Here is a 56266-nt window from a genome sequence, read left to right on the forward strand (position 1 = left end):
CAGAAGCCGCAGGTTTTCGAGATCGCTCAGATCTCGCAGCAGGCTAAGTGAACCGAAGGGAGATAAGAATCATGGCTGAAAACACCAACGACTCCGCGGTTCAGGCAACCGAAGAGGAGCTCACCTCGTACACCACCGAGACCAACGCTGGCGCTGGCACCGGCACCTCCGCGATCGCTCCGGGCTACGGCACCGGCCGTCGCAAGGAAGCCGTCGCCCGCGTGCGTCTGATCCCGGGCACCGGCAAGTGGACCATCAACGGCCGCACCCTGGAGGAGTACTTCCCGTCCAAGCTGCAGCAGCGTGAGGTCAACTCCCCGATCGTCCTGCTCAAGCTCGAAGGCAAGTTCGACGTCGTCGTCCTCGTTGACGGCGGTGGCACCACCGGCCAGGCCGGCGCCATCCGTCTCGGCGTGGCCCGCGCCCTGAACGCCATCGACCGCGACACGAACCGCGCCACCCTGAAGAAGGCTGGCATGCTGACTCGCGACGCCCGCGTCGTCGAGCGCAAGAAGGCCGGTCTGCACAAGGCTCGCCGCGCTCCGCAGTTCTCGAAGCGTTAAGCCTTCGCGGTTTTGCCGCTTATACGAAGACCCTCGTACCGTTCGGTGCGAGGGTCTTCTTCGTATGCGGGCGGCGCGTGCCGGACGCGGATCACTGGATCTTGCGCATGACGCTGATGCTGAGCGCGGGGATCGTCCACAGATCGATATCACCTGTTGTGTCGGACTGCGCGGCATCGTCCTTGGACGAGGCCGGATTATCGGTGGACACAGCGGCGTCATGTGCGATCGCATGCGCATCATCGGACGATCCGATCGCCGATCCAGTCGCCGATCCGGCCGTAGTCGCGGCATCGGTCGTCGCATTACCGATCGTCCCCAGCGCCACCTCGCGTGGTATGTCCAGCTTCTCCTGCCGACGCAGCTCGGCCTGCACCACCTCGACCAACTCGTGAATCGGATCCCGCTCGTCCACGACCACCGTCCAGTTCGTATCGTCATAGTCGCGCGGATTGAGCCGCTGTGTGAACAGTCCCTGCGCCGGCCGCACGTCGCACACCACGCTGGAACTCCACTCGCACCGCCACTCGCAGTCGGACGGCAGCCGGAACTGCATGTCGCGGTCCACGCCGTTGATCACGATCAGGATGTCCGCCTCGTCGGCCGATAGCAGCCGCATCGCAAACGATCGCACGCTCGTGTCGAACCAGTCTCGTTCCATCGGCGTCGTGCCGTCCGACAGATACCATTGCACGCGGCTCGACGGCCTGAACAGGCCGAGCTGCGTGAGCCGGGTGAAGAACTCCTCGTGATGGTACAGGTCAAGCGACTTGCGGATCGCGATGAGTCGCGACACCGTTTCCAAGCGGCGCATTTCCGGCGTTTTCTTGGTTTGGTACAGCCAGTCCCAGTCAAGCCAGGTGATGTCGTTGTCCTGCGCGTACGCGTTGTTGTTGCCGTTCTGCGTGTTGCGGAACTCGTCGCCGGCGAGCATCATCGGCGTGCCGAGCGAGAGCATGAGCGTGCCGAGCATGTTCATGGCGGCCCGCTCTCGGTTGCGTTCGATCGCGGGTTCCTTGGTCGGCCCCTCCACGCCGAAGTTCACGGAATGGTTCGTATTCGAGCCGTCCATGTTGTTCTCGCCGTTGGACTCGTTATGCTTGCTCACGTAACGCGTCAGGTCGGTGAGCGTGAACCCGTCGTGACAGGCGACATAGTTGATCGACGCGACGCAGCCGCGCCCCGGATCGGTGGCGAACAGGTCAGCCGAACCGCACAGTCGCGTAGCCATCTCCTGCATGCCGATACTGCCGCCCGCGCCCGGCTGCGTGTCGGTCAGCCAGAACTTGCGCACCGTATCGCGGAACCGGTCGTTCCACTCGCTGAACGGCATGCCGAAGCCGCCGGTGCGCCAGCCTTGCGGGCCGAGATCCCACGGTTCCATGATGAGCTTGAGATTGCCGAGCAGCAGATCGGATCGCAACGCGTACAGGAACGGGTGGTGCTTGGTGAAGTCGCCGTCGAGTCGGGCGAGTGAGGCGGCCAGATCGAATCGGAAGCCGTCGATGCCGATGCGTTTCGCCCAGTACCGTAGCGAGTCGATTGCGAACGTTACCACATGCGTGTTCGTGAAGTCGAACGTGTTGCCGCAGCCGGTCGTGTCTTCGAGCCGGCCGACGTTGTTGCGCTGGCGTCGGTAGTACGAGATCGGGTCGAAGCCTCGCCAGCAGACCGTCGGGCCTTCGATGCCGCCTTCGCAAGTATGGTTGTAGACCACGTCCATGATGACTTCGAAACCGGCCTCGTGCAGCGCGTTCACCATGTTGATGACCTCGTCGCGCACGGCCGACGCGCCCTTCGCGCGAGCCTCGGCGGTGGCGTACGACGGCTCGGGAGCGAAGTAGCCGAGCGTCGAATACCCCCAATAGTTGTGCCGGTCGCGCTCCTGCAGGAACAGCTCGTCCTGCTTGGCCTGGATCGGCAGCAACTCGATCGACGTGACGCCGAGCCCCTGCAGGTATGCCAACGTTATCGGATGCGCGAGGCCGGCATATGTGCCGCGCAGTTCGGGCGGCAGCCACGGCGCGTTCTTCGTGAAGCCTTTGACGTGCAGCTCGTAGAGCACGGTCTTGCTCCACGGCACATGCGGATGCACCGGGTCGCCGTCATGCTTGGTCGCATCACGGTCGTCGATCGCGACCGACACCGGCATCTTGCCGAGCGCGTCCACCGTGCTCATCTCGCCGAACGCCGAACCTCGCACCTTGTGGTCCTCGCCGATTTCGCACCGGTACGAGAATGCGGCCGGATCCAGCTCCATCCGCCCGTCGATGCCTTTGCCGTACGGGTCGAGCAGCAGCTTGTACGGGTTGAACCGCAAGCCATGTTTCGGGTCCCACGCGCCGTCCGCACGGTAGGCGTAGCGCATACCGTCCCATGCCTTCGGAAGGTGCACGTACCACAGGCCGTAATTCGGCCCTTCCATGCGGAACAGCGTCTCGCGCACGTACATTGACTCGATGATGCGCGTGCATACCGCATGTTCGTGGATCTCGTTGATGAACGGGGTTGCTGAATCGTCGAAGATGCGGATCGCCCCGTTGAAGAATTTGGTCGGCTGGTCGACCGGTTCGTAGACGCACAGCCAGATCTGGTCGGCGGTTTCGGAACGCACCACGGCGTCCGCCCCACCGTCCTCGGTGAAGTACAGGCCCGGCCTCGTTGCATAGCGGTGAGGTATCGCATACCGCTGGGGGATCGCGTGTTTCATACACCCATTGTAGCCGTGTTGATTTAGCGGGGATATGGCGCGATTTGGCGAGGAGACGTTGCGGCCGCCGAATGGCCGTGTCAGATGCCGGCGAGTCGGTGCATGTACCGTTGCACGAAGCCGAGTGCCGCGCCGGTCACGTGCAGCCGGTCGTCGGCGCGGCTGATGCGCAAGGTGAATGGCTCCGGCATGGGATCGAGGTCGAAGGCCGCCGCCATTGGTGTGAGGACCGTCGTTGGCTGTGCCCGGTTCGCTGTTGCTGTCGGTGATGACATCGTTGTCGTCGCCGCGTCCGTCGTTCGCGTCATGTGCCGTTCGCCCGACCTCGCGATCACGCGTCGCGTCAGTTCGGCGATATCGTTGTCATCGAGATACTGCGCCGCCTCGCCGCCGACGATCACGTCGCCTGCCACGATGGTGCGGGCGTTCGCGATGGCCTGTGCCACATAGTCCAGCCACTCGTTCATACGTTCGCGGTGATGCGTCTCGCCTTGTTCGAGCACACTGAAGAAGCCGGGGATGCTTTCGTAGTCCTCTGGCAACGTTTGCGGCGAACAGTACGCGCTCATGCAGCCTCGTCTGCCGCACGTACATTCGCGGCCTCCTGGTACGAGCGTCATGTGTTCGATCGTGCCGTTGCGATGCGCGATCGCGGTGCCGTTGTCGTTCATGGCATCGGCCGCTCTGCTCGTCGGCTGGTGCAGCCGTCCGCCGATGATCAGCGAGCCACTGGGCTGCCGGTCGAGATAGACGCAGATCGCATCGTCGAGCGTCGGGTCGAACCATGCTTCGGCGGTGGCCGATGCGTCCGCGTAGTGGATCGTGGCGCACGGATAATGCGCGGTCTGGGCGAGCGGCGTAGCTGCCGGGGTGCGCAGACATAGACCGATGCCGAGTATCGTGCGATCGTTGTCTGCTGGTCCGTCTGCATTGTGATTGGTGGACTTGGTAACGTTTGCGGCAAATTCATTGACGATGATGCCGACCCGCTGCCAGTAGGCGGCGTCGTTGCGATAGGGGAGCGTGCGGCTGAGATCGGCGACCGTTGCTCCGTACAGATTGATCGCCCGTAACGTTACGGCGGTCGGTGTGGGTGCGACGCCGATCGCAAGTCGGTGGTTCGGGTTGAAGATGAAGGCTCGTGCCTTGCGCCCGCCGGTGGACTGCTGCAGTGCGCCGGGGGAGACGATGCCGCCGGCGGTCAGGTCACGTAGGTTTTGCGTGACCGTGGGGCTGCTGAGGTTCAGCGACTGCATCAGCTCGAGTTTGGTGGCTTGATGGTGCTGATAGAGGTGATGGATGATGGCGGTTTGGTTCTGTGTCCTGATCGTCGCTGATGGCATCGTTGTCATTGCTGGCCTCGCGGTTGGGTGGTTGTTCGGTGGCGTGGTTGTGGATAACAAGCATACTTTATAAAAGCAGTTTTATGTAACTTGGTGTGAAGGTTAAACTTATATAAAGTTGTTTTTCTAAAGTTGATTCTGCCGGATGTGAGCTCACTTGTGATATCGATGGAAAAAGTGAACAAAAGGTTGCGAAAAACCCGATTTTGTTGCCAACTTGTCATAAATCGACCTTATAACGAACAAAAACAAGACAAAAAAGCACATGAAACGCCGCTGTTTGTGTGCGTGTGCGATGCGAACGTCCGTTCGGTACATTGTGACGTAGGCCACAGAACGGCAGCTCATAGAGGGTGCCATGCGACCGGCAGCCCGGTCGTTGACGTGGCGGGAATAAGTTGCTCCGAGCAAGTCAAGGAGGATTCATGGCAGAAGCACAGCAGGCTGAGGCCCCCACCAAGCCGACCCCTGAAGAGAAGAAGGCGGCCGCCGAGGCCGAGGTCGACGCGCTCGTCAAGAAGGGTCTCAAGGCCCTCACCGAGTTCGAGAAGCTCGACCAGAAGCAGGTCGACCGCATCGTCGCCAAGGCGTCCATCGCCGCGCTGAACAAGCACCTCGTGCTCGCGAAGATGGCCGTCGACGAGACCGGCCGTGGTCTCGTGGAAGACAAGGCCACCAAGAACATCTTCGCGTGCGAGCATGTCACTAACTACCTGGCGGGCCAGCGCACCGTCGGCGTGATCCGCGAGGACGACGTCATGGGCATCGACGAGATCGCCGAGCCGGTCGGCGTCGTCGCCGGCGTCACCCCGGTCACCAACCCGACCTCCACCACCATCTTCAAGTCGCTCATCGCGCTCAAGACCCGCTGCCCGATCATCTTCGGCTTCCACCCGTTCGCGCAGAAGTGCTCCGCCGAAGCCGCCCGCATCGTGCGTGACGCGGCCATCGAGGCCGGCGCCCCGGCCGACTGCATCCAGTGGATCGAGCACCCGTCCATCGAAGCCACCGGCGCGCTCATGAAGCACGACGGCGTCGCCACCATCCTCGCCACCGGCGGCCCGGGCATGGTCAAGGCCGCATACTCCTCCGGCAAGCCGGCCCTCGGCGTCGGCGCCGGCAACGCCCCGGCCTACGTTGACTCCGATGTGGACATCGTGCGCGCCGCGAACGACCTGATCCTGTCCAAGCACTTCGACTACGGCATGATCTGCGCCACCGAGCAGGCCATCATCGCACACAAGGACATCTACGATCCGCTGGTCAAGGAACTCAAGCGCCGCAAGGCGTACTTCGTCAACGACGAGGAGAAGGCCAAGCTCGAGCAGTACATGTTCGGTTGCACCGCATTCTCCGGCGGCACCCCGAAGCTTAACTCCGTGGTGCCGGGCAAGTCCCCGCAGTACATCGCCAAGGCCGCCGGCTTCGAGATCCCGGCCGACGCGACCATCATCGCCGCCGAATGCTCTGAGGTCTCCGACAACGAGCCGCTCACTCACGAGAAGCTCGCCCCGGTGCACGCTGTGCTCAAGGCCGACAACAAAGAGCAGGCGTTTGAGATGTGCGAGGCCATGCTCAAGCTCGGCGCCGGTCACACTGCCGCCATCCACACCAACAACGAGGCGCTCGTGCGTGAATACGGCCTCAGAATGCACGCCTGTCGCATCATCTGGAACTCCCCGAGCTCGCTCGGCGGCGTCGGCGACATCTACAACGCCATCGCCCCGTCGCTCACCCTCGGCTGCGGCTCCTACGGCGGCAACTCGGTGTCCGGCAACGTGCAGGCGGTCAACCTGCTCAACATCAAGCGCATCGCTCGGAGGAACAACAACATGCAGTGGTTCAAGATCCCGGCCAAGACCTACTTCGAGCCGAACGCCATCAAGTACCTGCGCGACATGTACGGCATCGAGAAGGCCGTCATCGTGTGCGACAAGGTCATGGAGCAGCTCGGCATCGTCGACAAGGTCATCGACCAGCTGCGTGCCCGCGCCAACCGCGTCACCTTCCGCATCATCGACTACGTCGAGCCGGAGCCCTCGGTCGAGACCGTCGAGCGCGGTGCCGAGATGATGCGCGAGGAATTCGAGCCGGACACGATCATCGCGGTCGGCGGCGGTTCCCCGATGGACGCGGCCAAGATCATGTGGCTGCTGTACGAGCACCCGGAAATCTCCTTCTCCGACGTTCGTGAGAAGTTCTTCGATATCCGCAAGCGCGCCTTCAAGATCCCGCCGCTGGGCAAGAAGGCCAAGCTCGTGTGCATCCCGACCTCGTCCGGCACTGGTTCCGAAGTCACGCCGTTCGCCGTGATCACCGACCACAAGACCGGTTACAAGTACCCGATCACCGACTACGCGCTCACCCCGTCCGTCGCGATCGTCGACCCGGTGCTCGCCCGCACCCAGCCGCGCAAGCTCGCGTCCGACGCCGGATTCGACGCCCTGACCCACTCGTTCGAGGCGTACGTCTCCGTCTACGCGAACGACTTCACCGACGGCATGGCGCTGCACGCGGCCAAGCTCATCTGGGACAACCTGGCCGAGTCCGTCAACGGCGAGCCGGGCCTGGAGAAGACCAAGGCACAGGAGAAGATGCACAATGCCGCCACCATGGCCGGCATGGCGTTCGGCTCCGCGTTCCTCGGCATGTGCCACGGCATGGCGCACACCATCGGCGCGCTGTGCCATGTCGCCCACGGCCGCACCAACTCCATCCTGCTGCCGTACGTGATCCGTTACAACGGCCAGGTGCCGGAGGAGCCGACCTCGTGGCCGAAGTACAACAAGTACATCGCCGACGAGCGCTACCGCGACATCGCCATCAACCTCGGCATCGACCCGGGCAAGACTCCGGCCGAAGCCGTCGAGAACCTGGCGAAGGCCGTCGAGGACTACCGCGACAACAAGCTCGGCATGAACAAGAGCTTCCAGGATTGCGGTGTGGACGAGGACTACTTCTGGAGCGTGCTCGACCAGATCGGCATGCGCGCCTACGAGGACCAGTGCGCCCCCGCGAACCCGCGCATCCCGCAGATCGAGGACATGAAGGACATCGCCATCGCCGCGTACTACGGCGTGCCGCAGGCCGAAGGCCACCGCATCCGCGTCGAGCGCGAAGGCGTGGCTGCCACGGAGGAAGCCTCCGAGCGCGTCTGAGACTGAATGTCTGATCAGGCACTGAGGGAGTTCGCCCATCTCGGGCGGGCTCCCTCTTGTGTATTCGTGGCCTGAGCGTTGATCATGCGAGGTCTTTCTGGTTCACGCGACGGATATAATCGGGTCAATTCCATCCCGTGAGCCGTTACTTCGTGTCGCCTTCCGCGCTGGTGATCGCCTCGGCAATCGGATCATTGCTGAAATCATGCTCGCGGTATCCAGGATCATCCACCGGCAGATGCTGCACCAGCGTATCGAACACCTGACTGTAGATCTTGCCGTGATCGAGCACCGCATCCAGCACATGCCCGCCGAACGTGCGGTCGTCGGACAGAAAATGTTCGTGGAACCCGGCCACCGCCGCGCCATGGAACATCACCGGCGAAAAATAGCCGAGCATCGTGCCCTGCACGTCGTGCCGCAGGAACGTTGCCTGCCGGTCGGCCACCTCCACCAGCGTCGGGTACGGAGCCTGCTGCTTGATCACCGCGCGGGTTTTCATGAAACTGAACGTGCCGCGCACAATCACCGAAAAGAACGTGTTCGCACGCCCGTTTGCCTCCACGATGCGCTTGTTGAGTTCCTTGAGACCGATGTCCGAGCGCTCGCACTGGTACTGGAACGCGGCGTGATGCACGTTCGCGAACGGCATCGTGAAATCGTCCGGCACGCGTTCGGCCACGCCGGTGCTACCGACTTTGTATGCCACGCCGTCAAGGATGATGAGCTCGCCGTCGAGTCCCTCACCCGTGCCGATGCCGGTGTCGCCATGCGTGAGTAGTTCGCCGATGGTCGTCGTGCCCTCCAGCAGTCCAGGCACGAGCAGCGCGAGCGTGCCGTGCTGGTACAACTGGTTGGCATTGTGCGCCGTGATGGGTCTGATCTGGGAGCCGCGCGATTGTGTCACGGGACACACGATAGAAAGCCCGACGGCACGATTCAACGGCCATCTCACCGTTCGCCGCAACCGTGACGCGGATCACAGGGTCTCATAGACGCGATTCGTGTCGACCGATCGTTCAGAACGTCATCACCACGGCTGCGAACACCAGCAGGCTCGACACCATTTCGACCAGGCCGACGGCAATCGGCCTGACCGCGCGTCGCCGCGCGACCAACGGCATCGCGACCGCCCGCATCATCAGCCACGCGCAGGTGATAGTCAACATCGCGAACAGGCGGCCGAACCCCAGCAATCCCCATAGTCCGAACGCCGCCGCCAGCAGTACGCCATGCCAGATCCACGACGCCCACAGGTATCCGGCATTGCCGCGTTCGCGGATCATCGTCTTCACGAACAGCACCGAACCGAACTGTGCGAGCAGAAACACCACGGCCGCGGGTAACCCGCCGTTGGCGAGCGCCGGGATCCGGGCGTCGGCTGCATGATTGCCGAACGAGCCGACGACCATTGCCATCGTGCAGGCGGCGAGGATCGCGACCGCATTGCCCCAGAGCGTGCGTTCGCGGCGTAGCCATGCGGCAGCGAACGACAGTCCGGCCAGCGCGATGTACAGCGGCGCCCACCACAGGATCGTCGGGTGGAGGGCTACGAACGGCAGGCCGATCGCGGCGAGCAATACCGTATATATGACGGTCGGCGGTAGGTAGCGGCGTGCGAACCGTGATTTGAGCCATCGTGCGGCGGTGAACTGAACGCAGTAGCACAGGATCCATGCGATGAGCAGCCAGACGGTGGCCGTGTTCGCGCCGCCGACGATCATGCCGGCCAGCGTGGGCAGGATCGCCATCGCCCATGCGCCGGGCTGGTCGGGAATCCAGTCGCGTGGCGTGGTGTGGCGGTGGTTCGGGGCGGATCGGGTGGTTGGCGTGGTCATGGTCCATATCGTATGGGCGTGTGATCCGACCCGCCAGCGATGGTGGACGGTCGATTTCGGTTATCCACAAAAAATGTGGATAGACACGCCGGATGTGGATAACAGCCGACCATTCGACCACATGCCTCGAAATTGATTCAGTGTCGAGGTCGAAGCCGATACAGTACGACCATGAAAGCGAATACGGCACTGATCGAGCGATGCATGGATCATGAACGGCGACGGTTATGCGTGTGGGGTCGGACGCAATCCGAACGTCAATCCCTGCGTCGGCGGGTGAAGTCAGGTGATCTGGTGTGCGTCGTCGATGGCTGTTTCGCGCGCGTCGAAACGTGGAATTCGTTGGATCCGGTGGAACGGTACCGATGGGTGGCGCGAACATTGGCGGTGCTGCATCCCGACTGGGTGTTCGGTGGCATGACCGCTGCCGTGATGTATGGGATCAGCGATTCGATACGGCATCTCGGCGTGTTCCATATCGCAATGGATAAGAGACGCCACGGCGGGGATCGAGGCCCGTTCCGGTATTGCTTGGTGCCGGAGGATGAGTATGCGCGGTATGCGATGACGGACGGGGTACGGGTCACGCCGCTGGGCCGTACCGTGTTCGATTGCCTGCGGCACGTGGATTTTCCCGATGGAATCGGTCTGGTCGAATCGGTGTTGCGGCAGAGGATGATGACGCGCGACGAGATGCGGACGCATTGCCTGTCGTTGCCGGGGCGCTGGCGTTCGCGGGCGCTGTTGGCGGTGGAGCAGGCGCCCGGCGGCACGGACAATGGCGGGGAAGCGTACGCTTACGGCGTCATGATCGAGGAGGGATTCGCCGCGCCGCGTGTGCAGGAGACCGTCGCGCATCCCGATGACGCAACCCGTTATGACCGGGTTGATTTCGCGTGGCATACGGCGGACGGCCGGTTCATTGTGGCGGAACTTGACGGACGGGTGAAGTACCGTGATCCGTCCATGTATGTGAACGGCAGTCTGCCGGATACGATCATCGCGGAGAAAGAACGGGAGGAGAGGATCCGGCTGCGGGCGGATGAGGTGGTTCGGTTTTCGTTTTCCGAGGCATATCGGCGTCGGATGCTGGTGGAGAAGCTGATGAAGGCCGGGGTGCCCCGGGTCGGGGTATGACGGCCGGATCGCCGATGCCGGGGCTCACTGATCCCATTGGTGGGTGAAATTGGACCGCACAATATAAAGTGTATCTGGACTAGTTAGACGGCTGATACGGTTCCAACTAGTCCAGATATACCCACCAACGGTATTCAGCCGGTTTTTGAGTCCATATATACCCACCATTGCGAACCACGGCTGATCGGTGATAAGAGCCGAAAAGATGGACGGCACGAAGGAACACAAACGGCGCGACACGCCCGAACTCCATAAGGCCATGCCTAGTGCTTTAATAAACAAGTTGCCTGATTTGGGCTCGCAAATTGGAATCAAAAAAGCGAGCGCGGAACGGAAACCCACGTGAGTGGAAGCCCGAATGCCGCGCACTGATGTGGTTTGGCCACAAGGATCACCCTGCAGAGGGTGTCTCTTGCTGCGGCCAAGTCCGCCGGTGCCCTAGAAGCAGGCTGGTAAACAGTACACGAATCGCTAGAAAGGGCGGACGGCAATGGCGGGACAGAAAATCCGCATCAGGCTTAAGTCCTATGACCACGAGGTCATCGACCAATCGGCGAAGAAGATCGTCGAAACGGTGACGAACGCGGGCGCAACTGTGGTTGGCCCGGTTCCGCTCCCGACCGAGAAGAACGTCTTTGTTGTTATTCGTTCTCCTCACAAGTATAAGGATTCTCGCGAGCACTTCGAGATGCGCACTCACAAGCGCCTCATCGACATCGTGGACCCGACCCCGAAGGCCGTGGACTCCCTGATGCACATTGATCTGCCCGCAGATGTCAACATCGAGATCAAGCTGTAAGGGAGGAGGGAACCACTATGACTTCGCAGAGAGGTAGCCACAAGGCTCTGCTGGGCAAGAAGCTCGGCATGACTCAGGTCTGGGACGAGAACGGTTTCTTCGTCCCCGTCACCCTCGTTGATGTGTCCACCAACGTGGTGACCGCCGTCAAGTCCGAAGAGACCGACGGCTACAAGGCCGTTCAGATCGGCTACGGCCAGATCGATCCCACCAAGGTGACCAAGCCGCTCGCCGGCCACTTCGCCAAGGCTGGCGTGACCCCGCGCCGCCACCTCGTTGAGGTGCGCACCGAGGACGCCGCCGAGTACGAGCCGGGCCAGGAGCTGTCCATCGACTTCTTCCCGGAAGGCTCTGAAGTCGACGTCACCGGCACCACCAAGGGCAAGGGCTTCGCCGGCACCATCAAGCGCTGGGGCTTCAAGTCCTACCGTCGTTCTCACGGCTCTCACAAGAACGAGCGTCGCCCCGGCTCTGTCGGCGCATGCGCGACCCCGAGCCGTATTCTCAAGGGCAAGCGTATGGCCGGCCGCATGGGTCACGTGACCGCGACCGCTCAGGGCTTGACCGTCATGTCCGCGGATGCCGAGAACAGCATTCTCGCCATCAAGGGTGCGATCCCGGGCCCGAAGGGCGGCATCGTTCTCGTCCGCACGGCAGTGAAGTAAGGGGAGTCTGATCAATCATGGCAAACGTTACTCTGAACGTGTCTGACGCCCAGGGCGCTACCACCGGCACCGTCGAGGTCCCGGCTGAGATCTTCGGCCACACCGCCGAAGAGGTCGCCTCCCGCGTCCCGCTGATCCACCAGGTCGTTGTGGCTCAGCTCGCTGCTGCCCGCGCTGGCACCCACGCCACCAAGACTCGTGGCATGGTCTCCGGCGGCGGCAAGAAGCCGTGGAAGCAGAAGGGCACCGGTCGTGCCCGCCAGGGCTCCATCCGCGCCCCGCAGTGGTACCACGGCGGCACCGTGTTCGGTCCGCAGCCGCGCGACTACTCGCAGCGCACCCCCAAGAAGATGAAGGCCGCGGCCCTGCGCTACGTCCTGTCCGATCGTGCGAACGCCGGCCGCGTTGCCGTGGTGAACTTCGGTATCACCGATACCCCGTCCACCAAGGCCGCCGTCGCCGCGCTGTCCCCGATCACCGAGAACAAGTTCACCACCGTGGTGCTGTCCCGCGAGAACATCAACGAGTGGCTGTCGGTCCGCAACATCCCGACCGTCCACCCGATCTTCGCCGATCAGCTCAACACGTACGATGTGGTCACGGCTCAGTATGTCGTCTTCACCCAGGAAGGCCTCGACGCTTTCCTCGCGGGCAAGACCGAGCCGGCCGCGAAGGAGGACTGATCTTAAATGGTCGCAATCCACAAGCCCGCACACGACGTCATCCTCAAGCCTGTCGTCTCCGAGAAGAGCTACGCGCTCTCCGATCGTGGCCAGTACACCTTCGTGGTGGCCCCGGACGCGAACAAGGTGCAGATCAAGCAGGCTATCGAAGAGATCTTCAAGGTGAAGGTGACGAACGTCAACACCCTCAACCGTGACGGCAAGCGCAAGCGCACCCGTTTCGGCTTCGGCCAGCGCGTTTCCCAGAAGCGTGCGATCGTGACCGTCGCCGAGGGCCAGACGATCGACATCTTCGGCAACTGAAGGCTAGCCGAGAAAAGTTAAAGGAAGAACTATATTATGGCTATCCGCGTTTATAAGCCGACGACTGCTGGCCGCCGTAACGCGTCTGTCTCGGACTTCTCCGATCTGACGCGCTCCACGCCTGAGAAGTCGCTGGTTCGCAAGCTGACCAAGACCGGCGGTCGCAACTCCTACGGTCGTATGACCTCCCGTCACCGCGGTGGCGGCCACAAGCGCGCCTACCGTCTCATCGACTTCCGTCGTTGGGACAAGGACGGCGTGCCGGCTACCGTCGCTCACATCGAGTACGATCCGAACCGTTCCGCCCGCATCGCGCTGCTGCACTACGCCGACGGCGAGAAGCGCTACATCATCGCTCCGGAGGGCGTCAAGCAGGGTGACCGCATCGAGACCGGCGAGAACGCCGATATCAAGCCGGGCAACAACCTGCCGCTGAAGAACATCCCGACCGGTACCGTGGTCCACGCCATCGAGCTCAAGCCGCTGGGCGGCGCGAAGATCGCGCGTTCCGCCGGCGCCGCCGTTCAGCTCGTCGCCAAGGATGGCGCCTACGCCCAGCTGCGTATGCCGTCCGGCGAAATCCGCAACGTCGACGCCCGCTGCCGCGCGACCGTTGGTGAGGTCGGCAACTCCGATCACGCCAACATCCAGCTCGGCAAGGCCGGCCGCGCCCGCTGGATCGGCAAGCGTCCGTGGACTCGTGGTGAGTCCATGAACCCGGTCGATCACCCGCACGGTGGTCGTACCCGCGGTGGTAAGCCGCCGGTGTCTCCGTGGGGCAAGGGCGAAGTTCGTACTCGCCGTCCGAAGAAGGCTTCGAACAAGATGATTGTTCGTCGTCGTCCGAATGGTAAGAACCGCAAGTAAGGGAGTGTCGAGTAGATGACTCGTAGCATCAAGAAGGGCCCCTTCGTCGACGCCCACCTGCAGAAGAAAGTCGACGAGCAGAACGAGAAGGGCACCCACAACGTCATCAAGACGTGGTCCCGCCGTTCGATGATCACCCCTGATTTCATCGGACACACGTTCGCTGTTCACGATGGCCGCAAGCATGTCCCGGTGTTCGTCACCGAGGCCATGGTCGGTCACAAGCTCGGTGAGTTCGCCCCGACCAAGACCTTCAAGGGTCATGTGAAGGACGACAAGAAGGCCCGCCGCTAAAGGATAAGGAATAGAACATGGAAGCTAAAGCAATCGCTCGTCACGTCCGCGTGACGCCGCGCAAGGCTCGCCGCATGGTCGACCTCATCCGCGGCAAGCAGGCGACCGAAGCCGTCACCATCCTCAAGTTCGCTCCTCAGGACGCGTCCCTCCCGGTGCGCAAGGTCCTCGAGAGCGCCATCGCCAACGCTCGCGTCAAGGCCGACAAGGCCGGCGAGCCGTTCCGCGAGAACGATCTGGTCATCAAGGAGACCTATGTGGACGAAGGCGTGACGCTCAAGCGTTTCCGCGCCCGCGCCCAGGGCCGTGCCGCTCGTATCAACAAGCGCACCTCCCACATCACGGTCGTTGTCGCTACCAAGGAAGGAGCCCGCTAAAGATGGGTCAGAAGATCAATCCCTTTGGCTATCGTCTGGGCATCACTGAAAACCATCGTTCCAAGTGGTTCTCCGATTCCAACAAGCCTGGCGAGCGCTACAGCGACTTCGTCCTCGAGGATGACAAGATCCGCAAGGAAATGAACAAGGACCTCGAGCGTGCGGGCGTGTCCCGCATCGTCATCGAGCGCACCCGCGACCGCGTGCGTGTGGACATCCACACCGCCCGTCCGGGCATCGTGATCGGCCGCCGTGGCGCCGAAGCCGAGAAGGTTCGCGCCAAGCTCGAGAAGCTCACTGGCAAGCAGGTCCAGCTCAACATCTTCGAGGTCAAGAACGCCGCTCTGGACGCCCAGCTCGTCGCTCAGGGCATCGCCGAACAGCTGACCAACCGCGTGACCTTCCGTCGCGCGATGCGCAAGGCTCAGCAGGACGCGATGCGCGCCGGCGCCAAGGGCATCCGTATCAAGCTCTCCGGCCGTCTCGGCGGTGCGGAAATGAGCCGTTCGGAGTTCTACCGCGAGGGTCGCGTTCCGCTGCAGACCCTGCGCGCCCTGATCGATTACGGCTTCTTCGAGGCCAAGACCACCTACGGCCGCATCGGCGTCAAGGTGTGGATCTACAAGGGCGACATGACCGAGCGTGAGTTCGAAGAGCAGCAGCAGGCGCAGCAGAACAGCCGCCCGGGCCGCCGTGGTGGCGATCGCCGCCCGCGCCGTGGCAACCGCAACGCTGCCGCCCAGCAGCAGGCCGAGGCCCCGAAGGCCGAGACCGCCGCCGCTGAGGCTCCTGCCGCAACGGAAACGAAGGAGTGAACTGATGCTTATCCCGAAGAGGACTAAGTACCGCAAGCAGCATCGTCCGGTCCGCTCTGGCATGTCCAAGGGCGGCAACGAGATCGCGTTCGGCGATTTCGGTATTCAGGCGCTCGCGCCGGCCTACGTGACCAACCGTCAGATCGAGGCCGCCCGTATCGCCATGACCCGTTACATCAAGCGTGGCGGCCGTGTGTGGATCACGATCTTCCCGGATCGCCCGCTGACCAAGAAGCCGCTGGGCACCCGAATGGGTTCCGGTAAGGGCACCCCGGAGTTCTGGATCGCCAACGTGCGTCCGGGCCGCGTGATGTTCGAGATCGGTGGCGTTTCCGAGGACGTCGCTCGCGAGGCCCTGCGCCGCGCCATCGACAAGCTCCCGATGAAGTGCCGCATTATCGCTCGTGAAGGTGGTGATATCTGATGGCAGTCGGTACCGCTGAATATGCAATCAAGAATCTGAACGAGAAGACCAACGAGGAGATCGAAGGTTTCCTCAAGAAGTCGAAGGAAGAGCTGTTCAACCTGCGCTTCCAGCACGCGACCGGTCAGCTCGACAACACTGCCCGCCTCAAGGCGGTCAAGCACGACATCGCCAGGATGTACACCGTCCTGCGCGAGCGTGAGCTCGGCATCAGCCAGGCGCCCGAGGCATCCGATACGAAAGCTGAGGAGAACTAATGGCTGAAGAGCGTAACTTCCGCAAGGTTCGTCGCGGTTACGTCGTGTCCGAAGCGATGGACAAGACGATCACCGTCGAGCTCGAGCAGCGTTCGACCCACCCGCTGTACGGCAAGGTCGTTCGTTCCACCAAGAAGGTCAAGGCCCATGATGAACACAACGACGCGCACGTTGGCGACCTCGTGAGTATTATGGAGACTCGGCCCCTGAGCAAGACCAAGCGTTGGCGTCTCGAATCCATCATCGAGCGCGCTAAGTAACAAGTTCGGCAAGGCTCCGCGAGTCACCCCGCCCATGCTAGTACAGGTGGGCGGGGTGCTCGGGGAGAACCAGCTCGGCTAAGGAGAATCAATGATTCAGCAGGAAACGCGGCTTCATGTCGCCGACAACACGGGTGCGAAGGAACTCCTCTGCATCCGCGTGCTCGGCGGATCGAAGCGACGCTATGCCGATCTGGGCGACGTGATCGTCGCCTCCGTCAAGGACGCGATCCCTGGCGGCTCGGTCAAGAAGGGCGACGTGGTCAAGGCCGTCGTCGTCCGCACCGTCAAGGAGCACCGTCGTGTGGACGGCTCCTACATCAAGTTCGACGAGAACGCCGCCGTCATTCTCGGCTCCGGCCGTGAACCGAAGGGCACTCGTATCTTCGGACCGATCGCTCGTGAGCTGCGCGACAAGCGCTTCATGCGTATCGTGTCCCTCGCTCCGGAGGTGATCTGACATGGTAGCCAAGATCAAGAGCGGCGACCTGGTCAAGGTCATTCGCGGCAAGGACAAGGGCAAGGAAGGCAAGGTCACCCGTGTGCTGGCCGACGATCGTCTGATCGTCGAGGGCGTGCAGATCGTCAAGAAGCACGTCCGCGCCACGCAGCAGGGCCAGCAGTCCGGCATCGTCTCCGTCGAGGCTCCGATCCATCGCTCCAACGTGATGCTGATCGACCCGGAGACCAAGCAGCCGACCCGCGTGGGCGTTGTGGTGAAGGAAGAGGCTCGTGACGGCAAGGTGAAGACCGTGCGCGTGCGCGTGGCCAAGAAGTCCGGAAAGGAGCTGGCATGACCGATACGACCGTTGAGGCGCCGGCGACCCCGCGCCTGAAGCAGAAGTACAACGAGGTCATCATCCCCGAGCTCGAGAAGGAGTTCAACTACTCCAACCCGATGCAGGTGGCCCGCATCCAGAAGGTCGTCGTCTCCATGGGCGTCGGTGCCGCTGCCCGCGACTCCAAGCTCATCGAAGGCGCGGTCAAGGATCTCACCCTGATCACCGGCCAGAAGCCGAAGATCACCAAGGCCAAGAAGTCCGTCGCGCAGTTCCACCTGCGTGAGGGCCAGGCCATCGGTGCGTACGTCACCCTGCGTGGCGACCGCATGTGGGAGTTCCTGGATCGTCTGCTGACCCTGGCTCTGCCGCGTATCCGCGATTTCCGCGGCATCAACGGCAAGCAGTTCGACGGCCAGGGCAACTACAACTTTGGTCTCACCGAGCAGTCCATGTTCCACGAGATCGATCCGGATTCGATCGATCACCAGCGTGGTATGGACATCACCGTGGTGACCTCCACCAAGGACGACAAGGAAGCTTCCGTGCTCCTCAAGCACCTCGGCTTCCCCTTCAAGGAGAACTGATATGGCAAAAACCGCTCTGAAGAACAAGGCGGCCGCCAAGCCGAAGTTCAAGGTTCGCGCTTACACGCGCTGCCAGGTTTGTGGTCGTCCCCACTCCGTCTACCGCAAGTTCGGCCTGTGCCGCATCTGCCTTCGCGAGAAGGCTCACCGCGGCGAGCTGCCCGGCGTTACGAAGTCCAGTTGGTAAACATCGACGCTGAAGGTCCGCGGCCCGATCGCTCGTGCCATCATGGCCGGGCGTGAGGGCGGCGGAAACCATAGCGAGAAAGGGCAACAGCCCAAATGACAATGACAGATCCTATCGCAGACATGCTTACGCGTCTGCGTAATGCGAGCGCGGCAAAGCACGAGACCGTGGACATGCCGTACTCCAAGTTCAAGGCGAACATCGCCGAGATCCTGAAGCGTGAAGGCTACATCAAGGACTTCACCGCCAAGGAAGCCAAGGTCGGCCAGACTCTTGAGGTCACCCTCAAGTACGGTCCGAACGGCGAGCGCTCCATCCAGGGCATCAAGCGCATTTCCAAGCCGGGCCTGCGTCGCTACGCGAAGTCCGACGCGCTGCCGATGCCGCTCGGTGGTCTCGGTATCGCCATCATCTCGACCAGCTCGGGATTGATGACCCAGAAGGAATGCCTCGACCGGGGCATCGGCGGCGAAATCGTCGCTTTCGTGTGGTGAGAAAGGAGAGCTAGATCATGGCATCGCATATTGGTAAGCTCCCCGTCGCCATCCCGGCCGGCGTGGAAGTCACTATCGACGGTCAGAACTTCTCGGCCAAGGGCGCGAAGGGTTCCGACTCCTACGTCATTCCTGAAGGCATCACCGCTGTGGTCGAGGGCAACGAGATCGTCCTCACCCCGGCCGATGACCTGCGTCCGACCCGTGCCAAGCACGGTCTGGCCCGCGCCATCGTCGCCAGCATGGTCAAGGGCGTGCACGAAGGCTACGCCAAGACCCTGCAGATCGTTGGTACCGGTTACCGCGCCACCCTCAAGGGCAAGAGCATCGAGTTCGCTCTCGGTTACTCCCACACCATCACCGTGGATCCGGCCGAAGGCATCGAGTTCGAGGTCCCGAACGCCAACACGGTGATCGTCAAGGGCACCGACAAGCAGGCTGTCGGCCAGGCTGCGGCCAACATCCGCAAGCTTCGTGCTCCGGAACCCTACAAGGGCAAGGGCATCAAGTACGCTGACGAGCACATCCTGCGCAAGGCTGGAAAGGCTGGTAAGTGATATGAGCGTTCAGATTCTCGGTAAGGGCAAGAAGGTCGCGCTCAAGCGCCGTCACGCCCGCATCCGCAAGCGCATCTTCGGCACCCCGGAAATGCCGCGTCTCGTTGTCTCCCGCTCCAACCGTCACATGGTCGCCCAGATCGTTGACGACACCAAGGGCATCACTCTTGCCTCCGCGTCCACGCTGACCGCCGATTTCGCCGGTTTCGAGGGCACCAAGGTCGAGGCCGCCAAGAAGGTCGGCGAGCTGCTGGCCGAGAAGGCCAAGGCCGCTGGCATTGAGGCCGTCGTCTTCGACCGTGGCGGCAACAAGTACACCGGTCGCGTTGCAGCTGTCGCTGAAGGCGCCCGCGAGGGAGGTCTGGCACTGTGAGCGACGAAACTCAGAAGGAAACCCAAGTGGCTGAAGAAACTCAGAACACTGAGGCGGCTGAGACCAACAACGCGAACGAGGACCGCAAGTCCCGTCGTGGCCAGCGCGGCGAAGGCCGTCGTGGCGAGCGTCGCAACCGTCGCGAAGAGAAGCAGGGCGATGAGCTGCTCGACCGCGTGGTGACCATCAACCGTGTGTCCAAGACCCACAAGGGCGGCCGTACGTTCAGCTTCGCCGCGCTCGTGGTCGTCGGTGACGGCAACGGCACCGTCGGCGTTGGCTACGGTAAGTCCCGCGAGGTCCCGGCCGCTATCGCCAAGGGCCAGCTCGACGCCAAGAAGCACATGTTCACCGTCCCGCGCGTCCGCGGCACCGTCACCCACCCGGTGATCGGCCACGACGCCGCCGGCACTGTGCTGCTGCGCCCGGCTGCCCCGGGTACCGGCGTTATCGCTGGTGGTCCGGTCCGCGCCGTCATGGAGTGCGCCGGCATCACCGATATCCTGACCAAGTCGATGGGCTCCGCCACCGCCGTGAACATGGTTCGCGCCACCGTGGCCGCCCTCAAGCAGCTCGAAGATCCGGAAGAGATCGCGGCCCGCCGTGGTCTGGCCCTCAACGAGGTCGCTCCGGATGCCCTGCTGCGTGCTCGCGCCGCTGGCATCGACGAGGCCCGCAAGGCTCGCGAAGAGGCTGCGGCCGCCGCTCAGGCTCAGCAGAAGGATGGTGAGTGATAGATGGCTAACCTGAAGATCACCCTGCACCACGGTCTGGTGAACCGTACGCCCAAGCAGCGCGCCACCGCTCAGACCCTCGGTCTGCGCAAGATCGGCCAGAGCGTTGTCCTCGAGGACAACAAGAGCACTCGCGGCATGATCCTGACGGTGCGCCACCTGGTCACCGTTGAGGAGGTCGACTGATTATGGCAGAAGAAGAAACCACTATCCTGCAGATGCACGATCTGCGTCCGGCTCCGGGCGCCAAGAAGGATCGCATCCGCGTTGGCCGCGGTGAAGGCTCCAAGGGTAAGACCTCGGGCCGTGGCGACAAGGGCACCAAGAAGCGTTACCAGGTTCGCCCGGGCTTCGAAGGTGGCCAGCTGCCGCTGTACATGCGCCTGCCGAAACTCCGTGGCTTCAAGAACCCCTTCAAGCAGGAGTTCCAGGTCGTGAACGTGGCCGCTCTCGCCAAGCTCTTCCCGGCCGGTGGCGACGTGACCGTCGCCGATCTGGTCGCCAAGGGTGCCGTGCGCGCCAACCAGCCCGTCAAGGTGCTGGGCGACGGTGAAGTCACCGTTGCGCTCAACATCAAGGGCGTGAAGGCCTCCGCATCGGCCAAGGCCAAGATCGAGGCCGCTGGCGGTTCCGTCTCCGAGGAGTAGTTCCTACCCTCGCGGGGCAACCGCACTGCGATACGAACAATGACCCTCGTCCGCGATTCGTCGCGGCGGGGGTCGTTTCGTATGATCGCACGATAAATTATGGACAGAACGGCCGCTGCATGGGAGCAGAGGTAGACACTGTACGCTAGACTCGTCGGTTAGAGTCTGTCCGGACGGGTGCGCATGGGGCGCACATATGGAAAGGAACCCAGGTGAGGACGTTAATCCAGGCCTTCCGTACCAAAGAGCTACGAAATAAGATACTGTTCGTTTTCGGCATGATCATCATCTACCGCATCGGATCGTTCATTCCGACGCCGGGTGTTGATTACAAGGTCGTGCAGGAGTGCATGGGCACGATGAAGACCGCGTCCGAGAACTTCATTGGCCTGGTCAACCTGTTCTCCGGCGGTGCCATGCTCCAGCTGTCGATCTTCGCGCTGGGCGTCATGCCGTACATCACCGCGTCCATCGTCGTGCAGCTGCTGCGCGTCGTCATCCCGCGCTTCGAGGCCCTGCACAAGGAAGGCCAGTCCGGCGAGGCGAAGCTGACGCAGTACACTCGTTATCTCACCATTGGCCTTGCGGTGCTGCAGTCCACCACCATCCTCGTCACCGCCCGCTCTGGCGCGCTGTTCAACTACGCCTGCTCCCAGGTCATCCCGGACGGCTCCGTGTGGAACCTCGTCGTCATGGTTCTCATCATGACCGGCGGCACCGGCCTGATCATGTGGATGGCCGAATTGATCACCGACAAGGGCATCGGCCAGGGCATGTCCATCTTGATCTTCATGTCCATTTGCTCCGGCTTCCTGCCGCAGCTGTGGGAGATCGGCTGGGGCACGAACGGCACCGACGGCAACTGGCCGAAGTTCGCGATCGTCGCCGGCGTGCTGCTCGTCATCCTGATCTTCGTCGACTTCGTCGAACTGTGCCAGCGTCGTATCCCGGTTCAGTACACGCGCCGTATGATCGGCCGCAAGATGTACGGCGGATCGTCCACCTACCTGCCGCTCAAGATCAACATGTCCGGCGTCATCCCGCCGATCTTCGCGTCCTCGATCCTCGCCATCCCGACCCTGATCGCCCAGTTCGGCAACTCCGACCAGAGCTGGGTTAAGTGGATCAACAACAACCTCGCCAACACCACGTCCGTGTGGTACATCGGCCTGTACGCGTTGATGATCGTGTTCTTCTGCTTCTTCTACACCGAGATCACGTTCAACCCGGACGAGACCGCCGACAACATGAAGCAGTACGGCGGCTTCATCCCGGGCATCCGCGCCGGCAGCGCCACCAGCCGCTACCTGAGCTACGTGATGAACCGTCTGAACACGGTGGGTGCCGTCTACCTGCTGTTCGTGGCGCTCATCCCGACCGTGCTCATCATGGGCCTGCAGCTCAACACGCAACTGCCGTTCGGCGGCACGACCATCCTGATCATCGCGGGCGTCGGCCTTGACACGCTGCGTCAGGCCAAGGCCCAGACCGAGCAGTTCCAGTACACCGGCTTCCTGCTCGAGAACGTGGATCACGTCGAAGGCAAGTAAGGATTTTCTCGGCTCCTGGCCGCCCGCGATGGGCAGGCGGCCGCGCGAGGAACTGGACAGTCCTGTGGACTGTCCAGTGACGGAGCCATCCGTTTCCAAACATCCAACACATCAGCAAAGGAACCAAGACATGCGTCTTCTCATCATGGGCCCGCAGGGCGTGGGCAAGGGCACTCAGGCCGCACTGCTCGCCGAGCACTTCGGCATCCCGGCCATCTCCACCGGCGACATCTTCCGCTACAACATCAAGAACAAGACCGAGCTGGGTCTTGAGGCCCTCAAGTACACCGACAAGGGCGAACTGGTTCCGGACGAGCTGACCAACAAGATCGTCAAGGACCGTCTGGCGATGGATGACGCCAAGAACGGCTGGATCCTCGACGGCTACCCGCGCAACGCCTCCCAGGTCGAGGCGCTCGACGCGATGCTCGAGGAGCTGGGCACCCCGCTCGATAAGGTCGTCGCCCTCGACGCCGACCACGACGTGCTCATGGAGCGCATCGCCAAGCGCGCCAAGGAGCAGGGCCGTTCCGACGACACCCCGGAGGCCATCGCCAAGCGCCTGGCCACCTATGCGAAGGAAACTGCCCCGCTGCTCGACATCTACCAGCAGCGCGGCCAGCTCGTCGCCATCGACGGCGTCGGCGAGATCGACGCGATCCAGGCCAACATCGTCAAGGCGCTCGAGGCCTGAGACCTCCTCGGTTCTGTCATTTCGAGCGCAGCGAAGCGGAGTCGAGAAATCTTACGGACGGATTCGACATCGGAAAGATTTCTCCGCTCGGCTTTGCCTCGGTCGAAATGACAATGACAGGGGAACGTCGGACGGATGACCGTCTGGGCATATCAAATGGGCAGCTTAAGGGCTGCCCATTGTTGTATCCGGGTTGAGGTGGCCGGGTGCGGGAAACGGATGGCTCCGTCGGTGAACAGTCCACTGGACTGTTCACCTCCTCGCGCCGTCGCTTGCCAAGCGAGCGACGGCGTGTCGTAATCCCCGTGTTCGTGTATATTATTCCGTTGGTGTGTCTTCGGACTCACTAACGGTAATTGTCCCGAGGAACGGATAACGAGGCTCATGGCAAAAGACGGTGTGATTGAAGTCGAAGGTCAGGTAGTGGAAGCACTGCCGAACGCGATGTTCCGCGTCGAACTTGAGAACAAGCACATCGTGCTCGCCACGATCTCCGGCAAGATGCGCAAGAACTACATTCGTATCCTGCCGCAGGATCGCGTGGTGCTCGAAATGAGTCCGTACGATCTGAACCGCGGAAGGATTACGTACCGCTACAAGTAAAGGTACAAGTAAAGGAAAACCATGAAGGTCAGCCCTAGTGTGAAGAGGATCTGCGAAAACTGCCGCGTGATCCGTCGTCACGGCCGCGTCATGGTGATCTGCACGAACCCGCGCCACAAGCAGCGTCAGGGCTGAGAGCAGATCCAGCGGCACCAATTAATCAGGCGCTGAGTCACAGGCGAGTCTCTCCCGAGAGGCTTGCTTGAACCCCGGGTACGCAGGCCCGGGCCGGGAAACCGGACGACTCGGTGCACGACCTGCGGAACACAGAAGGAATCGCAATGGCACGTCTTGCCGGAGTCGACATCCCCAATGAGAAGCGCATTGAAATCGCCCTCACCTACATCTTCGGTGTGGGTCGCACTCGTGCGAAGGAAACGCTTGCCGCGACCGGTATCAACCCGGACACCCGCGTCAAGGATCTGACGGATGAGCAGCTGATCACGCTGCGTGACTATCTTGAGGGCAACTACAAGATCGAAGGCGATCTGCGTCGTGAAATCGACGCGGACATCCGTCGTAAGATCCAGATCAACTGCTATCAGGGCATGCGTCACCGTAAGGGTCTGCCCGTGCGCGGTCAGCGCACCAAGACCAACGCCCGCACCCGCAAGGGCCCGAAGCGCACGGTCGCCGGAAAGAAGAAGGCCACCAAGTAGTAGGTGGCTCGTCCAAGCCACGGGACGTCACGTTCCATCGTTTGGACAGACAAATAAGTTCGTACTAGGAAACGAGGATCAATGGCAGCTGCAAAGCAAGCCGCTCGTAAGCCTGTCCGTCGCCGCGACCGCAAGTCGATCCCGGTGGGCCAGGCTCACATCAAGTCCACTTTCAACAACACGATCATCTCGATCACTGATCCGTCCGGTGCCGTCGTGTCCTGGGCGTCCGGTGGCGACGTCGGGTTCAAGGGTTCCCGCAAGTCCACGCCGTACGCTGCCGGCATGGCCGCCGAGTCCGCCGCCCGCAAGGCGATGGAGCACGGTCTGAAGAAGGTCGACGTGTTCGTCAAGGGCCCGGGTTCCGGTCGTGAGACCGCCATCCGTTCCCTGCAGTCCGCTGGCCTTGAGGTCGGTTCCATCACCGACGTCACCCCGCAGGCGCACAACGGCGTTCGTCCGCCGAAGCGTCGTCGCGTCTGAGCCGTCTGAGCACTAGACATAGCAATTCATCCAAAGCCGCTTGCCTGGCCGGTGAGTGCACCACCGACCAGAAGCTGAAAGGATAACACAGTGCTTATCGCACAGCGTCCGACACTGACCGAGGAAGTCCTCAACCCGCAGCGCTCCCGCTTCACCATCGAGCCTCTTGAGCCTGGTTTCGGCTATACGCTGGGCAACTCCCTGCGCCGTACCCTCCTGAGCTCGATCCCGGGCGCGGCTGTGACTTCGGTTCGTATCTCCGGCGCCCTGCACGAGTTCACCACTCTGCCGGGTGTCGTGGAGGACGTGACCGAGATCCTGCTCAACATCAAGGGCATCGTGCTCACCAGCGAGTACGACGAGCCGGTCGTCATGTATCTGCGCAAGAGCGGCGAAGGCGAAGCCACCGCGGGTGACATCACCCCGCCGGCCGGCGTGACCATCGCCAACCCGGAGATGCACATCGCGACCCTGGCCGAGGATGGCGAACTCGAGATCGAGTTCACCGTCGAGCGCGGCCGCGGCTACGTGCCGGCGCAGATGAACAAGCAGGACAACGACGAGATCGGCCGTATCCCGGTCGACTCGATCTACTCCCCGGTGCTCAAGGTGAGCTACAAGGTCGAGGCCACCCGTGTGGAACAGCGCACGGACTTCGACAAGCTCATTCTGGACGTGGAGACCAAGCCCGCCATTTCGCCGCGTGACGCGGTCGCTTCCGCCGGTTCGACCCTGGTGGAGCTCTTCGGCCTGTGCCGCGAGCTCAACACCCAGGCCGAAGGCGTCGAGGTCGGCCCGGCTCCGGTGGCCGAGGAAACCAACCCCGAGATGGCCGTTCCGATCGAGGATCTCAACCTCACGCAGCGCAGCTACAACTGCCTCAAGCGCGAGGGCATCCACACGATCGGCGAGCTGGTCAACCACACCGAGCAGGACCTGCTCGACATCCGCAATTTCGGTATGAAGTCGATCGATGAGGTCAAGGACAAGCTGCAGACCCTGGGCCTGTCGCTCAAGGCCTCGCCGCTGGGCTTCGATACCACCAACCTCGAGGGCGGCACCTTCTACTCGCCGGAAGACGAGTGAGTTTCCGCTTTTGACCAATCACTCCGCCGCGCCCGGACGTTCGGGCACATGCCCACCTGAGCGCGGCGGGGCATTCAAGGAGTAATTCATGCTTACACCCAAGAAGGGCCCGCGTCTGGCCTCCAGCCCGGCCCACGAGCGCCTGATGCTCGCGAACATGGCCACCAGCCTGTTCCAGAACGGTCGCATCGTCACCACGCTGCCGAAGGCCAAGCGCCTCCGTCCGCTGGCCGAGCGCCTGATCACCTTCGCGAAGCGCGGTGATCTGCACTCCCGCCGTCGCGTGATGCGCGTCATCCGCAACAAGTCCGTCGTGCACGCCCTCTTCACCGAGATCGCCGAGCAGATGGAGCAGCGTGAGGGCGGCTACACCCGCATCGTGAAGATCGCCCCGCGTAAGGGCGATTCCGCTCCGGCCGCGATCATCGAGCTCGTCACCGAGCCGGTCGCCAAGAAGGCCGTCGTGAAGGAAGCCGAAGCCGCGACCAAGGTTGCGGAAGAGGCCGCTCCGGCTGCCGAGGCCACCGAGGCTCCGGTTGAGGCTCCGGCCGAGACCGCTGAAGCCCCGGCCGAGAACGCCGAGTGAGCTAGACCACAACTGAAGGGGTCGGGAATCCGCAGGGTTTTCCGGCCCCTTCTGCATGCTGAAATGGCCGTTATCGGGGCCGATAACGGCCATTTCAGCATTATGATGGTGCCTCATGAGATTGCGCATCGACTTGGCATATGACGGCGGCGGCTTCTACGGATGGGCGAAGCAGCCCACCCTACGCACCGTGCAGGGCGAGATCGAAGCCGCGCTGCACAAGATCCTGCGCGTGCCGACCGATCCCGCATCGCCCGAATCACAGGCCGAACCGCTGCGCCTGGTCGTCGCCGGTCGCACCGACACCGGCGTCCACGCCAGCCATCAGGTCTGCCACGTCGACATCTCCCCGAGCATTCTCGCCCGCGCGGTCGGTCACATGGGCGTGCCGCCGACCGTCGCGCTGACCCGACGCATGCAGCGCATCCTGCCGCCCGACATCACGATCCGCGACATCACGCCCGCGCCGGACGGATTCGACGCCCGCTTCTCCGCACTCGAACGCACCTACGTCTACCGAATCGCCGACCGCGCGTCCGAAGTCGACCCGCGCACGCGCGGCTTCGTGCTGCACATTGACGACGATCTTGACATCGCCGCGATGAACGAGGCGGCCGCGATGACGATCGGCCTGCATGATTTCGGTTCGTTCGCGACGCCCAACCCGGGCGGTACGACGATCCGCGAGGTCAAGACCGCGTACTGGCGGCGGATTCCGGCCCGTCCGCTGATCGACGCGGCGATGGGGGAACGGTACCGTACTCCGGCAGTCGAGTCCGGACTGCTGTGTTTCACGATCGTGGCCGATGCGTTTGCCCGCAACATGGTGCGATCACTGGTGAACGGCTGCGTGCAGGTCGGTATCGGCAAACGTTCGCTGGACTGGTTCGCCGGCAAGATGGCGACGCCCTTGCGCGAAGGCTCGACCGGCCCGATCGCCCCGCAGGGCCTTACGCTCGAGCACATCCAGTACCCGCCCGACGACCAGCTCGCGTCCCGCGCCGAAGCCATCCGCGCCAAGCGCACGCTGTAGCACGCCCGTAACACATTCGCCCCCGTCCGGTAACCGCGTGCGACTAGCGTAACGCGTATTCATGGCGATGGCCGCGGCGTAAGCGTGCGCTTGCACGAGCGAGCCGGCAGACCAATCGCCGCCCGCGAAACCGTACATGCGGCACATGCCACCGTGCCCGCGTGACGGTCGTGGCAACGAACGGACGGACGAAGGCGAGGAGCGAAATGGCTGCATCGGCGATCAATCTGGCAGGCGAACTGGTCAACCGCCGCGAGGCGATCAACCGCGAGCTGAGCCGCAACGGCGTGCGGTTCGGCGTGTACAAGAACGGCGAGTACCACGACCGACTGTTCCCGTACGACCCGATCCCGCGCATCATCGAATCCGATGAATTCGACCAGCTCGAAGCAGGCTTGAAGCAGCGCGTCAACGCGCTCAACGCGTACCTCAAGGACATCTACTCCGACAAGCGCATCATCCACGACGGCATCATCCCCGAGGAATACGTGTACACGTCGGCCGGCTACTTCCCGCAGGTCAACGGCGTCACCCCTCCCGGCGGCATCTTCGCGCACATCGCCGGCGAGGACCTCGTGCAGGGCGAGGACGGCCGCTGGTGGGTGCTCGAAGACAACCTTCGCATCCCGTCCGGCGCCAGCTACCCGCTGTTCGCGCGCGACATCGAACGCCGCACGAACCCGAAGCTGTTCTGCGAGGTGCATGTGCGCGACAACCGCGACTATCCGCGCCTGCTGCGCAAGGCGATGGACTTCGTCTCGACCGAGGGCATTGCCGTGGTGCTGACTCCCGGCCGTTACAATTCCGCGTTCTTCGAGCACGCGTACCTCGCCGAGAAGACCGGCGCGGCTTTGGCGTTCCCGGAAGACCTCGAAGTGGTCGACAACAAGCTGTTCTTCCTTGACTACGCCGGCAACCGGCATCGCGTGGGCGCGGTGTACCGCCGCCTGTCGGACGAGTATCTGGATCCGTTCGCGTTCAACCCGGATTCGGTGATCGGCGTGCCCGGACTGCTCTCGGCGTACCGTTCCGGCAACGTTGCGATCATCAACGCGCCCGGCAACGGTGCAGCCGACGACAAGGCTATCTACTATTTCGTGCCGCAGATGATCAAGTACTATCTGGGCGAGGAGCCGATCCTGCACAATGCGCCGACGTATATGCCGATGTTTGACAAGGATCGCAAGGAGGTGCTCGACCGGATCGGCGAGCTGGTGATCAAGGACGTGGCCGAGGCCGGCGGTTACGGTGTCGTGTTCGGCTCGTCGCTCGACGCCGCAGCGCGTGAGGAACTGGCCGACCGGATCAAGGCCGAGCCGCGCCGGTTCATCGCGCAGGAGGTCATCCAGTTCCGCGACATCGACGTGATCGACCCGGAAACCGGCGAGGCGAGCCCGCGCAAGGCCGATCTGCGCGCGTTCGTCGTGACCGGGCAGAACACGCACGTGTGGTATTCCGGTCTGACCCGCTACTCGTCGGTGCCCGGCCAGATGATCGTCAACTCGTCGCAGGGCGGCGGCTTCAAGGACACTTGGGTGCTCGCGCCGGAGCACGGCACCGAATCGCACGAGCGTGCACAGCAGCGCAGCGAATCGGTCGCCTCCGTGAACCTGATCCCGCACTCGCGCAAGCATACGTTGTCACTGGTCACCGCGTCGAAGGCCGACAACCTGTACTGGCTCGGCCGATACACCGAACGCGCGTTCACCACGCTCGTCCAGTTCTTCCCGTTCTACGACCGCGTGATGGACACCGACGTGGACGCGTTCCGCCCGTTCGCCCGTGCCCTCGACCTGCCCGAGGACTTCGCGGACTTCGACGGTTTCATCCACTCGTTCCTGTACGACGACACGAATCCCGATTCGGTGCGCAGCGCGATTGTCGCCGCGTTCCGCAATGCCGTTGTGCTGCGGCCGGAACTCACCTCGCGCCTGTTGCAGTACATCGAACTCGCCGTCACGAACATCACCGATGCGGCCGAACATTCGGCCAACGCGAGCGACATCTACAACCAGCGCGACATTGCCGACGATATGCTCGCGTTCTGGGGCGGCGTCGAGAACTCGACCGTTGACGTGACGTTGAAGGCGTTCATCTTCATCGGCAAGTACATCGAACGCATCGACCTGTACACGCGCTTCCGTCTGCCGGAGGACGAGCTCGACGCGCCGCTCGCCAAGCTCGAGACGTATTCGCGCGCGCTCGACGGCAAACCGCTGCCGTCGTGCTTCGTGTCCGGCATCAGCTGGCTGCTCGGCCAGCTGCCGGACCGTGGCTACCCGGAGCTGACCAAACGGCTACAGGTGTTCCTCGACGACTTCAACAGCCGCGCGATCGCCGGCGACGTGAAGGACGCAAATTCGCTCAGCTCGATGAACATGGACGCCAAACGGCCGTGAATATGGCCGTGAGCCCGGCCGTGGGCGCACGTGAAGCCGTGGCCGTCGTGTGCGGTACAGTGGATGTGCAAGCAGGTACGGGTCGCATCCACTAGAGGAGTCGTATTTTCATGAAAAAACTGGTGTTCGACTATGAGATGAAGCTGTCGTTCAGCTCGCCGGTCACCGATCATCGATTCCAGCTGCGTTGCGTGCCCGCGACCGGCCCGCGCCAGCAGGTCGTGGACGTGGAAGTGGACATCGAACCGCACGTCGATCTCGAAACGACGATCGACTCGTTCGATTCGGTGGTCATGACCGGCTTCATCCCTGAGCCGCACACCATGTTCAACTACACGGTCAAGGGCATCGCGTTCGTCGACAACGCGCATATCAAGCCGGAGATCTACAAGCCGCTGTACCGGTTCAACTCGGCGCTGACGATTCCGGGGCCGTGTATCGAACGCATGATCGAGATGTGCAAGATTCGTCTGTCCGCGCTGCCGATCGACGCGACGCCGATCGACCAGGCGCGCGAGGTGATGGACGAGGTGTTCCACGCGTTCGTCTACACGCCCGCGTCCACGACGATTCGCACGACGGCCGAGGAGGCGCTCGCCCAGCGCAAGGGCGTGTGCCAGGATTATGCGCATGTGATGCTGTCGGTGTGCCGCCATGTGGGGCTCACCGCGCGTTATATTGCCGGTCTGCTCGGCGGCGAGGGCGCGACGCACGCGTGGGTCGAGATCTATCACGACGGACGTTGGATCGGCTTGGACCCGACGCACAACCGCATGGTCGACGACAATTACATCACGATCGCGCACGGGCGCGACTACCGCGACTGCATGCTCGACATCGGCATCTTCTCCGGCTACGACGTCAAGCAGAGCCAGTGGGTGAACGCCTCCGTGCACGAGCAGCGGCTGTAGGCGTTGATTACCTGGCCCCTCGGTTGAGAGGCTGCTAGCAAAGCTGACTGGGGGGTGCCACACTCAACGGCCACGAACGACCTAGTAACAGCCAGCACACTCGAAACATGCGCCACGCCGGGCGAGTCTGCCGATTTGCCAAATCGCGATGTCGCCTTATAATAGACAAGTTGCGTTTTACGTAGCGAATGGATAAGTGTCCGAGCGGTCTAAGGAGCACGCCTCGAAAGCGTGTGAGGGTAACTCCTCCGCGAGTTCGAATCTCGCCTTATCCGCCCCTAGGGTTTCAGGCTTCGCCTGAAACCCTTTTGTTTTCTGCAAAACCCTTGCTACATCTAGTGTTTTGCGTTTGATGGCATCAGCCGTAAAGTTACTTGAAGAATCTCGAAAGACCGTTTGTAACGGGGCGAAAAGCGGGGCGAAGCAGCCTCCCGAATCAGGCCTATAGGAACTTTCGTGGTGTCCGATTCCTCCTCGGCATCCGTCATCACCTCCTATGAAACGGGGCGAGATGGTTCGGGAGGCTGCTGACGCTCCGGTGATTCTCCCGGGCATACGGTCGGAAGCAGGCTTGGAACCGGGCGTATGCCCGGGAGGAAGGGGCGGCGGCTGGCGTTGTTCCCGGGCATACGGCCGGTTCCGGCCGGTGAAACGGGCGTATGCCCGGGAAGGGACTGGCACTCCGGTGATTCTCCCGGGCTTACGGTCGGTTTGGGGTGTGGAAACGGGCGTAAGCCCGGGAGAGTTATTCGGTGAAGAGGGCGTGGTCGAAGGAGGGGTAGCCGGCGGCAAGGGCCTGCGCGACGCGCGAGGCGATCAGGTCGGCGATGATTCGCATGGACGCGTCGTGGTCGGAATCCGCATCTGCCTCAGCGGCCGACTGCGGCCGTGCGGTTGGCCGGTTGCCTGTAGTCTGTGAGGTGTGTGGCTGCGCGACCGGTTGCGACTGTGTCGTTGGCTGGTTGCTGGCAGGGTGAGCCGATGATTGTCCGGTTCCGGATTGCGAGGTCGACTGCGCAATCGCGGTGAGTTCCTCGCGGGCGCAGTTGATTTCGACGACCGCATACGTCGGTGCGGTCAGGCCGGTGGCCGGATCGGTGGTGGTGCCAACGTTCGCGATCAGCTGGCTGACGTCGTAGACCTTTTGCCGCGGGTCGGCGATGGCCGAGGACTGTGCGGAGCCGTTCGACGATGACGTATCGGATTGCGTGTCGGATTGCGACGCGCCCGACCGTGCCAACGATATCAGTCGTTCCCCGGTCGTCTTGTGCGCGTCGGCCAACGCCAGCGTTGCCTCGGACGATCCCCGTGCGGCGAGCACCTCCGTGGCGAACCCGGCGCGGTCCTCGGCCAGTGCCATCTTCGCCAGCACGCCCGAGGATACGTTCAAGTTGTCGATGCCGGCCAACGTTACTGCACGCAAGTCGGCAGTAACGTTGGCATCGCCGGAGGCCTTCGTTGCCGCGGTCCCGCTGCCGTTTGTACCGTATATATACACATCGTCGTCAAATCCGAGTCGCTGCGCGACCTGCCCGGCGATCCTGTCGTTCTGGGCCGAACGGATCACGCCCTCGGCCATTCGGTTCGTGCATTCGGCCGCGACGTCGATCCACTGCGAACGTGCGTGATCGGCTGCGATATAGCGCAGCATCAGCGGCTGGCCGCCGTCGGATCGCGCGATGTCATGGTTGGCCGACGCGGCGTAGTACGAACGTTCGCAATTGCTCATCGACTGTTCCGATTCGGCCCGGCCGGCATAGCGCGGCGCGGTGCACCCGGCCAGCGAGATCAGCATCCCGGCCGATGCGAGCAGAGAAAGACACGCCGTGGCCGTGCGCTTCGGGCCGGCACTGGTACGGCCGCAACGGCCGGCAAGGCCCGGCATAATACGATCCCGACGTGTCTGCATAAGAACCTACACTAATAGTTGACTGTGACCGTAAGGGCCCTAGCGCTCGGAATATAACTTCATAGGAGGTCTTGACCCATGGAACTGGACCTGGCAGGAATCCATCAGCTTGCCGCTGGACAAGGCATTGACACCGAGGCGCTGGACGAGGCATTGGCCGAAGCCCTTCGTCTCGCCTACCTCAAGACGCCGCACGCCGCGAAGCATGCACGAGTGGAGCTCGACGCCCGCGCCGGCACCTTCACCGTGTGGGCGCAGGACGAAATCCCCGGCGAACCCACCGAAGACAACCCGCATCCGGCCCCGACGCTGGGCGAGGAGTACGACGACACCCCGCGCAACTTCGGCCGTCTGGCCGCCGCGACTGCGCGTCAGGTCATTACGCAGCTGTTCCGCAAGGCTGAGGACGACCGCATCTTCGGCGCGTTCTCCGGCCAGAAGGGCAAGCTTGTCACCGGCATCGTGCAGCAGGACGTCAAGGATCCGACCAACGTGCACATCGCGATCGGCGACGTGGAGGCGATCCTGCCCCGCCGCGAGCAGGTGCCGGGCGAGCGATACCGCCACGGCGAGCGTCTGCGCGTGTACGTGGTGAATGTGGCCCGTGGCTTGAAGGGCCCGGAGATCGTTGTGTCCCGTTCGCACCCGGAGCTGGTGCGCCAGCTGTTCGAGCGCGAGGTGCCGGAACTGGTCTCCGGCGCGGTGTCGATCATGGCGATCGCGCGCGAGGCCGGCGCCCGCACGAAGATCGCGGTGCGTGCCAACACCGAGGGCGTCAACCCGAAGGGCGCGCTGATCGGACCCGGTGGCGCGCGTGTGCGTGCGGTGATGGAGAACCTCGGACCCGAGAAGATCGATATCGTCGACTGGTCGTCCGATCCGGCGAAGTTTGTGGCGTCCGCACTGTCGCCGGCCGTGTGCACCGGCGTGCAGGTGATCAGCGAGAAGAACAAGACCGCGATCGCGTTCATTCACGATGACCAGCTGTCGCTGGCGATCGGCAAGGAAGGCCAGAACGCGAGACTCGCGGCGAAGCTGACCGGCTGGAAGATCGGCATCGAGTCCGCCGAGGCGCACGCGAAGAAGCAGGCCGAAGCGGGGGAGTGATCTTCGCGATTTTGGTCTTGTTTTTTCTTGGCTCCCCTTGCTGGAGAGCTGTTAGCGAAGCTGGCTGAAGGGTAGCCAGCGGTTATGCCTTCGTGGCTTTCGGAGGTTGTACCCGTGTACGCTCCCCCAGTCAGCTATGCTGACAGCCCCTTCAACCGAGGGGCCAAGGCGGCAGGAGCCGCGAATCGGGATGCACAAACTTCGGGCGTGTTGCGCAAGGCGCGCACATCCAATGGCACGAGTATGCTTGTTTCGGAATCCGAGCATGGTCGCGCCGCGCGGTCATGCCTTGATGACGAAACACGAGGTAGCACGATCATGGTCGCACGATGAGACGTCGAATGATGAAACGTCGCACGGACACACAATGTAGGCTCTCGATAAACCAACAGTGACCGCGTCATCATACGCGCGGTTTGGATAGGAGAAAATTTAGTGGCGAAAGCACGCGTGTATGATCTGGCCAAGGAACTTGGCGTGGAAAGCAAGGATGTCCTTGCAAAACTGAAGGATATGGGCGAGTTCGTCAAATCCGCATCATCGACCGTCGAGGCGCCGGTCGTACGTCGTCTCAAGGCGGCGTTCCAGGGGGATGCCAAGGGCAATGGCAAGGCTGGGGAGCCTGCCCGCAAGCCTGCGGCCAATGCAAATGTTCACAAGGCTCAGGCCGCACCGCGTCCGGCTGCTCCGACGCCGGGGCCGCGCACACCGCAGTCCGCGCACGTCCCGACTCCGCACGCGCCGTCCGCGTCCGCCGAGACCGCTGCGCCGACCCCGTCGGCTCCCAAGCCGTTCGCCCCTGTTCCGGGCGTTCCGAAGCCGGCCCAGCACATGCCGCGTCCGCAGCGCGACCGTGATGAGCGCGACGGCCGTCGTGATGATCGTCGTCGCGACAACCGTGGCGAGCGTCGTGATGATCGCAATCGCAACGGCCAGCCGCGTGGCGATCGCAACCATCAGCCGCGTGGCGAGCGCAATGAGCGCAACGGCGCCCGTCCGGGTGCCCCGCTGCCGCACGCGCCGCGTCCGACCGGCCAGCCCGTGCAGAACGGCGGCCAGTCCGCCCAGTCCGGCGTGCCGACCCCGGGTCCGCGCCCGGGCAACAACCCGTTCAGCCGCAAGCAGGGCATGCGCACTCCGACTCCGGGCGATATCCCGCGTCCGCATCCGATGGCGCGTCCGAGTGCGAACAATTCCGAAGGCGGCCGCGGCCGTGGCGCCCGTCCGGGTCAGGGCGGTGGCCGTGGTGGCTTCCGCAACGGTCGTCCGGGTCAGGGCGGCCAGGGTGCGCCGCGTCCGGGCCAGTGGGGACACAACCGTCCGGGTCAGGGCGGCGCGCAGGGTGCCCGTCCGGGTCAGGGCGGCGGCAACCGCTTCGGCGCGGGTGCCGGCCAGAATAGCGCTCCGAGCAATGGTCCCGCACGCGGCGGCCGTGGCGGTCGCGGCGGTGCCGCGGGTGCGTTCGGTCGTCAGGGCGGCAAGTCCTCGAAGGCGCGTAAGAACCGTCTCGCGAAGCGCCAGGAATTCCAGGAGATGAAGGCCCCGGTCATCGGCGGCGTTCGCATCCCGACCGGCAACGGCCAGACCGTTCGTCTGCGTCAGGGCGCGTCCCTTGCCGATCTCGCGGAGAAGATCAACGTCAATCCGGCGGCCCTTGTCACCGTGCTCTTCCATCTCGGCGAAATGGCCACGGCCACGCAGTCGCTCGACGAGTCCACCTTCCAGATCCTCGGCGAGGAGATCGGCTGGAACATCAAGATCGTTTCCGCCGAAGAGGAAGACAAGGAGCTGCTCCAGCAGTTCGACATCGACCTGGACGAGGAGGAGCTGCAGGAGGACGAGAACCTGAAGCCCCGTCCGCCGGTCGTTACCGTCATGGGCCATGTCGATCACGGTAAGACCAAGCTGCTCGACACGATCCGCCAGACCAACGTCGTCGCACGCGAAGCCGGCGGCATCACGCAGCGTATCGGTGCATACCAGGTGACCGTTGATCTTGACGGCGAGAAGCGCAAGATCACGTTCCTCGATACCCCGGGCCACGAGGCGTTCACCGCCATGCGTGCCCGCGGTGCCGAGATCACCGACGTCGCGATCATCGTCGTGGCCGCGGACGACGGCGTCATGCCGCAGACCGTCGAGGCCATCAACCATGCGCAGGCGGCCCACGTGCCGATCGTCGTGGCCGTCAACAAGATCGATAAGCCGGGCGCGAACCCGGAGAAGGTGCGCGGCCAGCTCACCGAGTTCGGTCTGGTGGCCGAGGAGTACGGCGGCGACACCATGTTCGTCGACATCTCCGCGAAGCAGAACATCAACGTGGACAAGCTCCTCGAAGCCGTCCTGCTCACCGCCGACGCCGATCTCGACCTGCGCGCGAACCCGGATATGGACGCCCGCGGCGCCACCATCGAAGCGCGACTCGACAAGGGCCGCGGTGCCGTGGCGACCGTGCTCGTCCAGCAGGGCACCCTGCACATCGGCGACGCGATCGTGGCCGGTACCTCGTATGGCCGCGTCCGCGCGATGCTCGACGAGAACGGCAACCACATGAAGGAAGCCGGCCCGTCCACGCCGGTTCAGGTGCTCGGCCTGACCTCCGTGCCGACCGCGGGCGACCTGTTCCTCGTCGCCCCGGACGACCGCACTGCGCGTCAGATCGCCGAGAAGCGCCAGGCCACCGAACGCGCCGCGCAGCTCGCCAAGCGTCGCAAGGTCGTTTCGCTTGAGTCCCTCAAGGAGCAGTTCGCCAAGTCCGAGGTCGACATGCTCAACATCGTCATCAAGGGCGATTCGTCCGGTTCCGTCGAGGCGCTGGAGGACTCCCTGATGAAGATCGAGGTGTCCGACGAGGTCGGCATCCAGGTCATCCACCGCGGCGTCGGCGCGATCACGCAGAACGACGTCAATCTCGCCACGGTCGACAAGGCCGTCATCATCGGCTTCAACGTCCGTCCGAACCGTCAGGTCGCGGATCTCGCCGAGCGCGAGGGCGTGGAGATCAAGTACTACTCGGTCATCTACAAGGCGATCGAGGACATCGAGGCCGCGCTCAAGGGCATGCTCAAGCCGGAATACGAGGAGGTCGTCACCTCCCACTCCGAGATCCGCGAGATCTTCCGTTCCTCCAAGTTCGGCAACATTGCCGGCGTCATGGTGCAGGACGGCGAGGTCAAGCGCGGTACGAAGTGCCGTATCCTGCGCAACGGCGTCGCCACTGTCAACGACCTGGAGATCTCCTCGCTGCGTCGTTTCAAGGACGACGTGCAGTCGGTCGCGGAAGGCTACGAGGCCGGCATCAACCTCGGCACCTTCAACGACATCGAGATCGGCGACATCATCGAGACCTTCGAGATGCGCGAGATCGAACGCAAGTAGTCCTGCCTGTCCCGAGAGGGGTTTTCGAAGCGCCTGTATCACATATGAGATACAGGCGCTTCGCCGTATCCGCCTGCTGCATCTCCTCAGTCATGAGACGCCGCTGCAATAACGTACGCCAAGCATCTCTCTATGTACGTTATTGCTAACGACTTCCTCAATAACGTACGTTGAACGGCTCTCCGCGTACGATTTTGCAGAACGCTCAGCGAAAACGTACGCGAAGAGCCGCTATGCGTACGGTTTCGCAGAAGTACAGCATGCCGCTCCCGGTCGAGTAGGGGATATGCGAATATAGTACGAGCACACGTATTGACTGATCCCTGTGAGATAGAAAAGGAACCATTATGCCCGGAACCAACCCGCGTGCGGCCCGTATCGCCGCGCTCATCCAGCGCGTCATCGCGTCCAACATGGAGGCGCAGCTGCACGACAAGCGCCTCGCGAACGTGACCATCACCGAAGTGCGCGTCACCAACGATCTGCAGATCGCCAAGATCTACTGGACGCAGCTCGGCCACGAAGGTCACGAGGACGGCGAACGCAAGCGTGCCAAGCAGGCGCTCGAACAGGCCAAGGGCCGTCTGCGTTCGCTCGTCGGCGCGAAGGCCGGCCTGCGACTGACCCCGCAATTGCAGTTCATCTTCGACGAGGTGCCCGGCGAGGCCACCGAGATCGAGGACATCCTCGCCGTCGCCCGCAAGCGTGACGAGGAGCTGGCCCGCGCCCGCGAGAGCGCGCAGTACGCCGGCGAGGCCGATCCGTACAAGCATCCCGAGGAACGCGACGAGTCGGATGACGCCGACGAGTACGACGACGATTTCGAGGATGACGACTACGAAGATGACGAGTACGACAACGACGAGGTGACCGTCGAAGACGGCGACGCCGACGCCTGATTGCTCCTGTCATTTCACACGTAGCGTGGTACCCCACTCTGTCATTTCGACCGAGCGTTAGCGAGTGGAGAAATCTTTGTGCCGTCATGTCGCCTAGAAAGATTTCTCGGCTCGGCTTTGCCTCGCTCGAAATGACAGGGTGGGATACGTCTATGCCGTAGCATCACACATCCGCATCATCCATCATCGAGGTAACCTATGCCCGCGCAACCGCAGCACCAGTCCCAGCCGTCCGGACTGCTCGTCATCGACAAGCCGCAGGGCGTGACCAGTCACGATCTGGTCGCAGCCGTCCGCGGTGCATTGCACACGAAGAAAGTCGGCCATGCGGGCACGCTCGATCCGATGGCCACCGGCGTGCTCGTCATCGGATTCGGCAACGCGACGCGACTGCTCAACTACATCGTCGACCACGACAAAACGTACGAGGCGACGATCCGGCTCGGCCGCCGCACCACCACCGACGACGCCGACGGCGAGCTGATCGATGGCAACGGACGTCCAGCCAACATTGTCCCCGATTCTCTTGGCGTGAGCATGGATCCCTCTTGTCATCTCGAGCGGAGTACAGCGGAGTCGAGAGATCTTTCCTTCCCCGCAACCGTCACGTGCGACCTGATCGAACGCATCATCGCCGAGCATCTCACCGGCCCGATAGAACAGGTCCCGAACACGTTCTCCGCGATCAAAATCAACGGCCAGCGCGCCTACGATCTCGCCCGCGACGGCAAGGAGGTCGAGCTCAAGGCACGCCCGGTCACGATCCACGCGTTCGACGTGCTCGACATGCGCGTCGGCTTCACCGATGCCGCGCGTACCGACGGGCCGTTAGTCGCAGATCTCGATGCGACGTCGGATGAGCCGGACGTGGCGCCGGTAATCGACGATCACAGGTCTACGTCAGCGACGGGGCCGGATATGGTTCCGGTGATCGATCTCGACGTGCGGGTGAGCTGCTCGGCCGGTACGTACATCCGTGCGCTCGGACGTGATCTCGGCGAGCTGCTCGGCTGCGGCGGATACCTGACCCGGCTGCGACGCACGCGCGTCGGCCGGTTCGATGTGACCGCTGCAAACGTGGTCACCGCGCATACCGAATCCCGCACGTTCACGAACCGTGCCGGCGAGACGGTGACCCGCAACCGCGCGGTGCTTGACGTGACCGGAGACGAGCTACTGACATCATATGCAATGACGATGGTCGAATCAGTGTGCGCTGCGATGCCAACGCTCGCAATCACTGCCGAGGACGCCGTCAACCTGCGTTTCGGCCGTCGCATCCCGTATGACATCCACGAGCCCACCGCGGCCTACGTGCCCGACCCGTCCGGCGACTCGCGCGCCGGCGACGTGGCCGCCATCATCGATCGTGCCAAACGCGGCGAGGCCAAGCCCCTCGTCGTCTTCCAAGCCGACTGATCGATGGGTACACTGTCATAGGAACGCCCGCACGCGCACCGCATGCCGCAAAACAACGCACATGCCGTTGCGATGAAACCACGTAAGACACACTGGAACGAGGAACGTATATGAACATCACCCGACTCACCCCCGATCCGACAGGACTGGTCGACTGGCCGACCTTAAGCAACGACAGGAAATCCGTCGTGACGGTCGGCGTGTTCGACGGCATGCACCGCGGCCATCAGGCGGTGATCGGCCGCACGATCGAGCTGGCGAAGAAGTTCGACGCGTTCTCGGTCGTTGTGCTGTTCGATCCACGCCCCGGCCTCGTGCACGGCTACGCGCACAACGGCACCGAACCGGGCGACGACGTGCGTGATACGCAAGTGCTTACCACCATCGACGAGCGACTGCGCTTCATGCGCGAGCTTGGCGTCGACCATGTGCTGATCGTGCGCTACACGCTCGGGTTCGCCGCGAAATCGTACCGTTTCTTCCTTGGCCAGATGGTCGGCAAGCTTGGCATGCGCACGCTTGTGCTCGGTCAGGATGCGGCGATGGGCAAAGATCGCGCAGGCGATGTGAAAGCGATTTCCACGCTGTCCGCCGCTACCGGTGTCTTCGAGCTGGACGTGGTGGACGATCGCGGGCCGGGCCACGTGCGTATTCCGGCCAATGCCGAGCCGCAGATGCCGGCCGAGTGGGGCGAGCCGGCCGACCCGTTCACGGCGATGAGCAAGGCCGAGCTGCGTGCGTGGAGCAAGAAGCATCAGGCCAAGCTGCAGCGCACGTGGAGCTCCACGAACGTGCGGTACCTGTTGAGCCAGGGCCGTATCGTCGCGGCGAACGAGATTCTTGGCCACCGTCATGCGATCGAGGGCACTGTGGTACACGGCGAGGAGCGCGGCCGCACGATCGGCTTCCCGACCGCGAATCTGGACGAGGCGACGGTGCGCGGCTACCTGCCGGTCGACGGCGTGTACGCGGGCTGGCTGGTCGATATGGGGCCGGCTGATGCGAATGGCGACGGTGCATCGGCCGATCGCGTTGCTTCCGACGACAAGGCGCGTATCGCGGACGGATCGCCGTGGCGTTGGCCGGCCGCGATTTCGATCGGCACGAAGCCGACGTTCAGCGAAACGACCGGACTGCACGAGCGTGTGGTTGAGGCGTATGCGATCACTGATGACTGGCTGGAGCTGTACGGTCACCGTGTGCGCGTTGAATTCGCCGGATTCCTGCGTCCGCAGGTCAAGTTCGATTCGGCCGACGCCCTCGTGGCCGAGCTTGGCCGCAACGTCGAGGAGACCAAGCATCTGACCGCATGACTCGAACGGCACGATCGCGCGTCGTTGCGTTGAAGTCATCATGAAGTTGCCCCGCTGAGATCACTCCCAGCGGGGCAACTTGTATAAGGAATCGGGAGGATTGCCCCGCCGGCTGCTGATTCAGTGCCTGAAGTGAGCGAAGAACTCGCGCGTCTCCGGGTCCTCGGACTCGTCCATCACCTCGCGCGGCGTGCCGTTCTCCGCGATCACCCCGCGTCGCAGCAGCACCACGCGATCGGCCGCGTCATGCGCGAAGCTCATCTCGTGCGTGGCCATCAGAATCGTCGTGCCCTGCGACTTCAGCTCGGCGACCATGCTCAGCACTTCGCCGACCAGCATCGGGTCGAGCGCCGACGTGATCTCGTCGAGCAGCAGCAGTTCCGGATCGGTCATCAGCGCACGCGCGATCGCCACGCGCTGCTGCTGACCGCCCGACAGCTGGTCTGGATACGCGCCGGCCTTCGCCCGCATGCCGATGCGGTCGAGCAGCTCCAGCGCACGGGCCTCGGCCCGGCCGCGCTCCCAGTGATGCACCTTGATCGCCGCCAGCGTGACGTTCTTGAGCACCGTCATGTGTGGGAACAGGTTGAACTGCTGGAACACGACGCCCACGCGTGCACGGATCTTGTCCTGGTTCTCCCGCGGGTCGGTGATGTCAGTGTCGCCCAGCCAGATCTGCCCGTCGTCGACTTGTTCGAGCAGGTTCACGCACTTCATGAGCGTGGACTTGCCGGAGCCGGACGGGCCGAGCAGCGCGACGACCTCGTGCGGTTTGATGTCGAACGAGATGCCACGCAGCACTTGTGTGGAACCGTACGACTTGCGAATGTTGTCAAGCCGCAGCACCGGCAGGGGAGTGGATGTGACCAGTCCGCTCGGCTCGGCGATGGCGGCGGTGCCATCGCCGCCGGGAGCAGTCGCGTCGCCAGCCGGCTGAATACGTTCGCTGTTGCTGTTCATGTCATTCATCCCGCTCATACCGTGCCTCCGCTCTGCTCACGTTTGCGCAACCGTTCCGAATACCAGTCGTTGAGCAGGATGAACGGCACGCTCATCAGGATGAACAGCAGGCTCGCCACCACGTACGGCGTGAAGTTGTACGAGCTTGCCACCTCGATCTGCGCTGCGCGCACCGCGTCCACCGCGCCCAGCACGGAGATCAGGCCGACGTCCTTCTGCATCGAGATGAAGTCGTTCATCAGCGCGGGCGCGACCTTGCGCAACGCCTGCGGCACGACCACCAGCCACGTCGTCTGCCCGGCCGTCAGTCCCAGCGAGCGTGCGGACGCACGCTGTGAGGGATGCACGTCGTTGAAGCCGGCGCGCAGCACTTCGGCAACGTATGCACTGTAGCCCATGATCACGGCGATCGTACCGAGCAGCGACGGGTCGATGCGCTGCTTGGTCAGGCCGAGGCCGGGGATGCCGAAGCCGATCAGATACAGGATGACGATCATCGGGATGCCGCGCATGACGGTCGTGTAGATCGCTGCCAACGCTCGCAACGGGAACATGACCGGGCTTTTGCTGGTACGCACGAGCGCGATCAGCGTGGCGAAGATTGCGACGCCGATCACCGCGACGACCAGCACCTTAAGGTTCAGCCACAGGCCGTCGAGCACCTCGGGGAACGATTTCGCGAAGTATTCGGCGGAGAAGAACGTCTGTTTGACGCGCGGCCAGCCGGGCGACAGCTGCAGCCCGACCACGACGATGACGGCCAGCACGATCGTGCTGACAAGACTCGTGACAACCGACTTGAGCTGCTGCCGGCGTCGGTATGCACGGCGAGAAAGTTCGACCTCGCTCACCGGCGGCGTTGCGGCCGCATCGGTGGCGAGGTCTTGCGAAGTTTGCGAATCGACCATAGTAGCGATTCTATTGCAGTGGGCGAACCGGTTCGTCCTACTTCAGCTCGGTCAGGTCGGTGGTGTACTCGGCCAACCACTTGTCCTGCAGCTGCTTGAGCGTGCCGTCCGCGTTCAGATCGTCCACGGCCTTGGTGACGGCCGCGGTGAGCTTGGAATCCTTCGGCAGCACGATGCCCAGGCCGTCCTTGTCTTCGGAACCGGCGATGCGGCCGACTACCTTGGCGTCCTTGACCTGTTCGGACTGAACCATGTACACGCTCTCGACCGTGTTGGTCACGAGCGCGTCGATCTGGCCGGCCTCAAGCGCCTGAGCGAGCGAGGCGTCGTCGTTGAACGTCTGGATGTCGTCCTTGATCTTGTCCTTGACAATCGTGTACGCCTGCGTGCCGACCATCACGCCGATCACGGCGTCCTTGAGATCGGCGAGCGACGTCGCGGACGCGAACTTGCCGTCCTTCTTCACGACGACCGACTGCGTGTCCTTGTAGTAGCCGGACGAGAAGTCGACGGCCTGCTTGCGTTCGTCGGTGATGCCGAACTGCTGGATGTTGAGATCCCAGTCCTTGGCGCCCGGGGCGATGGCCGAGTCGAACGTGGTGCGGATCCACTTCACGTTGTCCTTCTTGAAACCGAGCTTGTCTGCCACGGCGTAGGCCAGTGCGGCCTCGAAGCCTTCGCCGGACTCCGGCTTGTCGTTCATAACCCACGGCTCGTACGCCGGGTCGCCGGTCGCGATGGTGAGCGTGCCGGGGGTGACAGTCTGCTGCGTGATGTCGGAGCTGTCGGCGTTGGAATTGGTGTCGTTGCCGTTGCTGGACGTGCCGCAGGCTGCGGAGAACGCGAGCGCGATGACGCTGGCGGTCGCGACGGCTGCGCGAATGATGCCGTTCTTGTTGAACATGGTTTCCTCTCCTTATTGAACAGATGTGCGCCGCGCGGTCGATTCCGACCGGCTGGCCACCCTCTTGCGAATATGTTGCGAATATGCGCATGGCGGTTTGGCGCATCAGCGCCAATTCTAAGGTATTCCCGCTACCGCCGCGCGTCTCGGCCTATCGCGATTATCTATAACACGCTATCGGGCGCGGCTCGCAGGGTCGGAACACGCTTGGTGCGGTGCCCGTCTCCGAACGTGTTCCGACCCCGCGGCTGAGTGTTACTGCAGCGTGAAGCCGTCGAATGTGAAGCCGGGGGAGACGACGCAGGAGACGAGTGCGTCGCCGCGGCCGGGAACGGTGCGCTGCCACACGCCGGCCGGGACGATCGCGTGGCCGACCGGCTGATCGTCGGTGGTGCGATCGCCGCGCTCGCCGGCATCCGCGATGCCGGAACCGAGGACGATCGTCTGGACTTCGGTCGGATCATCGGCTGGCTGATCGCCGCTGCCGCCGAGTTCCAACGTGACGGTCGCCGGGCCGTGCCACAGCCAGATCTCGTCGGCGTCGACCTTGTGCCAGGCGCTCGCGTCGCCTTCCGCCAGCAGGAAGTAGATCAGCGACGCAAGCGGACGACCGGACGCGGCGTCGGTCGCCGGCGCCTGCCAGTCGCGCGTGTACCAGCCGCCTTCGGGATGCGCCTCGAGTCTGAGCCGCTCCACGACGGAACGCGCGTATTCGCTCATATTTTCCAATGCAACACTCATGTTGGTTCCTTTCAGAACGCGCCGTTGTTGTAGACGACGCGGCCGGAGATGACGGTGGCGCGATTCGTGCCCGCGCCGTGGCGCACCAGCTCCTCGAGCGTGTCCTCGATGCCGCGCGGCGTGGCCACGTAGACCGGCACGTCGAAGAACGCGAGATCGGCCATCGCGCCCGCGTTGATCTGTCCGATGCGGCCCGCGCCGACGTGCATGCCGAGCTCCTGCGCGCCGCCGAGCGTCATCATGCGGATCAGCCGATGCGTCAGATCGGCGCCGGCATATCCCTGCTCGCGGGCCAGATTGTACAGCATCGCCACATCGTCGAGCACGTCCAGGCTCGGCGAACTCGACAGCGAGTCCGTACCGACCGCCAGCAGGTTGCCTTCCTCCAGATACTCGCGGATCGGCGCGTCCCGACCGGTCACGGTGATCCGGTTCGATCGTGGGCACAACGCTACGCCCACGCCGCGCTGACGCAGGATGCGACGGTCCTCCGCGTCCGCCCACACGCCGTGCGCGATATGCACGTCCGGGCCGAGCGAGCCGAGCTGGTCGAGGAACTGGATCGCGGATGCGCCAAGCCCCGCGTCCTTGAGCTGCTGGTAGCTTGACCAGTCCTCGTCGCGCCACGAAGCGGCCGAATACGTCGACAGTGTGCCTTCGCTGCCGTGCGTGCCAGCCTCCATCGGCGTCTCCGCAAGGTGGATGTGCAGACGCATGTCGAGCTGGCGCGCGATGTCCGGCAAATCCACGAACGGTGCGGTTTCCAGCGTGTACGGCGCGTGCGGGCTGATACCCACGCTCGGCAGATCCTCGGCACGCATACGTCCCAGATGCCGCACGAGCTCGCGCACGCCGACCTTGCGCCAGTCGTCGTTATGCCAATCCATCACTTCCCAGTACGCCACGCCGTGCATGCCCTGCGAGGCGAGCGCGCCCGCCGCCTCCGGGTCGGTCACGATGTCGGCCGCGGCGGTGGTGCCCGCCTCAACCATCATGCGCGCGCCTTGCTCGGCGGACGCCTTCCAATCGCCTTCCTCGCACAGCCGCTCGTACACCGGGTTGAAGCCGAGTTCCCAATCGTGGAAACTCGTGTACGTGCCGCGGCCGACCTCGGCCATGTTCGTGTATTGCAGGTGCGTATGCGCGTTGATCAGGCCGGGCGTGATGATGCCGTGCCAATGATGCTCGTCGATGCGAGCGTTCGCAGCCATGTCCTGCTTGAGGGTCTCGAGCACCCAGCGGCGCGTGCCGACATGCACCACGCGGCTGCCGGCCACGGCGATCGCGCCGTCCATGATCACCGGTCCGGTGACGGGAATGATCAGCGGCGCACTGTACAGCGTGACCTCGTTAAGCGGCGCCGGGTGCGCGGCCGCATACAGCGGGTCGAAATCGTCGGTTGTGGTCATGGTTCAGTTATACCGGTTGGGGATGGCTGACGTGCGGAACCCATGTCGATGATTACGTTCGCCACAGGATGCGATGCCTACTTGTCATTTTGATTGGGCGATGGCGTGTCTGTTGTTTGCCTGTCATTTCGAGCGGAGCGCAGCGGAGTCGAGAAATCTTGCGCAGACACTGAAAGATCTCTCGACTCCGGCTTCGCCTTCGCTCGAGATGACATGGATCTGGAGCGGCGGGCGATTGTTCCGCTACTGTATGTCGGCGAAACGAGTGAGCTGCCAGTCGTAGCCGTTGTCGGCGACGGCATGGCTGGCGGCGAATCCGCGTGTGTGCAGCGCGACCTGCGCGATGCGGCGGTCTGATGCCGCATCGAGGCGATGTAGGCCAGGCGCGAGCTGATCGCCGCCGGTTGCGCGCGACTCGAGCAGCCGTGCGACGGCGCTCGACTGCACGGCGAAACTCAGATCCATGATTTCGATCGGATTGCCGCCGCCGGCCGTGTAGTTGACGCCGTCGCCCTCGGCGAGCAGCGTAAGCGTCGGGCCATCCGGCACGCTGATCTCGCTGATCGTGCGAGCGTTGTCATGACGGAATCCGGGAATGTCGTCCAGTGCGATCTCGTTGGCGATGCCGCCGATCACCGACAGTACCGTGCCGCTGTGCATAAGCCGCATGTGTTCGACTGCGATCGTATGCCGTACACCGGTTGCGGACACGACGATGCGAGCGTTTGCTACCGCATCATCGATATCCTGCGCGGCGAACCCGTCGAACACGGCCTTGAGCGCGGCAACTGGATCGGTATCGCAGATGACGACGTTCGCACCCAGCGCGCGCACGCGTCGCGCGAATCCGCGTCCGACCGGACCGTAGCCGATCACGGCGACGTTCGTATCGTCGAAACAGTGCGCGCCGAGCAATTCCTGCATGGTCGTCACGCAGGTTTCGCCGGTGCCGTGCTCGTTGTCGAAGCCGGTTTTGAGTACGCTGTCATTGACCGCGATCACCGGGAAGTCGAGCGCGCCCGCGTCCTGCATGGCTTGGAACGCGCGTACGCCGCTGGTCGTCTCCTCGGCCACGCCGATCAGGTCGCGCAGTAGTTCCGGTCGTTCGGCGGCGGCGAGACGGGCGAAGCTCGCGCCGTCGTCGATGATGATCTGTGGTCGGATCGTGTCCAACAGACGCAGCGCGCCGGCCTGTGTCTGCTCGGGCGTCCAGCATACGTTTGCTTCGACGGCGATGCCTTCACTGGTGAGCTGGTCGGCGACGCGCTGGTCGGTTTCGGACGGGTCCGCGAACACGCCCACCGTGGCGCCGGCGGCCTTGAGCTGCCGCAGCAGCACCGCGGTTTTCGGTTCTAATACAAGGCACACTGCGATGCGGACGCCTGTAAAATCAACGGTTTTGCGCAGTTGTGCCATCAGCGTGCGCAGCACCGTCATATGCCGCTCGGCATAATCGATCGCATCCTTACCCGATAGCTCCCTCGCGTCTGCCACGTTGTTGTTCGCCGGAATACCGCCGTCGACGGATTTACGATCGACGATCATGCCCCATTGCGCGGCTTGTGCGGCGAACGTATACGTTTGCTCGGCATCATCGTGGTCGTCTGTTTGCATGGCGAACGTGTACATCGTATCGTCGCCGTCGTTGTCAGCCGTCGTCGGCAATGCGATTCGCGCACCGGCCAGCGAACGGTTCGTCCGCTGCGAGTACCGCGCTGCCCACTCAGCGAAATCGCGGCCATCGTTCGCAGCCGTGCCATCGTATTCAGCCATACATCCTCCTGTCATACAGTTCCGTGTCATCGGCAATCCCGTTTCACGCATTGTTTCACAATCCGGCATCATGCGATCCAACGCAAGTTCACAGTCCCAACGCAGCCAATGCGTCACGCAGCGAACTCACCTCGACGATCCGCAATCCGGCAATGGTGGCTTTCTTGCGCAGCGGCGGTACCACGGCCGTCGTGAATCCCAACCGCGCCGCCTCACGCAGCCGATACTCCAGCCGCGGCACCGGCCGCACCTGTCCGGTCAGCGAAATCTCGCCGATCGCGCAAGTCGTACGCGCGATCGCCTTCGACTTCGCGGCGCTCGCCAACGCGGCCACGATCGCCAGATCACACGCCGGCTCCTTCGCCAGCCCGCCCGCGATTGTCGACACATACAGGTCGTTCGCCAGCAGATTCACCTTCCCGTGACGGTACAGCACGGCCGTGAGCATCGCGATCCGGTTGGAATCCACGCCGTTGACCGCGCGGCGCGGCGTCGGCAGCACCGAACTCGTCACCAGCGACTGCACTTCGATCGGCAGACTGCGGTGTCCGTCCAACGTGAATGTCACGCACGTGCCCTCGACCGGCGGCTCAGGCTTGCCGTCCGCGCCCACACCCGCGCCGGACGCCGACAAAAACAGCCCGGACGGATCGGCCACTTCCTCGATTCCCTCGCCGCTCATGTCGAAGCAGCCAACCTCGTCGGTCGGTCCGAAGCGGTTCTTCACCGCGCGCAACATGCGCAGCGCGGTCTGCGAATCGCCCTCGAACTGACACACCACGTCCACGAGATGCTCGAGTGTACGCGGTCCGGCGATCGACCCGTCCTTGGTCACGTGTCCGACCAGAAACACCGGCACGTCAAGGCTTTTCGCGGTGTCGATCAGTGCGCTCGCGACCTCGCGCACCTGCGTGGAGCCGCCCGAGATGCCATCGACGTCCTGCGAAACGATGGTCTGCGCCGAATCGACGATCGCCAGCGCCGGTCGTTCCTGCTCGATCAGTCCCAGTGCGGTCGCCAGATCGGTGGTTGAGGCGAGCAGCAGGTTCGGTTCGACCGCGTTGATGCGCGTGGCGCGCAGCCGCACCTGCGCGAGCGACTCCTCGCCGGAGATGTAGAGAACGGATTGGGCGGCGGGACGGACGGACCGAGCGATGTTGCCGGCCGTCTCCAACAGCAATGTCGACTTGCCGATGCCCGGCTCGCCGGCGATCAGCACGACCGAGCCGGGCACGATCCCGCCGCCGAGCACGCGGTCGAACTCGCCGAATCCGGTGGGGATACGGGTGACTGTGTCGGTGTCGATCTGCGTGATTGGACGTGCGGCGGACTGGGCCGGCACCGCGCCGGGAGTGGTCCGTGCAGTGCGACCGGGCGCGGCGGTGCGGTTGCCGGCACCGCCGCGCCCGCCGCCCGCTCCTACGCCCGTGGCGGCGGCCCTCGGCTCGCGGAACTCCTCGATGGTGCCCCACTGGCCGCATTCGGGGCAGCGCCCGTACCATTTCGTGCCGCTCCAGCCGCATTCGGAACACAGGTATTGCACAGAGGTCTTCGCCATGCTTCGACGCTATCGATCTTCGCCGACATATCGCCCGAACCGCGCCGGCCCCGAGTCATGCGGCTGTGAGAGAATCTAAGCCATGTCGAACACTCAACCATCGTCTTCCGTATCGCCGTCCCATGGCAAACTGATCGCCGTCGTGGTCGCCGCCGCGCTCGTGATCGTGCTGGCGCTGCTGTCCGCGTTCATCTGGCCGGGCTGGGCGCTGAGCAAGAACAACACGGCGCAGCAGTCCACGGGCGGCACCTCCTCGACCACGACCGACGGCGGCTCCGATACGTCGTCGACCGACAGCAAGAAGAAGGAGGAGACTGAGCCGACCACGCCGAGCATCGAGGCGACCGCGCTGCCGGACGGTGCCAGCGAACTGCTCAAGGCGATGCCCGATACGGTGCTCAACTACGCGCGCACGAAGGCTGATACGAGCACGACGTGGAACAGCACGTCGCCGTTGGAGGAGTACACGCTCACGTATTCGACCGGCGACGACGCGAAGGACGTGACGCTGATCGTCGCGCAGTGGGCGACCTCCGACGCCGCGAAGACCCAGTACACGGCGCTGACTGGTGCGCTCAAAGGCACCGAGCTCGGTTCGGGCAAGGTGAAGGTCTCGGGCGAGGAGAAGGGCAGCTACACTGCTAAGACCGACGCGAACGACGAGAACAAGGCGATCGCCGTGTGGCAGAACGACACAGTCGTCTTCCAGGCGACCGGCGCGAAGGCCGCGGTCGAGCGGTTCTACCAGAAGTTCCCGCTGTAAAGCTGGGCGCGAACACGCACTCGCGGAACGCCGGTACCATTCGTCCCAGAATGCGTGTACTATTGGGCAAGTTGCAAACTTTACGACCTTTTAGGAACGGAGGCTGAGATGGGTTCGGTCATCAAGAAGCGCCGCAAGCGGATGAGCAAGAAGAAGCACCGCAAACTGCTGCGTAAGACTCGCCACCAGCGCAAGTAGTCTTCTCGCTCACTCGGTGAGCAGCACGAAAGCCCCTTACGGATTGTTCCGCAAGGGGCTTTTGCATATTTGAACACGTATCCGTATGCCTATGCCGTATATCGGACGGCGACGGAGATGCGCCGGAGAATCGGAGACCGTAACTCAGCATCAGCTCGTGCCCGTCATTGAGTTACGGTCGTTTCCGGTACGAATAACGGCCGCAACCGAATCCCGACGATGTATCAGGGACTCAGTTGCGGCCGTTTACCAACTGATTTCGAGCCGACCGGACTGTTCTCAAGACCGGAACCGGACAGTCGCCAAACTCACTTGTTGGAGTTGGTCAGCACACGCGGGCCGTTCGGGTCGCCCACGATGACCTTGTCGACCATGTTGAGGAACAGGCCGTGCTCCACCACGCCGACCGTGGTGATGAGGTCCTCGGCCAGATCCTGCGGGTGATCGATGCGCTCAAGGTGCAGGTCGACCACGTAGTTGTTCTCGTCGGTGCGCACTGGCTTGCCCTCGGCGTCGAGACGTAGCGTCGGCTTGTAGCCCTTCGTCTCGAACTTCTTGATGACGTGGCCGGCGCCGAATGGGATCACCTCGACCGGCAGCGGGAACTTGCCGATGGTGTCCACGACCTTGGACTCGTCCACGATCCACACGATCTTGTCGGAGTTGGTCGCCACGATCTTCTCCCACAGCAGGGCCGCGCCGCCGCCCTTGATGCCGTTGAAGTTCTTGTCGACCTCGTCCGCGCCGTCGATGGTGATATCGATGTGGTCCACGTCGTCGATGTCGACGATCTTGATGCCGTAGCCCTCGGCCTGCTCCTGCGTGCGGCGGGAGGTGGTGACGCCCGTGAACTTGAGACCCTCCTCCTTGACGCGACGGCCGAGCTCGTCCACGAGGAACCGCACGGTCGAACCGGTGCCGAGACCCGCGATCATGCCGTCGGTGATCAGCTTGGCGGCTTCGATACCGGCCGCCTTCTTCAGCGCATCCTGCTGTGCCTTATCCATATCTACTCTCCTTCGACGGGAAATTCGCCTCGCGTCGCTTTCGTGCGCGGCGCTCGGCCTAGTTTCCTAGTGTATCCGATGTGTTCCTTGTTGTGACGTTGTGTCCCGTTTTTGGTGTGATGCTTGTGACATGTGCGGGGCACGATCAGTTATGCGACTTGTGGCCGACGGACGACCGGTAGATGATCGATGGGCGGTCCTGACCGGCTGCGGCCTACTGCCGCACTAGAAACGGCGCGCTGTCGATCGTGATCGTACCGTCGCCGTTCACGTAGCCGTCGATCATGACGTAGCCGCTGATCATGCGCGGCTGGCCATCGTAGGTCGGGCTGGAAGACGGCGGGGGAGTGAACCGCAGCGTACCGGACACCGCGAGTCCGGACGGTCGCGACTGTTGCGGCAGGGATGACTGCGCGACGGACTGTGATGACGGTGCTGCGGATGGCTGAGAAGATGCGGACTGCGTCGCGGGTGGCTGTTGCGAAGATGGTTCAGTCGAGTGTGCGGATGACAATGATGGCGTTGAGGTGCCGGAAAGATTTCTCGACTCGCTGCGCTCGCTCGAAATGACAGTGGGGGAGGGAACGTCGACGCTCTGCTCACTGTCATTTCGACCGAAGCCGCCAGCCCGTTTACTGTCATTTCGACCGGAGCGGAGCGGAGCGGAGAAATCTTCCACGTCGGAACGCACAGCACGTTCGTCGCGTCCGATCACATCGCCGCCATCTCCCGTATCCTCGCCGCGTCCCAAGTGATAGTCCTTCGCGGAAATCAGACCGTCCATCAGCATCCGCGCATCGGCCGGCACATCCGTGCCTTTCGCATACTCGGATGCGAGCAGCGACTCCCATCCTTCCTTTGGCAGATAGCCGTCACGTACCCCCGACCGGCAGTCTCCTGCATACGTTCGTGCCAGCTCGTCGACCTTCTCGTTGCCGGCGTTGCCCGCGTGCCCTTTGACCCATACGAACTTCACCGACCCGGCACGCCGGGACAGTTCCGCGTCGATCGCCTTGATCAGCGCCGCGTTCTTCACGGGCTTCTTCTGTGCGTTCTTCCAGCCGTTCTTCTTCCAGCCGTGCACCCACTTGGTCGAGCAGTTGATTGCGTACTGCGAATCGGTCTCGATCACCAGCGGCTCGGCGCCGGGGTGCGAGCGCAACGCCTCGAGCACCGCGCACAGTTCGCCGATCTGGTTCGTGCCGTTCGTCGCGCCGCCCGCATCGCAGTCGCCGCCGTGCTCGTGGCCGGATCGGCCGCCCGCGTGCGCCTCGTGGTCGGCCCATGCCCAACCCATCGGGCCGTTCGGGTTGCCCAGCGCGGATCCGTCTGTAGAAACAGTGATAGTCATACGGCCAACCCTAACCGGTTGCCGGGATGGTGGCATGGCGGGAACCGGAAGACCGTACAACAAGGCCCGGGCATACTGCCGGTTTCGTGAGGAAAACCGGCAGTATGCCCGGGCCCGGGTCTGTCGTCGGCTGGGGTCGGAACTGAAGGAACCCTCCCGGACGCATGAACCGTATCCGGGAGGGTTCCTTCAGTCAGACGGTGAACGACGTCAGGCCAGGGCCTTATTCACGACGTCCTCGGCCTCGGCGAGCACCTTGTCGAGCGCCTCGGGCGATTCGAACGACTCGGCGTACACCTTGTAGATGTTCTCGGTGCCGGACGGGCGGGCCGCGAACCAGTTGTCCTTGGTGGTGACCTTCAGGCCGCCGATCTTGGCGTGGTTGCCCGGCGCCTCGGTCAGCTTGGCGGTGATGTCCTCGCCCGCGAGCTGCGTGGCGGTCACGTCGTCGCCGGTGAGCTTGGCGAACTTCTGCTTCTGCTCGAACGTGGTCGGCGTGTCGACGCGCTTGTACCACGACTCGCCGAAGCGCTCGACCTGCTCCTGGTGCAGCTGGGCCGGGTTCTTGCCGGTCTTGGCGGTGATCTCGGCGGCCAGCAGGTCGGGGATCAGGCCGTCCTTGTCGGTGGTCCAGATGCGGCCGTCCTTGCGCAGGAAGCTCATGCCGGAGCTCTCCTCGCCGCCGAACGCGACCTCGCCGGTGAACAGCGGGTCGACGAACCACTTGAAGCCGACCGGCACCTCGAGCACCTTCGCTCCGATCGACGCGGCCACGCGGTCGATCAGGGACGAGGAGACGAGCGTCTTGCCGACGGCCGCTCCCTCCGGCCAGCCCGGACGGTTGCCGCCGAACAGGTATTCGACGCACACGGCGATGTAGTGGTTCGGGTTCATCACGCCCCAGTTCGGGCAGACGATGCCGTGGCGGTCGGCGTCCGGGTCGGTGCCGCCGACGAGATCGTACTTGCTCCACGCGCCGGCGTTGAGCTCGTCCACAAGGCCCTTCATCGCGTACGGCGAAGACGGATCCATGCGGATCTTGCCGTCGTGGTCGATGGTCATGAAACGCCACGTCGGGTCGACCTCGGGGCGCACGACGCCGATGTTCAGGCAGTACTTCTCGTTGATGAGCGGCCAGTAGTTCACGGACGCGCCGCCGAGCGGGTCGATGCCCAGGCGCACGCCGGAGTTGCGGATCGCGTCGAAGTCGATCACGTTGCCGAGGTCGGAGACGTAGTGGTCGCGGAAGTCGAAGCCTTCGACGTACTCGGACTTGATGGCCTCCTCGTACGGCACGCGCTTGACGTTCTTGTAGTCGCCGAGCAGCTCGTTGGCGCGCGCGGCGATCGCGTTCGTCACGTCGGCCGGGGCCGGGCCGCCGGTGACCGGGTCGTACTTGAAGCCGCCGTCGGTGGGCGGGTTGTGGCTCGGGGTGACGACGATGCCGTCGGCGAGGCCGTCGCCGGTGAAGCGCTGGGTGCCGTCGGCCGCGCGGTTGTGCGTCAGGATCGCCTGTGAGACGACCGGGGTCGGCACGAAGTCGCCGCGCGAGTCGATGCGCACGTGCACGCCGTTGGCGACGAGCACCTCGATGGCGGTCTTCTTGGCCGGCTCGGACAGCGCGTGCGTGTCGGCGCCGAGGTACAGCGGACCGGTGACGCCGGCCTTCTTGCGGTATTCGGCGATGGCCTGGGAGATGGCGACGATGTGGGCCTCGTTGAACGAGGTCTTCAGGGACGATCCGCGGTGGCCGGAGGTGCCGAAGACGACACGCTGCTCGGGGACGGACGGATCGGGGACGAGGTCGTAGTACTTGCCGATGACTTCGTCGACGTTGATCAGATCAGCTGGGGTGGCGGGAAGACCCGCATTTGTTGCTACCATACGCCCTATTGTGCCACGCCCTCACGTCTATGCAAACCTTTGCATCCGTCGTGCAACCAACATCACTGTTAATTTCTGTCATATTTTGTGAGAATATTTAATTTTTATGGTATGTCGGGCGATGATTAGGAAGTAAAAAAATCTATCTGGTGCGACTGCGAACGTACCGAACCGCAGACTGTCGTCTGCCATATGCGACGATGAGGAACCGCTCGACGATGGATGAGGTCGTTTCCGTGATGCGAAAACGGCATACATATCGATCACTGAACACGATAGGATAAAACTCCGAGCGCGTGTGGTCGACGCGTGAACGCGAGAGGAGAGACTGGCATGGGCATGCCATATGCGAAGGGCGGCGCCGCCGACGGTTGCGCGGGCGCGAGCGAGTCCGGCGGTTTTGCGGGTTTAAGCGATCTGCAGCAGAACCAGTTGTCGCATGTGCTGTACTGGCGGTTTTTCATCAATCTCGCGCTCATGCTGTGCGACGCGGCCATGTTCATCCTGGCCGGCGCCTGTGTGCTCAATCTGCATGGCACCACCGGCTATCTTGCGATGTGGCGTTGGGGCGGCCGCCTTTCCGTCAGCCTGTATCTGACGGTCGGCGCGCTGATCTGGATCGCGTGCCTGAGGGCGTCGGGCGTGTACCACCGTCACGTGATGGGCGACGGCTATCAGCTCAACATGCTTGTATTCAAGGGCGTGGCGTTGAGCTGGGTCGGGTTGTGCGCGCTGAATTTCGTGCTTGGGTTGGGTCTGTCGCTCGGCGGGGTGACGTTGATCGTCGTCTCCGCATGGCTCGCCACGGTCATCGAACGCGTGATCACCCGCATGATCATCACGCGCAGCCGCTCCAAGGGCGCGTATTCGTACGGCACGGTGATCGTCGGCTCGCCCGAGGGCATCGGCAGGACGCTGCGGTTCCTGGCCCGGCGCGACCAGCTGAACTACCGTCCGGTGGCCGTGTGCCCGATCCGGCTCGATTCCGAAACCGGACTGGTCGAGGCCGATCCCGACATCGACGCCATGAACCGTATCGTCGGCGAATCATGGGGATCCCCGATTCCCGTCATCCCATACGCCGACCACGGTCTTGCCGAACGATTCGTGAACCTGGACGCACAGACCGTGATGGTATGCGACGTGCTGCACCGCTTCTCCGACAACTTCAACATCTTCTCCGTGCGCATGGAATCGCTCGGGCTTGAACTGGCGCTCATCACGTCGTCCGTGGACGTGGCCGGCCACCAGACGCAGGTTCGGTCTATCCAAGGCACGACGGTGCTCACGATCCGTCTCGCCCAGTACGGCGTGACCACGCGCATCGTCAAACGCCTGTTCGACATCGTCGTCTCGTCGCTCGCGATCCTGTGTTCGCTGATCATCACGCTGCCGGTCGCGATCGCGATCAAACTGACCGACGGCGGCCCGATCTTCTACACGCAGGAACGCATCGGCCTGCGCGGCAATCCGTTCCGCATGATCAAGTTCCGTTCGATGGTCGTGAACGCGGACGAGCTCAAAGCGAAGCTGGCCGAACAGACCGGCCAGAGGGACCGGTTCATCTTCAAGATGAAGGACGACCCGCGCATCACCAAGGTCGGCCATTTCATCCGCCGCTTCTCGATCGACGAATTGCCGCAGTTCCTCAACGTGTTCGTCGGCGACATGTCGGTCGTGGGACCCCGTCCGCCGCTGCCCGAGGAATACGCGCGTTACAACCGCATCTACGCGATGCGCATGCTCGTCAAGCCCGGCATCACCGGACCGTGGCAGGTCTCCGGCCGTTCTGATCTGAGCGCCGAGGAGAGCGAGCAGCTCGACGTGGCGTACGTGCAGAACTGGTCGATTCTGGGCGACATCGTGCTCATGTTCCGTACAGTCGGCGCGGTGCTTGGCCATAAAGGCGCGTACTGATAATCCGCTCGAT

At 63.3% G+C, this 56266-nt stretch carries 59 protein-coding genes and 1 tRNA gene (1 of these 60 cut by a window edge); 45 read left to right on the top strand and 15 right to left on the bottom strand.

Annotated features, from left to right (window positions below):
* Window positions 1-51: the final stretch of a 50S ribosomal protein L13 gene (gene rplM, locus KIH76_RS05105; protein ID WP_214372531.1), read on the top strand. The gene continues 399 nt to the left of window position 1, outside the view; 51 of the gene's 450 nt are visible here — the last part of the coding sequence; its start codon lies off the left edge, out of view; its stop codon occupies window positions 49-51.
* A 20-nt stretch (window positions 52-71) separates the two neighbouring features.
* Window positions 72-563 (top strand): 30S ribosomal protein S9, encoded by a 492-nt coding sequence (rpsI, locus tag KIH76_RS05110; protein WP_214372528.1) that lies wholly within the window; start codon window positions 72-74, stop codon window positions 561-563.
* 91 nt (window positions 564-654) lie between these two features.
* On the opposite strand, the gene glgX is transcribed toward rpsI, so the two are convergent.
* Together glgX and KIH76_RS05120 are read right to left on the bottom strand one after the other, a co-directional pair.
* Window positions 655-3273 carry a glycogen debranching protein GlgX gene (gene glgX / locus KIH76_RS05115; protein WP_214372526.1) on the bottom strand — a complete coding sequence of 873 codons (2619 nt, stop codon included), beginning with the start codon at window positions 3271-3273 and terminating at the stop codon, window positions 655-657.
* Window positions 3274-3353: 80 nt separating this feature from the next.
* On the bottom strand, window positions 3354-4616 hold the full coding sequence (locus tag KIH76_RS05120; protein WP_214372525.1) for an ROK family transcriptional regulator: 1263 nt from the start codon (window positions 4614-4616) through the stop codon (window positions 3354-3356).
* 425 nt (window positions 4617-5041) lie between these two features.
* On the opposite strand from KIH76_RS05120, the gene adhE reads away from it, so the two are divergent.
* Window positions 5042-7774 carry a bifunctional acetaldehyde-CoA/alcohol dehydrogenase gene (gene adhE / locus KIH76_RS05125; RefSeq protein WP_219069656.1) on the top strand — a complete coding sequence of 911 codons (2733 nt, stop codon included), beginning with the start codon at window positions 5042-5044 and terminating at the stop codon, window positions 7772-7774.
* 145 nt (window positions 7775-7919) lie between these two features.
* On the opposite strand, the gene budA is transcribed toward adhE, so the two are convergent.
* Window positions 7920-8681: an acetolactate decarboxylase gene (gene budA / locus KIH76_RS05130; protein WP_214372522.1), complete on the bottom strand. Its 762-nt coding sequence runs from the start codon at window positions 8679-8681 to the stop codon at window positions 7920-7922.
* Between the two features lie 112 nt (window positions 8682-8793).
* A complete protein-coding gene (locus tag KIH76_RS05135) occupies window positions 8794-9612 on the bottom strand; it encodes a YwiC-like family protein (protein ID WP_219069658.1) in 819 nt (272 codons plus the stop codon).
* 171 nt (window positions 9613-9783) lie between these two features.
* On the opposite strand from KIH76_RS05135, the gene KIH76_RS05140 reads away from it, so the two are divergent.
* From KIH76_RS05140 to KIH76_RS05305, 34 genes are all read left to right on the top strand, one after another.
* A complete protein-coding gene (locus tag KIH76_RS05140; protein WP_219069660.1) occupies window positions 9784-10749 on the top strand; it encodes a type IV toxin-antitoxin system AbiEi family antitoxin domain-containing protein in 966 nt (321 codons plus the stop codon).
* 490 nt (window positions 10750-11239) lie between these two features.
* On the top strand, window positions 11240-11548 hold the full coding sequence (gene rpsJ / locus KIH76_RS05145) for a 30S ribosomal protein S10 (RefSeq protein ID WP_003808013.1): 309 nt from the start codon (window positions 11240-11242) through the stop codon (window positions 11546-11548).
* Window positions 11549-11565: 17 nt separating this feature from the next.
* A complete protein-coding gene (gene rplC / locus KIH76_RS05150; protein ID WP_219069662.1) occupies window positions 11566-12213 on the top strand; it encodes a 50S ribosomal protein L3 in 648 nt (215 codons plus the stop codon).
* A gap of 17 nt (window positions 12214-12230) precedes the next feature.
* Window positions 12231-12896, top strand: coding sequence for a 50S ribosomal protein L4 (rplD, locus tag KIH76_RS05155; RefSeq protein ID WP_163232126.1), 666 nt, complete (start codon window positions 12231-12233; stop codon window positions 12894-12896).
* Between the two features lie 6 nt (window positions 12897-12902).
* Window positions 12903-13199 carry a 50S ribosomal protein L23 gene (gene rplW / locus KIH76_RS05160; RefSeq protein ID WP_219069664.1) on the top strand — a complete coding sequence of 99 codons (297 nt, stop codon included), beginning with the start codon at window positions 12903-12905 and terminating at the stop codon, window positions 13197-13199.
* A 36-nt stretch (window positions 13200-13235) separates the two neighbouring features.
* Window positions 13236-14066 carry a 50S ribosomal protein L2 gene (gene rplB, locus KIH76_RS05165; RefSeq protein WP_219069666.1) on the top strand — a complete coding sequence of 277 codons (831 nt, stop codon included), beginning with the start codon at window positions 13236-13238 and terminating at the stop codon, window positions 14064-14066.
* 15 nt (window positions 14067-14081) lie between these two features.
* Entirely contained in the window at window positions 14082-14360 is a 279-nt protein-coding gene (rpsS, locus tag KIH76_RS05170) for a 30S ribosomal protein S19 (protein ID WP_015450968.1), read from the top strand.
* Window positions 14361-14377: 17 nt separating this feature from the next.
* A complete protein-coding gene (gene rplV, locus KIH76_RS05175) occupies window positions 14378-14737 on the top strand; it encodes a 50S ribosomal protein L22 (RefSeq protein WP_033493913.1) in 360 nt (119 codons plus the stop codon).
* 2 nt (window positions 14738-14739) lie between these two features.
* Window positions 14740-15552: a 30S ribosomal protein S3 gene (gene rpsC, locus KIH76_RS05180; RefSeq protein ID WP_214372517.1), complete on the top strand. Its 813-nt coding sequence runs from the start codon at window positions 14740-14742 to the stop codon at window positions 15550-15552.
* Between the two features lie 4 nt (window positions 15553-15556).
* Window positions 15557-15976, top strand: coding sequence for a 50S ribosomal protein L16 (gene rplP / locus KIH76_RS05185; RefSeq protein WP_094730272.1), 420 nt, complete (start codon window positions 15557-15559; stop codon window positions 15974-15976).
* Complete coding sequence (gene rpmC / locus KIH76_RS05190; protein WP_094730273.1) at window positions 15976-16233, top strand: 50S ribosomal protein L29; 258 nt, start codon at window positions 15976-15978, stop codon at window positions 16231-16233. The genes rplP and rpmC overlap by 1 nt, the downstream gene beginning before the upstream one ends.
* A complete protein-coding gene (gene rpsQ, locus KIH76_RS05195; protein WP_033493921.1) occupies window positions 16233-16493 on the top strand; it encodes a 30S ribosomal protein S17 in 261 nt (86 codons plus the stop codon). The genes rpmC and rpsQ overlap by 1 nt, the downstream gene beginning before the upstream one ends.
* A 91-nt stretch (window positions 16494-16584) precedes the next feature.
* Window positions 16585-16953 (top strand): 50S ribosomal protein L14, encoded by a 369-nt coding sequence (rplN, locus tag KIH76_RS05200; protein ID WP_152357685.1) that lies wholly within the window; start codon window positions 16585-16587, stop codon window positions 16951-16953.
* Between the two features lies 1 nt (window position 16954).
* A complete protein-coding gene (gene rplX, locus KIH76_RS05205; RefSeq protein WP_094730276.1) occupies window positions 16955-17290 on the top strand; it encodes a 50S ribosomal protein L24 in 336 nt (111 codons plus the stop codon).
* Window positions 17287-17859 (top strand): 50S ribosomal protein L5, encoded by a 573-nt coding sequence (gene rplE / locus KIH76_RS05210; protein WP_163232115.1) that lies wholly within the window; start codon window positions 17287-17289, stop codon window positions 17857-17859. Before rplX ends, rplE begins: the two co-directional genes overlap by 4 nt.
* A 1-nt stretch (window position 17860) precedes the next feature.
* A complete protein-coding gene (locus tag KIH76_RS05215; RefSeq protein WP_003808046.1) occupies window positions 17861-18046 on the top strand; it encodes a type Z 30S ribosomal protein S14 in 186 nt (61 codons plus the stop codon).
* A gap of 95 nt (window positions 18047-18141) precedes the next feature.
* Window positions 18142-18540 (top strand): 30S ribosomal protein S8, encoded by a 399-nt coding sequence (rpsH, locus tag KIH76_RS05220; RefSeq protein WP_214372515.1) that lies wholly within the window; start codon window positions 18142-18144, stop codon window positions 18538-18540.
* A 17-nt stretch (window positions 18541-18557) separates the two neighbouring features.
* Window positions 18558-19097: a 50S ribosomal protein L6 gene (gene rplF, locus KIH76_RS05225; protein WP_152357689.1), complete on the top strand. Its 540-nt coding sequence runs from the start codon at window positions 18558-18560 to the stop codon at window positions 19095-19097.
* Between the two features lies 1 nt (window position 19098).
* Window positions 19099-19470, top strand: coding sequence for a 50S ribosomal protein L18 (rplR, locus tag KIH76_RS05230; protein WP_214372513.1), 372 nt, complete (start codon window positions 19099-19101; stop codon window positions 19468-19470).
* On the top strand, window positions 19467-20204 hold the full coding sequence (gene rpsE / locus KIH76_RS05235; protein ID WP_214372511.1) for a 30S ribosomal protein S5: 738 nt from the start codon (window positions 19467-19469) through the stop codon (window positions 20202-20204). Before rplR ends, rpsE begins: the two co-directional genes overlap by 4 nt.
* A gap of 3 nt (window positions 20205-20207) precedes the next feature.
* Entirely contained in the window at window positions 20208-20390 is a 183-nt protein-coding gene (gene rpmD, locus KIH76_RS05240; protein ID WP_033493939.1) for a 50S ribosomal protein L30, read from the top strand.
* 2 nt (window positions 20391-20392) lie between these two features.
* Entirely contained in the window at window positions 20393-20851 is a 459-nt protein-coding gene (gene rplO / locus KIH76_RS05245; protein ID WP_214372509.1) for a 50S ribosomal protein L15, read from the top strand.
* Between the two features lie 212 nt (window positions 20852-21063).
* On the top strand, window positions 21064-22401 hold the full coding sequence (secY, locus tag KIH76_RS05250) for a preprotein translocase subunit SecY (protein WP_219069668.1): 1338 nt from the start codon (window positions 21064-21066) through the stop codon (window positions 22399-22401).
* Between the two features lie 130 nt (window positions 22402-22531).
* Entirely contained in the window at window positions 22532-23095 is a 564-nt protein-coding gene (locus tag KIH76_RS05255) for an adenylate kinase (protein ID WP_214372505.1), read from the top strand.
* A 384-nt stretch (window positions 23096-23479) separates the two neighbouring features.
* Window positions 23480-23698, top strand: a complete 219-nt coding sequence (gene infA, locus KIH76_RS05260; RefSeq protein WP_003808114.1) for a translation initiation factor IF-1 — start codon at window positions 23480-23482, stop codon at window positions 23696-23698.
* Window positions 23699-23719: 21 nt separating this feature from the next.
* Entirely contained in the window at window positions 23720-23833 is a 114-nt protein-coding gene (gene rpmJ / locus KIH76_RS05265) for a 50S ribosomal protein L36 (protein WP_003814578.1), read from the top strand.
* 146 nt (window positions 23834-23979) lie between these two features.
* On the top strand, window positions 23980-24357 hold the full coding sequence (rpsM, locus tag KIH76_RS05270) for a 30S ribosomal protein S13 (protein WP_152357696.1): 378 nt from the start codon (window positions 23980-23982) through the stop codon (window positions 24355-24357).
* Window positions 24358-24438: 81 nt separating this feature from the next.
* The gene (gene rpsK, locus KIH76_RS05275) at window positions 24439-24840 is read left to right on the top strand and encodes a 30S ribosomal protein S11 (protein ID WP_033493949.1); all 402 of its coding nucleotides are present in this window, start codon (window positions 24439-24441) and stop codon (window positions 24838-24840) included.
* Between the two features lie 90 nt (window positions 24841-24930).
* Entirely contained in the window at window positions 24931-25926 is a 996-nt protein-coding gene (locus KIH76_RS05280; protein ID WP_214372503.1) for a DNA-directed RNA polymerase subunit alpha, read from the top strand.
* 88 nt (window positions 25927-26014) lie between these two features.
* The gene (rplQ, locus tag KIH76_RS05285) at window positions 26015-26512 is read left to right on the top strand and encodes a 50S ribosomal protein L17 (protein ID WP_214372501.1); all 498 of its coding nucleotides are present in this window, start codon (window positions 26015-26017) and stop codon (window positions 26510-26512) included.
* Between the two features lie 115 nt (window positions 26513-26627).
* Window positions 26628-27545 (top strand): tRNA pseudouridine(38-40) synthase TruA, encoded by a 918-nt coding sequence (gene truA / locus KIH76_RS05290; protein WP_219069670.1) that lies wholly within the window; start codon window positions 26628-26630, stop codon window positions 27543-27545.
* A gap of 206 nt (window positions 27546-27751) precedes the next feature.
* On the top strand, window positions 27752-29944 hold the full coding sequence (locus KIH76_RS05295) for a circularly permuted type 2 ATP-grasp protein (protein ID WP_214372497.1): 2193 nt from the start codon (window positions 27752-27754) through the stop codon (window positions 29942-29944).
* Window positions 29945-30054: 110 nt separating this feature from the next.
* Window positions 30055-30855 carry a transglutaminase family protein gene (locus KIH76_RS05300; protein WP_214372495.1) on the top strand — a complete coding sequence of 267 codons (801 nt, stop codon included), beginning with the start codon at window positions 30055-30057 and terminating at the stop codon, window positions 30853-30855.
* A gap of 190 nt (window positions 30856-31045) precedes the next feature.
* Window positions 31046-31130 (top strand) — tRNA-Ser (locus KIH76_RS05305).
* Between the two features lie 470 nt (window positions 31131-31600).
* On the opposite strand, the gene KIH76_RS05310 is transcribed toward KIH76_RS05305, so the two are convergent.
* Complete coding sequence (locus tag KIH76_RS05310; RefSeq protein ID WP_214372493.1) at window positions 31601-32584, bottom strand: hypothetical protein; 984 nt, start codon at window positions 32582-32584, stop codon at window positions 31601-31603.
* Window positions 32585-32842: 258 nt separating this feature from the next.
* Here KIH76_RS05310 and nusA point away from each other — a divergent pair, with 258 nt between their 5' ends.
* From nusA to ribF, 5 genes are all read left to right on the top strand, one after another.
* Window positions 32843-33871, top strand: a complete 1029-nt coding sequence (nusA, locus tag KIH76_RS05315) for a transcription termination factor NusA (RefSeq protein ID WP_214372491.1) — start codon at window positions 32843-32845, stop codon at window positions 33869-33871.
* A 435-nt stretch (window positions 33872-34306) separates the two neighbouring features.
* A complete protein-coding gene (gene infB / locus KIH76_RS05320) occupies window positions 34307-37249 on the top strand; it encodes a translation initiation factor IF-2 (protein WP_214372489.1) in 2943 nt (980 codons plus the stop codon).
* Between the two features lie 347 nt (window positions 37250-37596).
* Entirely contained in the window at window positions 37597-38148 is a 552-nt protein-coding gene (rbfA, locus tag KIH76_RS05325) for a 30S ribosome-binding factor RbfA (protein WP_219069672.1), read from the top strand.
* A gap of 198 nt (window positions 38149-38346) precedes the next feature.
* Window positions 38347-39567, top strand: coding sequence for a tRNA pseudouridine synthase B (locus KIH76_RS05330; RefSeq protein ID WP_219069674.1), 1221 nt, complete (start codon window positions 38347-38349; stop codon window positions 39565-39567).
* 110 nt (window positions 39568-39677) lie between these two features.
* Window positions 39678-40880, top strand: a complete 1203-nt coding sequence (ribF, locus tag KIH76_RS05335) for a bifunctional riboflavin kinase/FMN adenylyltransferase (protein WP_219069676.1) — start codon at window positions 39678-39680, stop codon at window positions 40878-40880.
* Between the two features lie 120 nt (window positions 40881-41000).
* Here the strand turns inward: ribF and KIH76_RS05340 are convergent, their stop codons facing one another.
* From KIH76_RS05340 to radA, 7 genes are all read right to left on the bottom strand, one after another.
* Window positions 41001-41858, bottom strand: a complete 858-nt coding sequence (locus tag KIH76_RS05340) for an amino acid ABC transporter ATP-binding protein (RefSeq protein ID WP_420829255.1) — start codon at window positions 41856-41858, stop codon at window positions 41001-41003.
* Window positions 41855-42748, bottom strand: a complete 894-nt coding sequence (locus KIH76_RS05345; protein WP_219069678.1) for an amino acid ABC transporter permease — start codon at window positions 42746-42748, stop codon at window positions 41855-41857. Before KIH76_RS05345 ends, KIH76_RS05340 begins: the two co-directional genes overlap by 4 nt.
* A gap of 37 nt (window positions 42749-42785) precedes the next feature.
* Window positions 42786-43652 (bottom strand): ABC transporter substrate-binding protein, encoded by an 867-nt coding sequence (locus KIH76_RS05350; protein WP_219069680.1) that lies wholly within the window; start codon window positions 43650-43652, stop codon window positions 42786-42788.
* Between the two features lie 255 nt (window positions 43653-43907).
* Entirely contained in the window at window positions 43908-44393 is a 486-nt protein-coding gene (locus KIH76_RS05355) for a cupin domain-containing protein (RefSeq protein ID WP_219069682.1), read from the bottom strand.
* Between the two features lie 11 nt (window positions 44394-44404).
* Complete coding sequence (locus KIH76_RS05360) at window positions 44405-45802, bottom strand: amidohydrolase family protein (RefSeq protein WP_219069684.1); 1398 nt, start codon at window positions 45800-45802, stop codon at window positions 44405-44407.
* Window positions 45803-46045: 243 nt separating this feature from the next.
* Entirely contained in the window at window positions 46046-47575 is a 1530-nt protein-coding gene (locus KIH76_RS05365; RefSeq protein WP_219069686.1) for an adenosylhomocysteinase, read from the bottom strand.
* Window positions 47576-47663: 88 nt separating this feature from the next.
* Window positions 47664-49133, bottom strand: coding sequence for a DNA repair protein RadA (gene radA / locus KIH76_RS05370; RefSeq protein WP_214372473.1), 1470 nt, complete (start codon window positions 49131-49133; stop codon window positions 47664-47666).
* An 82-nt stretch (window positions 49134-49215) separates the two neighbouring features.
* Here radA and KIH76_RS05375 point away from each other — a divergent pair, with 82 nt between their 5' ends.
* Complete coding sequence (locus KIH76_RS05375; protein ID WP_214372472.1) at window positions 49216-49896, top strand: hypothetical protein; 681 nt, start codon at window positions 49216-49218, stop codon at window positions 49894-49896.
* Between the two features lie 108 nt (window positions 49897-50004).
* Window positions 50005-50094, top strand: coding sequence for a 30S ribosomal protein bS22 (locus KIH76_RS05380; RefSeq protein ID WP_004268639.1), 90 nt, complete (start codon window positions 50005-50007; stop codon window positions 50092-50094).
* Between the two features lie 308 nt (window positions 50095-50402).
* On the opposite strand, the gene rpiA is transcribed toward KIH76_RS05380, so the two are convergent.
* The 3 genes from rpiA to pgm all read right to left on the bottom strand — a co-directional run bounded on the left by rpiA (window position 50403) and on the right by pgm (window position 54336).
* The gene (gene rpiA / locus KIH76_RS05385; protein ID WP_214372471.1) at window positions 50403-51101 is read right to left on the bottom strand and encodes a ribose-5-phosphate isomerase RpiA; all 699 of its coding nucleotides are present in this window, start codon (window positions 51099-51101) and stop codon (window positions 50403-50405) included.
* A gap of 214 nt (window positions 51102-51315) precedes the next feature.
* Window positions 51316-52452, bottom strand: a complete 1137-nt coding sequence (locus KIH76_RS05390; RefSeq protein ID WP_219069688.1) for a ribonuclease H family protein — start codon at window positions 52450-52452, stop codon at window positions 51316-51318.
* A gap of 210 nt (window positions 52453-52662) precedes the next feature.
* Entirely contained in the window at window positions 52663-54336 is a 1674-nt protein-coding gene (gene pgm, locus KIH76_RS05395; protein ID WP_219069690.1) for a phosphoglucomutase (alpha-D-glucose-1,6-bisphosphate-dependent), read from the bottom strand.
* 333 nt (window positions 54337-54669) lie between these two features.
* Here pgm and KIH76_RS05400 point away from each other — a divergent pair, with 333 nt between their 5' ends.
* Window positions 54670-56253, top strand: coding sequence for a sugar transferase (locus KIH76_RS05400; protein WP_236036835.1), 1584 nt, complete (start codon window positions 54670-54672; stop codon window positions 56251-56253).
* Window positions 56254-56266: the final 13 nt, after the last annotated feature.

Origin of the sequence: Bifidobacterium simiiventris, from assembly GCF_019331715.1 — a bacterium.
Lineage (GTDB): Bacteria > Actinomycetota > Actinomycetes > Actinomycetales > Bifidobacteriaceae > Bifidobacterium > Bifidobacterium simiiventris.

Coding starts and splice junctions, on each gene's coding strand:
- KIH76_RS05295 (WP_214372497.1), top strand. CDS start 27,752: ATGGCTGCATCGGCGATCAATCTGGCAGGCGAACTGGTCAACCGCCGC.
- KIH76_RS05380 (WP_004268639.1), top strand. CDS start 50,005: ATGGGTTCGGTCATCAAGAAGCGCCGCAAGCGGATGAGCAAGAAGAAG.
- KIH76_RS05330 (WP_219069674.1), top strand. CDS start 38,347: ATGCCCGCGCAACCGCAGCACCAGTCCCAGCCGTCCGGACTGCTCGTC.
- KIH76_RS05355 (WP_219069682.1), bottom strand. CDS start 44,393: ATGAGTGTTGCATTGGAAAATATGAGCGAATACGCGCGTTCCGTCGTG.
- rplD (WP_163232126.1), top strand. CDS start 12,231: ATGGCAAACGTTACTCTGAACGTGTCTGACGCCCAGGGCGCTACCACC.
- KIH76_RS05255 (WP_214372505.1), top strand. CDS start 22,532: ATGCGTCTTCTCATCATGGGCCCGCAGGGCGTGGGCAAGGGCACTCAG.
- KIH76_RS05375 (WP_214372472.1), top strand. CDS start 49,216: ATGTCGAACACTCAACCATCGTCTTCCGTATCGCCGTCCCATGGCAAA.
- rpsQ (WP_033493921.1), top strand. CDS start 16,233: ATGGCTGAAGAGCGTAACTTCCGCAAGGTTCGTCGCGGTTACGTCGTG.
- pgm (WP_219069690.1), bottom strand. CDS start 54,336: ATGGTAGCAACAAATGCGGGTCTTCCCGCCACCCCAGCTGATCTGATC.
- KIH76_RS05350 (WP_219069680.1), bottom strand. CDS start 43,652: ATGTTCAACAAGAACGGCATCATTCGCGCAGCCGTCGCGACCGCCAGC.
- KIH76_RS05400 (WP_236036835.1), top strand. CDS start 54,670: ATGGGCATGCCATATGCGAAGGGCGGCGCCGCCGACGGTTGCGCGGGC.
- rplX (WP_094730276.1), top strand. CDS start 16,955: ATGGTAGCCAAGATCAAGAGCGGCGACCTGGTCAAGGTCATTCGCGGC.
- rplP (WP_094730272.1), top strand. CDS start 15,557: ATGCTTATCCCGAAGAGGACTAAGTACCGCAAGCAGCATCGTCCGGTC.
- rplB (WP_219069666.1), top strand. CDS start 13,236: ATGGCTATCCGCGTTTATAAGCCGACGACTGCTGGCCGCCGTAACGCG.
- rbfA (WP_219069672.1), top strand. CDS start 37,597: ATGCCCGGAACCAACCCGCGTGCGGCCCGTATCGCCGCGCTCATCCAG.
- KIH76_RS05360 (WP_219069684.1), bottom strand. CDS start 45,802: ATGACCACAACCGACGATTTCGACCCGCTGTATGCGGCCGCGCACCCG.
- rpmC (WP_094730273.1), top strand. CDS start 15,976: ATGGCAGTCGGTACCGCTGAATATGCAATCAAGAATCTGAACGAGAAG.
- rpsS (WP_015450968.1), top strand. CDS start 14,082: ATGACTCGTAGCATCAAGAAGGGCCCCTTCGTCGACGCCCACCTGCAG.
- rplE (WP_163232115.1), top strand. CDS start 17,287: ATGACCGATACGACCGTTGAGGCGCCGGCGACCCCGCGCCTGAAGCAG.
- rplF (WP_152357689.1), top strand. CDS start 18,558: ATGGCATCGCATATTGGTAAGCTCCCCGTCGCCATCCCGGCCGGCGTG.
- rpsK (WP_033493949.1), top strand. CDS start 24,439: ATGGCAGCTGCAAAGCAAGCCGCTCGTAAGCCTGTCCGTCGCCGCGAC.
- KIH76_RS05390 (WP_219069688.1), bottom strand. CDS start 52,452: ATGACTATCACTGTTTCTACAGACGGATCCGCGCTGGGCAACCCGAAC.
- KIH76_RS05140 (WP_219069660.1), top strand. CDS start 9,784: ATGAAAGCGAATACGGCACTGATCGAGCGATGCATGGATCATGAACGG.
- rpmD (WP_033493939.1), top strand. CDS start 20,208: ATGGCTAACCTGAAGATCACCCTGCACCACGGTCTGGTGAACCGTACG.
- rplW (WP_219069664.1), top strand. CDS start 12,903: ATGGTCGCAATCCACAAGCCCGCACACGACGTCATCCTCAAGCCTGTC.
- rpsM (WP_152357696.1), top strand. CDS start 23,980: ATGGCACGTCTTGCCGGAGTCGACATCCCCAATGAGAAGCGCATTGAA.
- infA (WP_003808114.1), top strand. CDS start 23,480: ATGGCAAAAGACGGTGTGATTGAAGTCGAAGGTCAGGTAGTGGAAGCA.
- radA (WP_214372473.1), bottom strand. CDS start 49,133: ATGGCGAAGACCTCTGTGCAATACCTGTGTTCCGAATGCGGCTGGAGC.
- rpsJ (WP_003808013.1), top strand. CDS start 11,240: ATGGCGGGACAGAAAATCCGCATCAGGCTTAAGTCCTATGACCACGAG.
- KIH76_RS05310 (WP_214372493.1), bottom strand. CDS start 32,584: ATGAGCAATTGCGAACGTTCGTACTACGCCGCGTCGGCCAACCATGAC.
- glgX (WP_214372526.1), bottom strand. CDS start 3,273: ATGAAACACGCGATCCCCCAGCGGTATGCGATACCTCACCGCTATGCA.
- KIH76_RS05215 (WP_003808046.1), top strand. CDS start 17,861: ATGGCAAAAACCGCTCTGAAGAACAAGGCGGCCGCCAAGCCGAAGTTC.
- rplC (WP_219069662.1), top strand. CDS start 11,566: ATGACTTCGCAGAGAGGTAGCCACAAGGCTCTGCTGGGCAAGAAGCTC.
- rpmJ (WP_003814578.1), top strand. CDS start 23,720: ATGAAGGTCAGCCCTAGTGTGAAGAGGATCTGCGAAAACTGCCGCGTG.
- truA (WP_219069670.1), top strand. CDS start 26,628: ATGAGATTGCGCATCGACTTGGCATATGACGGCGGCGGCTTCTACGGA.
- rplR (WP_214372513.1), top strand. CDS start 19,099: ATGAGCGTTCAGATTCTCGGTAAGGGCAAGAAGGTCGCGCTCAAGCGC.
- rplN (WP_152357685.1), top strand. CDS start 16,585: ATGATTCAGCAGGAAACGCGGCTTCATGTCGCCGACAACACGGGTGCG.
- ribF (WP_219069676.1), top strand. CDS start 39,678: ATGAACATCACCCGACTCACCCCCGATCCGACAGGACTGGTCGACTGG.
- KIH76_RS05345 (WP_219069678.1), bottom strand. CDS start 42,748: ATGGTCGATTCGCAAACTTCGCAAGACCTCGCCACCGATGCGGCCGCA.
- rplO (WP_214372509.1), top strand. CDS start 20,393: ATGGCAGAAGAAGAAACCACTATCCTGCAGATGCACGATCTGCGTCCG.
- rplQ (WP_214372501.1), top strand. CDS start 26,015: ATGCTTACACCCAAGAAGGGCCCGCGTCTGGCCTCCAGCCCGGCCCAC.
- nusA (WP_214372491.1), top strand. CDS start 32,843: ATGGAACTGGACCTGGCAGGAATCCATCAGCTTGCCGCTGGACAAGGC.
- rpiA (WP_214372471.1), bottom strand. CDS start 51,101: ATGGATAAGGCACAGCAGGATGCGCTGAAGAAGGCGGCCGGTATCGAA.
- rpsH (WP_214372515.1), top strand. CDS start 18,142: ATGACAATGACAGATCCTATCGCAGACATGCTTACGCGTCTGCGTAAT.
- KIH76_RS05120 (WP_214372525.1), bottom strand. CDS start 4,616: ATGCCATCAGCGACGATCAGGACACAGAACCAAACCGCCATCATCCAT.
- adhE (WP_219069656.1), top strand. CDS start 5,042: ATGGCAGAAGCACAGCAGGCTGAGGCCCCCACCAAGCCGACCCCTGAA.
- rpsC (WP_214372517.1), top strand. CDS start 14,740: ATGGGTCAGAAGATCAATCCCTTTGGCTATCGTCTGGGCATCACTGAA.
- rplV (WP_033493913.1), top strand. CDS start 14,378: ATGGAAGCTAAAGCAATCGCTCGTCACGTCCGCGTGACGCCGCGCAAG.
- rpsI (WP_214372528.1), top strand. CDS start 72: ATGGCTGAAAACACCAACGACTCCGCGGTTCAGGCAACCGAAGAGGAG.
- KIH76_RS05340 (WP_420829255.1), bottom strand. CDS start 41,858: ATGAGCGGGATGAATGACATGAACAGCAACAGCGAACGTATTCAGCCG.
- KIH76_RS05300 (WP_214372495.1), top strand. CDS start 30,055: ATGAAAAAACTGGTGTTCGACTATGAGATGAAGCTGTCGTTCAGCTCG.
- KIH76_RS05135 (WP_219069658.1), bottom strand. CDS start 9,612: ATGACCACGCCAACCACCCGATCCGCCCCGAACCACCGCCACACCACG.
- KIH76_RS05365 (WP_219069686.1), bottom strand. CDS start 47,575: ATGGCTGAATACGATGGCACGGCTGCGAACGATGGCCGCGATTTCGCT.